The 57,671-nt window shown below is 53.2% G+C and carries 42 protein-coding genes, 1 tRNA gene, 4 pseudogenes and 1 riboswitch (1 of these 48 running past the window's edge); of the genes and pseudogenes, 19 read left to right on the top strand and 28 right to left on the bottom strand.

Annotated elements, in window-relative coordinates; translation table 11 throughout:
* The 3 genes in view from JK199_RS00235 to JK199_RS00225 are tightly spaced (at most 15 nt apart) and all read right to left on the bottom strand, a layout consistent with a single transcriptional unit that may run on beyond the window.
* On the bottom strand, positions 1 to 324 hold the 5' end (the start) of the coding sequence (locus tag JK199_RS00235) for an efflux RND transporter periplasmic adaptor subunit (RefSeq protein ID WP_025825322.1). It extends 639 nt beyond the left edge of the window; 324 of the gene's 963 nt are visible here — the first part of the coding sequence; it begins with the start codon at positions 322 to 324; its stop codon lies beyond the left edge, outside the window.
* A gap of 15 nt (positions 325 to 339) precedes the next feature.
* Positions 340 to 540, bottom strand: a complete 201-nt coding sequence (locus tag JK199_RS00230; protein ID WP_077931344.1) for a DUF1656 domain-containing protein — start codon at positions 538 to 540, stop codon at positions 340 to 342.
* A gap of 2 nt (positions 541 to 542) precedes the next feature.
* Positions 543 to 2,627, bottom strand: a complete 2,085-nt coding sequence (locus JK199_RS00225) for an FUSC family protein (protein WP_212372909.1) — start codon at positions 2,625 to 2,627, stop codon at positions 543 to 545.
* 278 nt (positions 2,628 to 2,905) lie between these two features.
* Between JK199_RS00225 and JK199_RS00220 the strand changes: the two genes are divergently transcribed.
* Both JK199_RS00220 and JK199_RS00215 read left to right on the top strand, forming a co-directional pair.
* Positions 2,906 to 4,051, top strand: a complete 1,146-nt coding sequence (locus JK199_RS00220; RefSeq protein WP_212372907.1) for a metallophosphoesterase family protein — start codon at positions 2,906 to 2,908, stop codon at positions 4,049 to 4,051.
* Complete coding sequence (locus tag JK199_RS00215) at positions 4,048 to 6,762, top strand: AAA family ATPase (protein WP_212372905.1); 2,715 nt, start codon at positions 4,048 to 4,050, stop codon at positions 6,760 to 6,762. The genes JK199_RS00220 and JK199_RS00215 overlap by 4 nt, the downstream gene beginning before the upstream one ends.
* Here JK199_RS00215 and JK199_RS00210 read toward each other — a convergent pair.
* The gene (locus JK199_RS00210) at positions 6,746 to 8,206 is read right to left on the bottom strand and encodes a carbohydrate porin (protein WP_212360831.1); all 1,461 of its coding nucleotides are present in this window, start codon (positions 8,204 to 8,206) and stop codon (positions 6,746 to 6,748) included. The two genes, JK199_RS00215 and JK199_RS00210, sit on opposite strands and share 17 nt — an antisense overlap.
* A gap of 192 nt (positions 8,207 to 8,398) precedes the next feature.
* On the opposite strand from JK199_RS00210, the gene moaB reads away from it, so the two are divergent.
* The 3 genes from moaB to JK199_RS00195 all read left to right on the top strand — a co-directional run bounded on the left by moaB (position 8,399) and on the right by JK199_RS00195 (position 10,260).
* Positions 8,399 to 8,953 carry a molybdenum cofactor biosynthesis protein B gene (gene moaB / locus JK199_RS00205; protein ID WP_025825325.1) on the top strand — a complete coding sequence of 185 codons (555 nt, stop codon included), beginning with the start codon at positions 8,399 to 8,401 and terminating at the stop codon, positions 8,951 to 8,953.
* Entirely contained in the window at positions 8,946 to 9,524 is a 579-nt protein-coding gene (locus JK199_RS00200; RefSeq protein ID WP_212372903.1) for a DJ-1/PfpI family protein, read from the top strand. Before moaB ends, JK199_RS00200 begins: the two co-directional genes overlap by 8 nt.
* A gap of 64 nt (positions 9,525 to 9,588) precedes the next feature.
* The gene (locus tag JK199_RS00195; RefSeq protein ID WP_025825329.1) at positions 9,589 to 10,260 is read left to right on the top strand and encodes a POTRA domain-containing protein; all 672 of its coding nucleotides are present in this window, start codon (positions 9,589 to 9,591) and stop codon (positions 10,258 to 10,260) included.
* Positions 10,261 to 10,372: 112 nt separating this feature from the next.
* On the opposite strand, the gene folE is transcribed toward JK199_RS00195, so the two are convergent.
* From folE to JK199_RS00160, 7 genes are all read right to left on the bottom strand, one after another.
* Complete coding sequence (gene folE, locus JK199_RS00190) at positions 10,373 to 10,981, bottom strand: GTP cyclohydrolase I FolE (protein WP_025825331.1); 609 nt, start codon at positions 10,979 to 10,981, stop codon at positions 10,373 to 10,375.
* Positions 10,982 to 11,032: 51 nt separating this feature from the next.
* A complete protein-coding gene (apaG, locus tag JK199_RS00185; protein WP_212372901.1) occupies positions 11,033 to 11,506 on the bottom strand; it encodes a Co2+/Mg2+ efflux protein ApaG in 474 nt (157 codons plus the stop codon).
* Positions 11,507 to 11,700: 194 nt separating this feature from the next.
* Complete coding sequence (gene metZ, locus JK199_RS00180; protein WP_212372899.1) at positions 11,701 to 12,909, bottom strand: O-succinylhomoserine sulfhydrylase; 1,209 nt, start codon at positions 12,907 to 12,909, stop codon at positions 11,701 to 11,703.
* 64 nt (positions 12,910 to 12,973) lie between these two features.
* Positions 12,974 to 13,053: riboswitch (SAM riboswitch) on the bottom strand.
* A 108-nt stretch (positions 13,054 to 13,161) separates the two neighbouring features.
* On the bottom strand, positions 13,162 to 14,151 hold the full coding sequence (gene mutT / locus JK199_RS15920; RefSeq protein ID WP_212372897.1) for an 8-oxo-dGTP diphosphatase MutT: 990 nt from the start codon (positions 14,149 to 14,151) through the stop codon (positions 13,162 to 13,164).
* On the bottom strand, positions 14,144 to 15,253 hold the full coding sequence (locus tag JK199_RS00170; RefSeq protein WP_212372896.1) for an aromatic ring-hydroxylating oxygenase subunit alpha: 1,110 nt from the start codon (positions 15,251 to 15,253) through the stop codon (positions 14,144 to 14,146). The genes mutT and JK199_RS00170 overlap by 8 nt, the downstream gene beginning before the upstream one ends.
* A gap of 154 nt (positions 15,254 to 15,407) precedes the next feature.
* On the bottom strand, positions 15,408 to 15,902 hold the full coding sequence (locus JK199_RS00165) for a DUF2721 domain-containing protein (RefSeq protein WP_212372894.1): 495 nt from the start codon (positions 15,900 to 15,902) through the stop codon (positions 15,408 to 15,410).
* A gap of 48 nt (positions 15,903 to 15,950) precedes the next feature.
* Positions 15,951 to 16,823, bottom strand: a complete 873-nt coding sequence (locus tag JK199_RS00160; RefSeq protein WP_212372892.1) for an ATP-binding protein — start codon at positions 16,821 to 16,823, stop codon at positions 15,951 to 15,953.
* Between the two features lie 165 nt (positions 16,824 to 16,988).
* Here JK199_RS00160 and yajC point away from each other — a divergent pair, with 165 nt between their 5' ends.
* Positions 16,989 to 17,354, top strand: a complete 366-nt coding sequence (yajC, locus tag JK199_RS00155; protein ID WP_179194576.1) for a preprotein translocase subunit YajC — start codon at positions 16,989 to 16,991, stop codon at positions 17,352 to 17,354.
* Between the two features lie 85 nt (positions 17,355 to 17,439).
* Here the strand turns inward: yajC and JK199_RS00150 are convergent, their stop codons facing one another.
* Together JK199_RS00150 and JK199_RS00145 are read right to left on the bottom strand one after the other, a co-directional pair.
* Positions 17,440 to 17,889, bottom strand: a complete 450-nt coding sequence (locus tag JK199_RS00150; RefSeq protein ID WP_025825343.1) for a hypothetical protein — start codon at positions 17,887 to 17,889, stop codon at positions 17,440 to 17,442.
* Between the two features lie 216 nt (positions 17,890 to 18,105).
* Positions 18,106 to 20,367, bottom strand: coding sequence for a primosomal protein N' (locus tag JK199_RS00145; RefSeq protein ID WP_212372891.1), 2,262 nt, complete (start codon positions 20,365 to 20,367; stop codon positions 18,106 to 18,108).
* Between the two features lie 122 nt (positions 20,368 to 20,489).
* On the opposite strand from JK199_RS00145, the gene JK199_RS00140 reads away from it, so the two are divergent.
* Genes JK199_RS00140 through JK199_RS00130 form a run of 3 tightly spaced genes read left to right on the top strand, consistent with a single transcriptional unit; the run spans position 20,490 to position 23,378 of the window.
* Positions 20,490 to 21,470 carry a tyrosine recombinase XerC gene (locus JK199_RS00140; RefSeq protein WP_212372890.1) on the top strand — a complete coding sequence of 327 codons (981 nt, stop codon included), beginning with the start codon at positions 20,490 to 20,492 and terminating at the stop codon, positions 21,468 to 21,470.
* The gene (pip, locus tag JK199_RS00135) at positions 21,470 to 22,432 is read left to right on the top strand and encodes a prolyl aminopeptidase (RefSeq protein WP_212372888.1); all 963 of its coding nucleotides are present in this window, start codon (positions 21,470 to 21,472) and stop codon (positions 22,430 to 22,432) included. The genes JK199_RS00140 and pip overlap by 1 nt, the downstream gene beginning before the upstream one ends.
* 4 nt (positions 22,433 to 22,436) lie before the next feature.
* A complete protein-coding gene (locus JK199_RS00130; RefSeq protein ID WP_212372886.1) occupies positions 22,437 to 23,378 on the top strand; it encodes a retroviral-like aspartic protease family protein in 942 nt (313 codons plus the stop codon).
* A 106-nt stretch (positions 23,379 to 23,484) separates the two neighbouring features.
* Here JK199_RS00130 and JK199_RS00125 read toward each other — a convergent pair whose 3' ends face one another.
* Together JK199_RS00125 and JK199_RS00120 are read right to left on the bottom strand one after the other, a co-directional pair.
* Positions 23,485 to 23,994, bottom strand: coding sequence for a hypothetical protein (locus JK199_RS00125; RefSeq protein ID WP_244984782.1), 510 nt, complete (start codon positions 23,992 to 23,994; stop codon positions 23,485 to 23,487).
* A 217-nt stretch (positions 23,995 to 24,211) separates the two neighbouring features.
* Entirely contained in the window at positions 24,212 to 25,528 is a 1,317-nt protein-coding gene (locus JK199_RS00120) for an ammonium transporter (RefSeq protein WP_342356274.1), read from the bottom strand.
* 1,272 nt (positions 25,529 to 26,800) lie between these two features.
* Here JK199_RS00120 and JK199_RS00115 point away from each other — a divergent pair.
* The 4 genes and pseudogenes from JK199_RS00115 (at position 26,801) to JK199_RS00100 (ending at position 31,312) form a co-directional block, all read left to right on the top strand.
* Positions 26,801 to 27,526, top strand: a pseudogene (locus JK199_RS00115) (IS5 family transposase).
* A gap of 74 nt (positions 27,527 to 27,600) precedes the next feature.
* A pseudogene (locus tag JK199_RS00110) lies at positions 27,601 to 28,555 on the top strand (IS481 family transposase).
* A 260-nt stretch (positions 28,556 to 28,815) separates the two neighbouring features.
* Complete coding sequence (locus JK199_RS00105; protein ID WP_212372880.1) at positions 28,816 to 30,141, top strand: hypothetical protein; 1,326 nt, start codon at positions 28,816 to 28,818, stop codon at positions 30,139 to 30,141.
* A 121-nt stretch (positions 30,142 to 30,262) separates the two neighbouring features.
* Positions 30,263 to 31,312 (top strand): annotated as a pseudogene (locus tag JK199_RS00100) (IS5 family transposase).
* Positions 31,313 to 31,961: 649 nt separating this feature from the next.
* Here the strand turns inward: JK199_RS00100 and JK199_RS00095 are convergent.
* The 4 genes from JK199_RS00095 to JK199_RS00080 all read right to left on the bottom strand — a co-directional run bounded on the left by JK199_RS00095 (position 31,962) and on the right by JK199_RS00080 (position 37,779).
* Positions 31,962 to 32,948, bottom strand: coding sequence for a DUF6492 family protein (locus JK199_RS00095; RefSeq protein ID WP_212372878.1), 987 nt, complete (start codon positions 32,946 to 32,948; stop codon positions 31,962 to 31,964).
* Between the two features lie 62 nt (positions 32,949 to 33,010).
* Positions 33,011 to 34,678, bottom strand: coding sequence for an SGNH/GDSL hydrolase family protein (locus tag JK199_RS00090; RefSeq protein ID WP_244984781.1), 1,668 nt, complete (start codon positions 34,676 to 34,678; stop codon positions 33,011 to 33,013).
* Between the two features lie 31 nt (positions 34,679 to 34,709).
* On the bottom strand, positions 34,710 to 36,815 hold the full coding sequence (locus tag JK199_RS00085; RefSeq protein ID WP_212372876.1) for a hypothetical protein: 2,106 nt from the start codon (positions 36,813 to 36,815) through the stop codon (positions 34,710 to 34,712).
* Between the two features lie 625 nt (positions 36,816 to 37,440).
* A complete protein-coding gene (locus tag JK199_RS00080) occupies positions 37,441 to 37,779 on the bottom strand; it encodes a P-II family nitrogen regulator (RefSeq protein ID WP_212372874.1) in 339 nt (112 codons plus the stop codon).
* 223 nt (positions 37,780 to 38,002) lie between these two features.
* Here JK199_RS00080 and JK199_RS00075 point away from each other — a divergent pair, with 223 nt between their 5' ends.
* The gene (locus JK199_RS00075) at positions 38,003 to 39,256 is read left to right on the top strand and encodes a UbiH/UbiF/VisC/COQ6 family ubiquinone biosynthesis hydroxylase (RefSeq protein WP_212372864.1); all 1,254 of its coding nucleotides are present in this window, start codon (positions 38,003 to 38,005) and stop codon (positions 39,254 to 39,256) included.
* 139 nt (positions 39,257 to 39,395) lie between these two features.
* Complete coding sequence (gene cysE, locus JK199_RS00070; RefSeq protein ID WP_370684609.1) at positions 39,396 to 40,157, top strand: serine O-acetyltransferase; 762 nt, start codon at positions 39,396 to 39,398, stop codon at positions 40,155 to 40,157.
* Between the two features lie 42 nt (positions 40,158 to 40,199).
* Here cysE and JK199_RS00065 read toward each other — a convergent pair whose 3' ends face one another.
* The 4 genes from JK199_RS00065 to JK199_RS00050 all read right to left on the bottom strand — a co-directional run bounded on the left by JK199_RS00065 (position 40,200) and on the right by JK199_RS00050 (position 46,915).
* Positions 40,200 to 42,434 carry an HAD-IIIC family phosphatase gene (locus tag JK199_RS00065; protein WP_212372860.1) on the bottom strand — a complete coding sequence of 745 codons (2,235 nt, stop codon included), beginning with the start codon at positions 42,432 to 42,434 and terminating at the stop codon, positions 40,200 to 40,202.
* A gap of 54 nt (positions 42,435 to 42,488) precedes the next feature.
* Positions 42,489 to 44,615 carry an HAD-IIIC family phosphatase gene (locus JK199_RS00060; protein WP_244984780.1) on the bottom strand — a complete coding sequence of 709 codons (2,127 nt, stop codon included), beginning with the start codon at positions 44,613 to 44,615 and terminating at the stop codon, positions 42,489 to 42,491.
* 305 nt (positions 44,616 to 44,920) lie between these two features.
* On the bottom strand, positions 44,921 to 46,561 hold the full coding sequence (groL, locus tag JK199_RS00055) for a chaperonin GroEL (RefSeq protein WP_025828599.1): 1,641 nt from the start codon (positions 46,559 to 46,561) through the stop codon (positions 44,921 to 44,923).
* Positions 46,562 to 46,621: 60 nt separating this feature from the next.
* Complete coding sequence (locus JK199_RS00050; protein WP_025828601.1) at positions 46,622 to 46,915, bottom strand: co-chaperone GroES; 294 nt, start codon at positions 46,913 to 46,915, stop codon at positions 46,622 to 46,624.
* A 209-nt stretch (positions 46,916 to 47,124) separates the two neighbouring features.
* On the opposite strand from JK199_RS00050, the gene JK199_RS00045 reads away from it, so the two are divergent.
* Positions 47,125 to 47,802, top strand: a complete 678-nt coding sequence (locus JK199_RS00045) for a dienelactone hydrolase family protein (RefSeq protein WP_212372858.1) — start codon at positions 47,125 to 47,127, stop codon at positions 47,800 to 47,802.
* 118 nt (positions 47,803 to 47,920) lie between these two features.
* The gene (locus tag JK199_RS00040) at positions 47,921 to 48,124 is read left to right on the top strand and encodes a cold-shock protein (RefSeq protein WP_043550519.1); all 204 of its coding nucleotides are present in this window, start codon (positions 47,921 to 47,923) and stop codon (positions 48,122 to 48,124) included.
* 98 nt (positions 48,125 to 48,222) lie between these two features.
* Here JK199_RS00040 and JK199_RS00035 read toward each other — a convergent pair whose 3' ends face one another.
* The 3 genes from JK199_RS00035 to efp all read right to left on the bottom strand — a co-directional run bounded on the left by JK199_RS00035 (position 48,223) and on the right by efp (position 52,709).
* Positions 48,223 to 51,177, bottom strand: coding sequence for an ATP-dependent DNA helicase (locus JK199_RS00035; protein WP_212372856.1), 2,955 nt, complete (start codon positions 51,175 to 51,177; stop codon positions 48,223 to 48,225).
* 95 nt (positions 51,178 to 51,272) lie between these two features.
* Complete coding sequence (locus JK199_RS00030) at positions 51,273 to 52,103, bottom strand: inositol monophosphatase family protein (RefSeq protein WP_212356461.1); 831 nt, start codon at positions 52,101 to 52,103, stop codon at positions 51,273 to 51,275.
* A gap of 39 nt (positions 52,104 to 52,142) precedes the next feature.
* Positions 52,143 to 52,709 carry an elongation factor P gene (gene efp / locus JK199_RS00025; RefSeq protein ID WP_025828607.1) on the bottom strand — a complete coding sequence of 189 codons (567 nt, stop codon included), beginning with the start codon at positions 52,707 to 52,709 and terminating at the stop codon, positions 52,143 to 52,145.
* 155 nt (positions 52,710 to 52,864) lie between these two features.
* Between efp and JK199_RS00020 the strand changes: the two genes are divergently transcribed.
* Positions 52,865 to 52,954, top strand: a tRNA-Ser gene (locus JK199_RS00020).
* A gap of 53 nt (positions 52,955 to 53,007) precedes the next feature.
* On the opposite strand, the gene JK199_RS00015 is transcribed toward JK199_RS00020, so the two are convergent.
* Positions 53,008 to 53,919, bottom strand: a complete 912-nt coding sequence (locus JK199_RS00015) for a hypothetical protein (protein ID WP_212356463.1) — start codon at positions 53,917 to 53,919, stop codon at positions 53,008 to 53,010.
* 329 nt (positions 53,920 to 54,248) lie between these two features.
* On the opposite strand from JK199_RS00015, the gene JK199_RS00010 reads away from it, so the two are divergent.
* Positions 54,249 to 56,009, top strand: a complete 1,761-nt coding sequence (locus JK199_RS00010) for a Hint domain-containing protein (protein WP_212372854.1) — start codon at positions 54,249 to 54,251, stop codon at positions 56,007 to 56,009.
* A gap of 82 nt (positions 56,010 to 56,091) precedes the next feature.
* Here JK199_RS00010 and JK199_RS00005 read toward each other — a convergent pair.
* Positions 56,092 to 57,206 (bottom strand): annotated as a pseudogene (locus JK199_RS00005) (IS3 family transposase).
* Positions 57,207 to 57,671 lie beyond the last annotated feature (465 nt).

Genomic DNA, 57,671 nt, shown 5'->3' with positions numbered 1-57,671 from the left:
TTCCTGCGTGTCTTTCAAAATCATGTCGGCCTGCCGCTCGTTCACGCGGGCGGTGGCGGACGCAACGGCGACTTTGAAGTCGAACGGGTCAATTTCGTAAAGAATATCCCCGGCATGGACAAACTGGTTGTCCCGGACGCGCACGGCAATAATCTGGCCGGACACACGCGGGGCAATATCGGCCACCTGCACACGCACCTGCCCGTTCCGGGTCCAGGGGGCTGCGGTATAGTAATCCCAGAGAATCAGGCCAACGATACCGGCAATGGCGAGAATTGTCCCCGTCGTGACAAATTGCAGGGCGCGGCGGGCGCGTTCAAACACGGTCAGACAATCCTTTTATAAGAGAAGGGTATAAAGGCCGATCAGGCAGACAAACAGCCCGAATTCAGCCAGAGGCAGGTTCCAGATCACCCGGCGGGCGCCGACTTTTGCCAGAATGGGGTTCAGCACCAGCAGGGTGACAATCGCCAGCCCGGCATGGACCAGAAAAGACGAGACCAGAAGGCCATCAATATCCAGAACAGCGCGCAGTTCCATGCTCAGAACGCCTTCCATTGCTGGTCGGGCACAGGAAGAATGTCATAAAGCTGGAGGGCCGAGCGGTTATGTTCCAGCAGTCGGATCGCGCCGACCATGCCGGAGACTGCGGCCAGTGCCGTTGCCATTTCCCCATGGGGGAGGGTGATGGCGTGGTCCAGCAGGACCCGTGCCTGCTTGCGCATACGATACAGGGCGGAATTGATATTATAGATCACCGTGGAGCGGAACGCGGCCTCGGCATCCGCACGGATGGCGGGAATGGTGGCGGCGCGTTGCAGATGGCGGCGGGCGCGGGCCAGTTCCACATTCAGTTCATCCAGACTGGAAAGCCGGTTAAAGACGCGGACCTTGGATTTTGTGTCCGGCAGATAGCTGTTCCAGTCCAGAATTTTGCACAGCCGGTCATAATGGCGGCTGATCAGCGCGGAGCCCGCCTGCTCGCCGTGGCCTTCAAGCTGGAGCCGCAGATCATGCCCGATGGTAATGGCCACGCGAAAGCGCCGCCGGTTGGCGGAGGGCGGCAGCAGCAGCACCAGCGAGATGAAAATGACGATTGCGGCGAACAGATACAGCACGTTTCGGTCAATAAAGGCCGAGGGCTCATAATTCTGCTCGTTCGCAACCCCCAGAATGACGAAGAAGAACACCCCGGCGTTAAAGCCGATCGTCGCTGTTTTCGGATTCATCAGCAGCAGGCATCCGCCAAAAATGACCGGGATAATAGCGAGCGCCAGAAATGGCATATCCGCACCATGCGGCAGAATACGGAAATTCAGGACCGCCGCGACAAGAATGGCCAGCGGTGTGCCGATCAGCGCCCCCATGCCAAAGCCGCGCGCATTATAGGTCGAGGCGGCCAGCGTCAGGATCACCGCGACCTGCGAGAGGGCGGTGTAAGTCGAGGGAATGTCCGAGATAATGCACAGGCCCGCGGCTACCGAGAAGCCGGTGAGGGTCCGCAGCCCGGCTAGAAGGGCGGCAATCACATCCTGATGTTGTTCGATTTTTAGCTCCGGAGCCTGCGTGCGGGCGCGTTTACCGTTTTCAAAGGCATCAATCCCGTCGGCGGCCCAGCGGGCATCGGAGAGGAGCGCCATAGAGCGTTCAATCAGCCAGGCCTCGTCCAGTGTGGGGCCTCGGTCAAGCTCCTCGGCATGTGCTTCCCGTGCCAGATCCTCCAGATCCCACACTGCCTGACGGGGGGAAACAACCGGCGTGCCATCCCCAAACGCGCTCCGGATATGATTCAGCACCGGCCCGGAAATTTCGCCTGTGCGTAACACCGTCGCAATCGCGCGGCTGCAACTGAGCATTTCCAGCAGCGCCACCATGGCGGAGCGGGCGCCTGCCAGACGCACATGGGCATCGGGCAGTTCGGTTTTTGCAAAAGAGACCTGAGAGGTCAGGGCGATAATCTCCCCCGCAAGGCCCGCGCAGGCCATATCGTCGGGAATCCCGTGCCCCGCTATGGCGTCCCGGCTGATATGTTTGACCATCTTGGCCACGCGATGCAGGTTGGTCGCGAGCTTTTCCCACGCAGTTGGGGAGCCGAAAATGTCATTGATTGCTGCTGTGGCCGCAATCCCGACCACAATGGCCGAGACGCGGTTCACCGTGACATCAAAAATAGCACCCGGATTATCAATGCAGCTAATGCCCACAATGGCTACGGTATAGCCGGAGAGCATGGCAGCGTAAGCGCGGAAGTCTTTTTCCAGCGTGCCAACAATGGTGCAGAGGGTCAGCCATAGCCCCACGCCCCCAAGAAAAACCGCGCGGTCCTGATTGAAGCAGGCCGTGAGGAAAAGGGCGACAAACGCCCCGACCATTGTGCCCATCAGGCGATAAACGGCTTTGGAGAGGACCTGCCCGCGCAGGGGCTGGGCCAGAATCATCACCGTAACGGCGGCGGAACCGGGAGAGGAGAGCTGCAGCCAGAACGCGGTGCTCAGGGCCAGCACGGCGGAAAGCCATGTCCGCAGGCAGAACAGAAACCAGCCGGGTGGAAAAATGGTGGCAGGGAGCGCGGGACGAAGACCCTTCCAGAAGCTGATAGGCGAGGCGGCCGGGGTGTTAAGACTCATCCTTTCCGTCGTCCTTGCCGCTCAAGAGGTCTGTCCAGATCGTGCAGAGGACGGCACACACTGTACCGACTCCTGAAATCGAGACGTCTATTAAAATAAAATATAATTCAATGTGTGGAATTTTATACGCTGAGCCGGGTTGCAGAAAATGCGTGGAACCCTCTGGCCGCCCGAAAAAAGCATGGCGGCTGGCCATTCTCCGCGGCAGGGCAAGGGTATGATACCCCGGCCGGATGTGCTGAATTAAGGCAGGTTCTCCCAGCACTGTGACCGGCTTAATGAAATTTATTCACACTTCAGACTGGCAGATTGGCCGCGTAGTCCGCTTTGCCGATGATGATACGCTTGGCGCATTACAGGCGGAACGGCTGGAAGTGATCCGGCGGCTTGGCCATCTGGCCCGGCAGGAAGGGGTGACCCACGTGCTGGTGGCGGGGGATGTGTATGAGCATGAAACCCCGGCAGAACGGACGCTGCATCAACCCATTGAGCGGATGCGGGAGTTTCCGGATCTCCAGTGGCATCTGATCCCCGGTAATCATGATGCGGATCAGCCTGAAGGGGTCTGGGCGCGTCTGCTCCGGAGCGGTCTGCCCGCGAATGTGCAGATACACAGGGAGCCGGGTCCGGTTCTGATTGATCCGGTACAGAATGGCTGGCTGCTGCCTGCCGTGCTGAAGCGCCGCCATGTGCTGACGGACCTGACGGCCTATATGGATGAGGCCGAAACCCCGCCGGATGCCCTGCGCATTGGTCTGGCCCACGGCTCGGTTGTCGGGTTTGGGGGAGAGAGTGAGGCGGAGCATAACCCCGTGGCGCTGGACCGCGCCCGGCGGGCCGGACTGGCCTATCTGGCACTTGGTGACTGGCATGGGTTTTGCCAGATTGATGCCCGGACGGTCTATTCCGGCACGCCGGAGACAGACCGGTTTACAACCGGTGGCGGGGGCGGCGGTGAGGCTGTGGTCGTCACGCTGCGCGGGGCGCGGGCCGAGCCGGAAATCACCCGCCACAGAACCGGGCGCTATCTTTGGAAAAAGCTGGAGGATGTGGTGCTGACATCCAGGCAGGATGTTCTGGCGCTGGAAGCACGCATCCGTGGCATTGCCCCGGATAATCCGGGCGCGGTGCTGGTCTGGGCAGCCGTGTCCGGCCTGCTCCCGGTGGAGGATATGGCGCTGTATGAAAGCACAATTCTTAAACGCCTGAGCGGGGCCATGGCCTGTCTGCGCCTGACGGGCGCGCCGCATCTCTCTGCCGGGACAGAAGATCTTGATCGCTTTGGGGCTGGTGGGGCCGTGCGTGCGGCAGCGGAGCAGTTGCTGGCCCGGTCAGAGGCCGGGGGTGCTGAGGGGCAGCTTGCGGCGGATGCCCTGCAACGGCTGTTTCTGTTCTGGCAGGATGTGGGAGCACAGGCAGGATGATCCTGACGGACGTACAGATTGAAGGATTCCGCCGCTTTGCCTCTCCGGTGCGTCTGGACGGGCTGGGGCCGGGGCTGAATGTGCTGGCAGCCCCCAATGAGGCCGGGAAATCCACCCTTCTGACCGCTCTGAAAGCGGTGTTGATGGTGCGGTCCAGTTCCAAAGCAAAGCCCGTGAAGGACTTGCAGCCTTATGGCGGTGGCGCGCCGCATGTCGCCCTGTCCTTCACATGGAAGGGTATGGAATGCCATCTGGAAAAGCAGTTTCTTTCCAAGGCGTTTACCCGGCTTATTTTAGGGCCGGAGCGGTTTGAGGGGGATCAGGCGGAAGAGGCTCTGCGCGCCCTGCTGGGGCTGGAAGAAGCCAGTAAGGGAGAAGCCACTGGCCTGTGGAGCGCCTTGCTGGTGGGGCAGGGCGAAAGCTTTGTGCAGCCGGACCTGAACCAGACCGGGCAGGACAGCCTGCGCGGGTGTCTGGAGCAGGGGGTAGAGCAGGTGACGGGCGGTGCCGCGGCCAGTGCCGTGCTCAACCGGGTGCGGGAGCGGCTTTATCTGCTTCAGACGGCCAAAAATGCGCAGCCAACCGGCAAATATAAACACGCACTTGAGCAGGAAGCGCAGGCACAGGCCTTGCTGCGGGAACTGGAAAACCGACGGGTCGCGCTGGAGGAGGATCTGGTCGCGCTTGATCAGGCGCGACGGGCCTTGCGGGAGCAGGAGGACCCGGACCGGAAAGCGCAGGATGAAGCCGAGCTTCTGGCGTTGCGCCAGCAGCGGGATGCGCTGCGGATTGCGGACGCGGAAGAACAGGCCGCCAGAGCCGCCCTTGCGACAGCCACCCAGACCCTGAACAGCATCCGGGATGAGCAGGAGCGACGGCGGGAGCGGCAGGCGGCACACCGCAGGCTGGAGCGTGAGTCGGCGGAAATGCAGCATGACCTGCAAGCCCTGACCCAGCGGACCGCGCAGGCCCGGCAGCGTTATGAGGCAAGCCGGACCCGACGGGAGCAGGCTGAGCAGCAGCAGCAGGCTGCGCGGCAGGCGCTCCTGACTATTTCGCGCCGTGCGGCGGTCTTGCAGCAGCAGGGAGCGCTGGAGCGGGAGAAGCAGATCCTTGCGCGCGCGGAGGCCGCCTGCACCCATCTGGAGCAAGCCCGCGCCGCGCTGGCAGCCCTGCGGGTTGATGAGGCTGTTATCCGCCGGGTGCGGAAAGCCGTGCGGGAGATGGACGCCGCACAGGCGGCGCTGAACGCCCGCGCCACCCGTCTGACTGTTACTTTGCTCCCCGAGGCGTCAGGTCGTGTTTTGCTGGATGGCGCGGCCTGCCCGCAGGGTGACATGGTTCTGACGCAGGCGGCTGAACTCCGGATTGAAGGAATCGGTCAGGTCCGTATTACACCTGCGGTTAAGGATCAGGAGGAGGCGCAGGCCACAGCGGATGCAGCGCGCCACCAGCTTCAGTCTGTCATGCAGGCAGCCGGGTGTCAGACGGTGGAAGAGGCGGAACGGCTGTTTGAAGAGCGACGGCAGGCCGAAACACGGGTGGCGGAAGCCCGCGCGGCTTTTGTGGCGTCTCTGCCTGCCGCGCGGGACGACCGGGATACTGCTTTGTTTGAAGCACTTGCTGCCATGCGGCAGGATATGCGGGATCGTATGGCCTCATTGGCGCGTGAACTTGAGGCCTGTACGCCGGATGGTGGGCGACCGGAACAGGCTGACCAGACCGACGCAGCCTTGCAGCAGATGCAGACAACAGCCCGGCAGGAGGAAGACAGTGCTGCCCGCGCCGCGGATGAGGCCCGGCAGGCCGAGCGTGCGGAGCATGTGAGCCTGAGTGCGGCACAGGGGCTTCAGGATAAAGCCGAGGCGGCTTTGCGGCAGAAGCAGGCTGAGCGTGAGCAGATCGGGCGGGAGCTTGCTGTCCGGGCCGCGCAGGAAAGTGACGACGCTCTGGCAGAACGGGCTGCCGGGGCCGTGCAGACTCAGGCGCAGGCGGAAGCGCATAGTCAGAGGCTGCGGGCGGGACGGGAGGCGGAACAGCCGCTTTCCGTAGTGGAGGCCCGGATTGCCCGGCGGGAACAGGCTCTGGACAATGGCCGCGCGTCTGTTGTGCGTCTGCGTGAGGAGATCCGGGAGCGTGAAACCCGCGTGCGTGTGGCCGAAGGAGACGGGCTGGATGAAAAAATTGCCGAGGCAGGACGCGCCGCCGCCCGCCTCCGGCTGGAGTGTGAGGGCTATGAGCGGGAGCGTGCGGCACTGGCCCTGCTGGACCAGACGCTGAGTGATGCGGAAAAAACGCAGACGGAGCGCTACCTCGCCCCGCTGGTACGCACCATGCAGCCCGCATTTTCAGCCGTGTTCCCCGGAGCCTCTCTGGAGATGGATACGGGGTTTGCGCTGTCCGGGCTGACACGCCGGACGGCGGAAGAATTTGGCCGGTTGTCAGACGGGACGCGTGAGCAGATTGCGGTGCTGGTGCGTCTGGGCTTTGCGGAACTGCTCCATGCCCGCCAGTCTCCGGCCATTCTGGTGCTGGATGATGCGCTGAGTTTTTCAGATTCGCAGCGTCTTGAGAGCATGTTTGATGTGCTGGCCGATGCCGCCACCCGGTTCCAGATTCTGGTGTTGACCTGCCACGCGGAGGCCTTTGCCAGACTGGGCGGCAGGGCGCTTGCCCTGCGGCCCATCCCGCAGATTACAGAACGACGTTAAACTGAAGCGCCATAACGGCGGCGTCATGGAACGTCGTCGTCGCACCCGGCCGGTTGATGTACTGGAAGTCCGGCTGGAGCGTCAGGCCGTTGGCGATGTGGGCGTTATAGAAAAATTCGTAAATGTTTTCATGGGACTGAACACCCCACACCTGCCCCCACTGGTTGGTCTGAAAATCCTGCCCGGCAATAATCGAGGCTTCCTGTTGCAGCGCCACGGTGCGGCTCATTTTCAGCCACTGATACATCATGCCGATACTGTCATTCGGGCGGCCCCATGGCTTGCCGGTTTCCAGCAGCCCACCCCACAGATGGTGGGACATCGCGGTGGTTTTGCCGTCCGTCCACATATAGCCACCCATGGCGATCAGCCCGTTGGTCGGTCCATCGCCATTACGCACCAGCATCTGGTCTGCCTGAAGCCATGCGCTGGCCCGGCCTGCGTGGTAGCGGGCTGGCTGGCCTGTCTGCACCCAGGAGTTGCCGTTAATGTCCTCATACAGATCTTTGTATTTGGAGTTATCGTAGCTGTATCCAGCCTTGTAATGCCCCACCAGATGGTTGCGGCCAAAGGAGGGCATCCAGCCGATTTCCACAGGCGTTGAGAACTTGCCCAGACCATCCTGCGCCCAGGCCCAGCCGGAAATCCCGCCGTTGAAGGCATGTGGGGAAACCGCAAACAGGCCAGCCATAATATAGGTGTCACTGGTCGGCATGACACGGGCCACGGCGCCAAGGTTGCCAGAGGGCCAGTCGCGGTTGCCTTCCGTATACTTGTTGGGGGCCGGGTTCCCGCAGACCGCCACGTTCATATACATACAGAACAGCGGAGAGGCGGCGAAGAAGCTGCCCACCGGAATCCACCCTGCGCTGATGTCCAGATGGTTGTTCAGGAACGATTTTTCGCCATACAGATAGACAAGATGCGCCACCACGTTGCCTCGGGCACCGTAAATCTGCTGCACGCCGCCAATGGAATCCCCGATAAACCGGGTGCTCAGATTCTGCCCGTGCCCGTTTACCACCATCATGTGGGACCAGAAGCCCTTGAGCAGATTGAGGTCCGTCAGCTTGCCCCAGTCCACATCCAGTTCCACACCAACCTGACCGGCATTGGTCACACCCTGACGCATGCCGCCACGGAAGTTCCCGGCCAGTTCTTCATGCACGTCGGCCAGAATATGGATGCCGTGGTCCAGCAGCCAGGGCTGCGCGCCCCACCAGTCACCAAAAAAATGGTTTTTCCCGTAGGGCGCTGAAAACAGCGGACCGGGGTCTTCCACCGGATTAGCCTCATTATTGGCTTCCAGACTGGGCCACAGGCCAGCAGCACTGTTCCCGCCTGTCAGCAACTGGGCTGAGGCCTTGGAGGAGAAAGCCGGGGTGAGGCAGCAGGCGAAGGAGAGGGCGCAGAAAAAAGAGAAGCCGGAGGAGAATCTTGTCATGTTTCTTTTTATTTTTGTTACGGAGGCGTTGGGGAGGAGGGCATAGTGTTTCAAAGCGGCATCATAATGTCTAAACTTTTTTTCACCCTTAAACAGTCTTTCGCATGTCTGGTGGCATTTTAACGACACCCGGCAGCAGAACGTTCCCTGCGATGCGTTGACGCCTGCCGGATCAGGTGATGAATTCGGCCTATGACAAAAATAGACACAACTCGCCCCTTCCTGCCGGTGCGTATTGCGGTGATGACCGTATCGGACACCCGCACCCTTGAAACCGATACATCCGGGCAGGCGCTGGTCTCCCGCCTTGAGCAGGCGGGCCATGTGCTGGCAGACCGCACGATTGTGCGCGATGATGTCGGGCAGATAACAGAACAGCTCACACGCTGGATCAAAGACCCTCTGGTTGATGTGGTCATCACGAATGGGGGCACCGGGGTGACCGGGCGTGATGTAACGCCGGAAGCCTTTGACCGTGTGCTTGAAAAGCGCATCGAAGGCTTTGGCGAACTCTTCAGAATGTTGTCCTACCGCAAGATCGGCACATCCACCATTCAGTCCCGCGCAATCGCAGGCGTTGCGGACGGAACATATCTGTTTGCGCTCCCCGGTTCAACCGGCGCTGTCAAAGACGGCTGGGATGATATTCTGGTGTTTCAGCTCGACAGCCGCCATCGCCCCTGTAACTTTGTGGAACTCATGCCCCGGCTGCGTGAAGGTTTGAAAGAGGATCATGCTCATGACTGAAGATGTCAGACTGCTGATGCTGGCAGGCGATTATGTGGAAGATTACGAGATCATGGTGCCGTATCAGGCGCTGCTGATGGTAGGCTACAAGGTGGATGTGGTCAGCCCCGGCAAGAAGGCCGGGGACAAGATTCTTACGGCCATCCATGATTTTGAAGGCGCGCAGACCTACAGCGAAAAGCCGGGCCACGCCTTTGAGCTGAACGCGACGTTCGAGGAGATTGATACGGACGATTATATCGGTCTGATCATCCCCGGTGGCCGCGCGCCGGAGCATCTGCGCATGCATCCGCGCGTGATTGAAATTGTCAAAGCCTTTGCGGACCGGCCTCTGGCCGCTATCTGCCACGGCGCGCAACTGCTGGCTGCGGCGGATGTTATCAGGGGGCGTAAAGTCTCGGCGTACCCGGCCTGCCGCCCGGAAGTGGAACTGGCTGGCGCAACCTATGCCGATATTGCGGTGACGGACGCCGTAACGGACGGAGAGCTGGTGACGGCCCCCGCATGGCCCGCGCATCCGGCCTGGCTGGCGCAGTTTCTCAGCGTGCTGGGTACCACTGTGACAATATAGTGCATTGGCAGGCGCCTCCTGTTGTGCATCATATGGAACAGTGTTCAACAGGATGGAGCCTCTTATGAGACGTCTTACTGCCCATTTTATTCCTGCGGCTCTTAGTCTGGCCTGCGCCATGCCGCCAGCCGCAGCATGGGCACAGCAGGCAACATCCTTGCCGCCCAATGACGCACCAAGCCCCGCGGCACCCGGCGTGCATCCGGATGTCAGGCTTCCGGCCCCGGCTACACCGGTCAGGGTTGAGGAGATCAAGGTGTCCGGCAACAAGCTGGTCAGCACACCTGCCATTATGGCTGTGGTGCCGTTCCATGTCGGAAGTATGGTAACGCAGGCGCAGATCACGCAAGGCTTGCAGGATATTATGAAGCTGTATCAGCAGCAGAATATCGGCGGAAAATTCCATCAGAACCTCAGGCTGGACGGCAAACGCGTTCAGGTTGAGTGGGCGATTGAAGAAACCGGAGGCCCGGCGCATCTGAACAAGCCGCTCGTGCTGGAAAGCCTTGGGTTTGATGGCAATCTGCACATTGCCACCTCAGCCCTGAAAGAGGCCGTGCATCGTCAGCCGGGCGATCAGGTCACCCCAGCAACCGTGCTGGAAGATGAAAAAGCCATTCAGGCTTTGTATGTGAAGAAAAATATCGGTGTTACCATCGTGCCCGAAAGCCGTGCGCCGCATAAAGATGAGCGCGTTACGCTGGTCTATCACCTGACAGAAAAAGCAACGGACTGACGCTTTTCTGTTATCCCGGCGCAGGCGGCTTGAAGCAGATCTTCAGGGCCGTCTGCGCCGGAAACGCTTTAATCAAAAATCAAAGTAACCGCGCTTTTCCGCGCTGGCCGTCTCAGTATTCGCTGGCAGCCGGGCGGTTCAGCATTGCCATCAGTTCGCGCCGTGTGTCGGAACTGGTGCGGAACACACCGAGCATCTGGCTTGTCACCATGGAGACACCGGGGCGATGCACGCCGCGGGTCGTCATACATTCATGGCTGGATTCAATAATAACAGCCGTGCCGTGGGGTTGCAGAACATCATTGATGGTGTTGGCAATCTGCGCCGTCAGCCGTTCCTGAATCTGCATCCGGCGGGCATAGGCATCCACCACACGCGCCAGCTTGGAAATACCGACCACGCGCTGGCGCGGCAGGTAGGCCACATGCGCCCGGCCAATAATGGGGGCGAGGTGATGCTCGCAGTGGCTTTCAAAGCGGATATCGCGCAGCAGCACGATTTCATCATACCCTTCCACTTCAGAAAACGTGCGTTCCAGAAGGGTTTTAGGGTCGATTTCATACCCCTGAAAAAACTCTTCATACGCACGGGCCACGCGGGCAGGCGTATCATGCAGGCCTTCGCGTTCCGGATCTTCCCCGGCCCAGCGCAGCATGGTGCGGATGGCGTCTTCCGCCTCTTCACGGGTGGGGCGGTTGGTTTTGGGCAGAGGGTCGCTCATGCCATTCTCCTGCGGTCTGCGTGGTGATGAAGCAGTTCTGACTGCTTCACGTTAATGGATCTGGCGGAACTGGAACGGGCTATCAAGGCTGAAGGGCGGAATGGTGATGTCAAACCGTTTGCCGGAATTGACATTCCACATCTGGTAAGACCCCCGCATGAAGCCCCCCGCCGTGGTGAGGGAAACACCGGAAGTGTAGTCAAACCCGTTCTGCGGGCGGATAACGGGCTGTTCACCCACCACGCCTTCTCCATGCACATATTCCGTCCGGCCTGCGCCGTCCGTAATCTGCCAGGTCCGTTCCTTGAGCTGGATGGGGGCCGTGCCGCCATTTTCAATGCGGATGCGGTAAACCCAGCAATACATGTCCTCATCAGGTTCAGACTGTTCCGGGAGCCAGAACACCTGTACGCAGACGCGCATATCTCCCGTCACGGCTTCATACATCGGCGCTGAGGCGAACAGGTCGCTCATGGCGTCATCATGATCGGGGGACATGGGCGGTGAGTCCGGCCAGTCAGGCATGGGGTGTTCTGCTCCTGCGCAAAAAATAAAAAAGGCCTGCTTCACGCCAGCGGGTTTTATCCCGCAGCGCAGAAACCACGGCAACAATCCGCTGGCAGTATCACGAAGCGATCAGAAAAGGGAAGCCGCCCGTCTGCTGTGTGCTGAAACAGCCACAGCAGACCGGCGGCAGGCAGGTATAAGTCAGGGCCTGATCAGGCTTTGGCGAGAGCCGCCACGCCACGGGCAAGATCATCAATCAGATCGGCACTGTCTTCCAGCCCGACGGAGAAGCGGATCGCGCCTTCAGAAATCCCGAGCTTGGCCCGTTCTTCCTCACCGATCTTCATATGGGTGGTGGTGGCCGGGTGCGTCACGAGGGAGCGCGCATCGCCCAGATTGTTGGAAATGGCGATAAGGTTCAGGGCGTTCATGAAGGCAAAGGCCCCTTCCTGCCCGCCAGCAACTTCAAACGCGACCATGGTGCCGCCACCCGTCATCTGCCGCTGGGCAAGCGCGTATTGCGGATGATCCTTGCGGCCCGGATAACGCACGCTGACAATCCCGGGCGCGGAGGCGAGGTAGTCTGCCACCGCAGCCGCATTGCGCGTCATGGCTTCCACGCGCAGGGCAAGTGTTTCCAGCCCCTTGAGCATTACCCACGCATTGAAGGGCGAGAGAGCATTGCCAGTATTACGGACGAACGGCTGGAGCGTTTCCTTAATCCAGTCTTCCCTGCCCAGTACGGCCCCGCCCAGCACGCGGCCCTGTCCGTCAATATGTTTGGTACAGGAATACACGACCACATCCGCGCCCAGTTCCAGCGGCTTCTGGTAGAGCGGGGAGGCAAATACGTTATCGACAATGACCAGTGCCCCGGCCTTGTGCGCACGCTCTGAGATGGCGGCGAGGTCCAGCACATCCAGCATGGGGTTGGAGGGGCTTTCCAGCAGCACAGCGGCGGTTGGCTTGCTGAAGGCGTCATCCCACGCGGCGAGGTCCCCGCCATCGACGAACACGGTTTCCACGCCATATTGCGGCAGCAGGTTGGCTACAATCCAGTGGCAGGAGCCGAACAGTGCGCGGGAGGCCACAACGCGGTCCCCGGCTTTAACGTGGGAGAGCAGGGCGGAAGAGACCGCGCCCATCCCCGTTGAGGTCGCGACACAGGCTTCAGCCCCTTCCAGATCGGCCAGACGCTTTTCCAGTGCAACCACTGTGGGGTTGGCAAAGCGGCTGTACTGATAGTGTGAGACTTCACCCGTAAAGGTTTTAGCGGCCTGTTCGGCGTTTTCGTAAACAAAGCCGGATGTCAGGAAAAGCGCCTCGCTGGTTTCACCATATTCGGTGCGTTCCAGTCCTGCATGCAAAAGGCGGGTGGCGGGACGCCAGGCTTTGGAAGAAGAGGTCTTGCTGTCACTCATCACGAGGTATCCGGTTCTTTTGCTGCTGTGCAGCGCAGTGTGACCGTGGAAACCGTGGCGTCGGCAGTGCGTCGCCATGGCCTCTTTAGCGCGTTTATTTTACCTCGCCGCAAGCCGGCCGTACAAATCACGAGGTTTTATCGTGCTTTAACGCACGGTAAGGGTTTTGTTATGCGGAGGCAGGTTCTGTTCGTCAAGCCTCTATCCATAGTCCCGACGGAGGGCTCAGCCATGCAGCGGGTCGGGCGTAGTTTAGAGCAATTCCTGCAAGAGCGGCACAAAAGGAATATCCGCGTCCGGCATAGGGTAATCATGCAGTTTTTCCGGCGCCACCCATGCCAGTGTCTGCCCTTCCTTCGCCGTCGGGGAGCCGCTCCAGCGGCGGCACAGATAGAGCGGCATCAGCAGGTCAAACGCCTTGTAGGCGTGGGATGCAAAGGTAAACGGCGCAAGGCAGGCGCGGGAGACATCCAGCCCAAGCTCTTCTTCCAGTTCCCGCACCAGCGCGGCTTCCGGCGTTTCTCCGGGTTCAACCTTCCCGCCAGGGAATTCCCAGAGTCCGGCCAGACTTTTGCCTTCCGGGCGTCTGGCCAGCAGAATACGCCCCTGTGCGTCAATCAGCGCGGCGGCGGAAACCAGCACGAGTTTGCGGGGGGCTGCCCCCTCGCTCTGTGGCGTGCCGGAAGGGGTATCCAGATCATCCCGCGTGGCTTCAAAAACACGGACCGGGTGCTCGCGGCCACGGGCCACAAACATCTGCTTGTCCGCGCCAATCGCCCGGAACCCGATCTGTTCCAGAACACGGGCAGAGGCTGCGTTATCCTCCGCTACCGTGGCGCGCAGGCAGGTAATATCCAGATTAGCCAGCGCCCAGCGGGCCAGCCGCCCGGCCGCCCGGGTCGCAATGCCCCGGCCCCAGTATGTGCGGCCAACCCAGTAGCCCAGCATCCCAACGCGCCCCACCTGCGGCACGGTCTGCACACGCAGGCCCACGCAGCCAAGGAGGGTATTATTTTCATCCAGAATAGCGAAATGGCAGCCTTCTCTGGCCCGATGCATGGAGAGCGTGGAGGCAATCCAGTCATCCGCCAGTGCCCGCGGGTAGGGGAAGGGCAGGCGGCTGAGCATGCGCACCACTTCCCAGTCATTGACCAGATTGTGCAGCGCAGGCGCATCATCAGGCAGAAGGGGGCGCAGCCGGTAGGGCGGCGTCTCCAGAACCAGAGACGTGATGTCAGGCATTCACAGCCGGTGCGGGTACACCGCATTCCGCCAGCAGGCCACGCAGGGCGTTGATGACGGGGAAGACCTCCACATTGTGGTCCCCACCCAGTTCACGCCATGCCTGCTGTTCAAGCTCCACAATTTCACGGTCTTCCGCAAAAATCCGTTCGGTAAACGCGACAAGGAACGGCCATGCCAGTTCCAGCACCCCCGGCACCTTGGGGCGTTTGACAGACAGGAGGCCGAACGTCCGGTTTGTCAGTTCTTCCGCATCCTGCGGGACATAGACAATCCACAGATCCATCACCGGGTCTTCATCCCCTGTCTGGATACGGAGTGTCTGATAGGGATATTCCGTGCGGATGGTCATGACGTCACGATGCTGGAATTTTTCCGAGGAATCGCGGCGTTCACCAAAAATCAGGGCTTCACCCAGAGGTTGCTTGCCACTGGTGCGGGCAAAGGAATACTGGGCTTCCACCAGACCGGGCTCGCGTTTCTGGCCCAGAAAGCGCGGGCGCATCTGGCCCATCTGCTTCATGTGCATGAACTGATGGTTCATATCCATCAGGTTCTCATGCATGAAGCTGTAGTGGCATTTGACTTCCTGCCCGAAGAAGCGGGTCTTGTATGCCGGGTCTCCCACACGGGCCAGACGCGGCGGCAGCGGCACGGAATCCGCTTTATCCGGGTCTCCGGGGAAAACAAAAATCAGGCCATCCTGTTCACGGCAGGGAAAGGTGCGTACTCCGTTGGGCAGCTTGCCCTTGCCCAGATACGGCACATCAATGCAGCGGCCTGAACGGCTATAGGCCCATCCATGATAGCAGCACTGGACGGACTGACCACAGACCTTGCCTTTGCTGAGCGGCACCTGCCGGTGTGCGCAGCGGTCTTCCAGTGCAAAAATCGCGCCTTCCGTCGGGCGCACCAGTGCGATGGGGGTGCCGGCATACCGCGTGCCGATGGTCTTGCCCGGCTTGAGTTCCTTTGACCATGCCACCGGATACCAGAAGTCCGGATTGGAGCGGACGCGCCGCAGGTCCGTGCCGGTCGTGTTATGCCCCGCGCCAAAAGAGGGTGTATCGTCTGGTGTGTCACTCTGAACGGTCTGGTTCATCTTGCCTCATGTCATGACGTTCGGGGCTGCGTCACCCTGACACGGCCTAATAGCGGATGTATGCAACCGTATATCACACAAAGAGGCAAGACGCAGAAAGGGCGGAGAGCCGGGTTCGTCCGTTTTTATTTGCAAATTATTCGCAAACTGAAAATCAGGCTGCCCTGGGTGCCGGTCTGGGCATAGGTCCCTCCCGCTTCAGCCCGTGCCAGGCAATCAGACTGTCGCCCAGAAACAGAGCGAGTGCACCTACCGTGCAGGCAAGCGCCAGCCCGAACATGACCACCAGCCATGTGGCGACGGAGGAATCCCGCACGCTGCCCAGAAATAGCACAAAGGCAGCCCCGCAGGAAGCCGCGCCCCCAAGGCCCCCCGCCAGAATGGCGGTGTCCAGCATCAGAGTGCGGCGGTGCAGACGCACCAGATGCTTCTCCAGTGTCAGATTGCGGTCCGGGTCGTCATTTTCATCCGTCAGCAGGGCGTTGGCCTGCTCAATATGGTCAGAGACACGGGCCAGACGGGTATTGAACAGGTTCAGCAGGGTGCCGATGCCCGAGAGCATGAAAACCGGAGTGAGTGCGACCTGAATAATATGCGCAACACTATCCACCGGCTCGGCGGCGAGACCTGCAAAAACGGGAAGAGCCATAAAGCGGGATGTCCTTAGCTGGCTGTACGTCGGGAGCGAGCGGAGGGTCTAGCGGCTGGAGGCCAGTTCTGCCGTAAGGTCTTCAATGAACTGGAACGCCACCCGGCCCGAACGGCCACCGCGGGTGATGGCCCACTGGCTGGCGCGGGCCGTCAGATCCTCATCGCTGATGGGAAGGGCGCGTTCTCCCGCATAGGTCCGCACCATGTCAAGAAACACATCCTGCGGGCAGGCATGGAACCCCAGCCACAGGCCAAACCGGTCAGACAGGGACACTTTTTCTTCCGTGGCTTCAGACGGATTGATGGCCGTGGCGCGTTCGTTCTCAATCATCTCGCGCGGCATCAGGTGCCGGCGGTTTGACGTGGCATAGAACAGAACATTCTCAGGCCGCCCGGCAATGCCGCCATCCAGCACGGATTTCAGGGCTTTGTAATCCCGGTCTTCTTTTTCAAAAGACAGATCATCACAGAAGAGAATAAAGCGGCGCGGGCTTTGCCGCAGCATGGCCAGAAGCTCGGGCAGGGTTGCCAGATCTTCGCGCTGGATCTCCACCAGCGCCACCCGGCCCTGACCGGGCGCGCAGGGCTTGCCTTCTACCTGATTAACCAGTGCATGCGCCCCTTTGACCAGTGACGACTTGCCCATCCCGCGGGAGCCCCAGAGCATGGCATTATTGGCAGGCAGCCCACGGGCAAAATGCTCGGTATTGTCCATCAGCGTCTGGCGCTGCGAGTCCACGCCCTGCAACAGGGTGGCCGGAACATGCGCCACATGCGGGACGGCCAGCAGCTGCCCGCGCTCGGGCAGCCAGACAAAGGCATCCGCCTGATCCACCCCGTCCAGACTTGGCGGTGGAGGGGAGAGGCGCTCCAGCGCTGACGCAATACGTTCAAGGACGGAGAGAGGGGCTGAATCCATCAGGGCAGGGTCCATGGTTGGGGTGGAAGGTCAGTTTGCCGGAACGGGCGGGCAGAAAAAGAAGCAGGGCTACGGTTTATCAGGCACGGGATGCTTGACGTGTGAGCCGTGAAAATTATGGTCACGCATCTTCATTGCGCAACCAGCCTTTCCGGAAAGTCTGCCATCATGTCCAATTTTCTTATTCCCGCAGCCTATGCCCAGTCCGCCGGTGGCGGTGGGGCTGGTTCGAGTCTGATGTCGTTCCTGCCGTTTATCGGCGTGTTCGTCATTATGTATTTCCTGATGATTCGCCCGCAGCAGCAGAAGCAGAAGCAGCTTCAGAATGAGCTGAAGGCTCTGCGTCGCGGGGACCGGATTGTGACCGCAGGCGGCATTATCGGGATTGTGCAGAAATCCCGTGATGACAGTCAGGAAATTGAGGTGGAAATTGCCCCGAATGTCCGCGTCATGATCCTGCGCAGCACGGTGAGCACGGTTCTGACCAGCACGGCCAAGCCTGCGAATGATAGTGCGGACGTCAAAAAATAAGAGGCTCTCCCGTCAAGCGGTATGCTGAGAGAGCATCATGGAAAGCGGGCTTCTGGCCCGCTTTTTTTATGGGCAGGCGGTCTTGTCAGGATGGCTCAGTTGTTTCCGCCAGATGAGGGTCTGCGGCGCGGCCTTCCACAACTTCTTCCGTCACATCCAGCGCCAGAACTTCCCCCGCCATAATAATACTGAGCAAAGCGAGAATTTTCAGTCCCAGCATATCGTTGTTTTGCGGGTGCCCATGCAGAATGTGCAGCACAAGAGGCGTGAGGGCCGGAAAGGGGAGGAGCCAGAACACGGCCCGCCACACCGGTTGCTGGATGCGGGAGCGGTAGAAACTGGCCAGTCTCCGCTCTTTTTTGAGCACAAATTTCAGGAACAGAACGATCGCGGTCCCAACGGCCAGCGATATGAGCGGCATCAGCACAACGGTGTAGGCCACCTCATGCCAGTCACAATAGGCCAGTCCAAGCAGCGCGACGCCGACCCATGATGAAAAATAGATGCCGATACCAATCAGGGAATAATGCTTCACAAGAGAGTCCTCGCAGGCCGTTTCCGTGCGTTTACGCCGGGATTCCCGTCGCCCTGATTGCAGATTAGCAGGAACGGAAAAGCCCTAAGTCACGCTTTTACGACAAAATGATGCGGCATCGTTATAAATAAAATATGACACTCATTCCGATGCTCCGATGCTCCGATGCGCAGCAGGTGCGCAGACGGAAAGCGACCGCAGTTCGGCAGACCGGACTTACAAAAAGGAAACCGGGTCGATATCCACATCCACGCGCACATGTCGTTCCAGTTTTATCAACCCCAGCCAGCGGCGCAGAATAGGCTGCACGGCAATGGTTTTCCGGGTGCGGAGCAGCAGACGCCGCCTGTGCCGCCCGCGCAGAATGGCCATGGGGGCCGGAGCGGGGCCAAGCACCTGAATTCCGTCCCCATAAGGGGCTACGCGGCCAAGCGCCGCAGCGGCATCATCTGCGGCGGCGGCCGTATCCGCGCTGACAATCAGGGCCGCCAGACGCCCGTAAGGCGGCCAGAAACCGGGGCGCCTCTGCTCGGCTTCCTGCGTCATGAAGGCGTCAAAATCCCCGGAGAGCAGGGCCTGCATCACCGGGTGTTCCGGCGTGTAGCTTTGCAGCAGCACGCGCCCCGGTGTGCTGGCGCGTCCGGCACGGCCTGCAACCTGATGCAGAAGCTGGATCGTCCGTTCCCCCGCCCGCAAATCACCCCCGCCAAGGCCCAGATCGGCGTCCACAATCCCAACCAGCGTCAGGTGCGGGAAATGCCAGCCTTTGGCGACAATCTGTGTGCCGATCACCAGATCGACCTCCCGGCGGGAAATCTTGCCGACCGCTTCCGCTGTCGCGGCGGGGCCGCCCAGCGTGTCACTGGCCATAACCAGAATCCGCGCATCGGGGAACAGGTGGCGGGCTTCTTCCGTAATCCGCTCAATGCCGGGGCCAATGGGTGTCAGGCTTTGCTCTGCGCCGCAGGAGGGGCAGGTTTCGGGCATCGGTTCGGTATGGTCGCAAAAATGGCAGGAGAGTATTTTGCGATTCCGGTGCTCGACCAGCCATGCCGTGCAGTGCGGACATTCCATCCGGTGCCCGCAACTGCGACAGAGGGTCAGCGGCGCATAGCCGCGCCGGTTGAGGAACAGCATGGCCTGTTCCTTCCGCTCAAACGTCGCGGTCAGTTCTTCCGTCAGAGCAGGGGAGAGAAACAGGCCCCGGGGTGGCGGGTGGTCCCGCATGTCCAGAATCCGGGTTTCCGGTAGGGCTGCTCCGCCGTGGCGGGAGGGTAGAATCAGATGCCGGTACCGCCCTGCCTCCACATTGGCCAGAGATTCCAGACTGGGCGTGGCAGAAACCAGCACAATCGGGAAGCCCGCCAGTCGGGCCCGTACCACCGCCATATCCCGCGCACTGTAGATCACGCCTTCTTCCTGTTTGAAGAGGGCCTCGTGTTCTTCATCCACAATAATCAGGCCGAGGTCCTTAAAAGGCAGGAACAGGGCAGAGCGTGCGCCCACCACCACCGTGGCGCTGCCGTCCGCCGTCCCGTGCCATGTCAGACGGCGGGCGCGCTGGCCGACTTCGGAATGCCAGATGGCGGGCTGCGTGCCAAAGCGGCGCGTAAAGCGTTCCATCCACTGGGCTGAAAGCGCAATTTCCGGCAGCAGAACCAGTGCCTGCCTGCCTTGCTCCAGACAGGCGGCAATGGCTTCCAGATAAATCTCGGTCTTGCCGGAGCCTGTTACCCCTTCCAGCAGCGTGACGGAAAACCCGCCTTCATTCACGGTCTGGCGGAGGGCGTCTGTGGCTTCAGCCTGCGCGCCTTCCAGCACCGGCAGGTTATGGTGTGGGTCAGGGGCAGCAAAGGCCCGTTCCGGCCCGAGCGCCACAGAGGTCAGCGCGCCAGCATCCGCGAGACCTTTCACAACCCCGGGGCCAACGCCTGCGGCTGTGGCAAGGTCTGTGGTGGTGCGGGCCGTGCCGTCCGCCAGCAAAGTCAGCACTTTCTGGCGGGCGGGGGTGAGGCGCAGGCCATCCGGAGTGGGAGACGCTGCCAGCCAGCCTGTGGTGGGCGTGGGCACGCCACGCATATGCAGCCGCAGCGTCATGGCCAGAACCATACCGGGGGCGGAGAGAGTGTATGCCGCCACCCAGTCTACAAAGCGCCGCAACTCTGCTGTCAGTGGTGGCAGATCCAGCCGTTCCGCGACAGGGCGGAGCTTGGCGGCGTCCACTGTGCGGGAAGGCGGGGGTGCAAATTCTGGCGGTAGGGAAGAGGCTGCGTCCCATACCACGCCGGTCTGCCTGCGGTGTCCGAGTGGCACCGTGACAATATCGCCCGGCTGGAGGGGCATGTCCGCCGGAGCCGCATAATCAAACGGGCCGGGGAAGGGCATGGGCAGCAGCACGGACACTCTCTGGCGTGCACTCCCCGCGGCGGAAGCCGGACTCTGCGCAGACTGAAAAAGAGTGGGAGGTGTGGACGCCATGAGGTCCTATGTAAGCGGAGGCCCGGTTAAAGAACAGTGCTTGCGAAACCCGAAAAAGTCTGAACAAGTCGGCTCAGCCATCAGAGCATCCTGACGGGTGCGGATCTGTGTGAGGGGATGCCATGACAGCGGAAGAAGCCGTCCAGAAGTTTCTGGAATGGATGGCGACGGAAAAGCGGGCCTCCCCCCTGACGATTGACGCCTACCGCGCCGATCTGGCCCGGTTTCTGGGCTTCATGTCTGAGCATCTGGATGGCCTGCCGGATATGGCGGGGCTGGCACAGATCAGCCTGAGGGATTTTCGCGCCTGGCTGGCGCAGGAGCAGGCGCGGTCTGCGGCCTCCCGCACGCGGCAGAGCACGCCGGACCGCGCTGCCCGGACACGCGCGCGGCGGGTGTCCGCAGTAAGGTCCTTTTTCCGGTATCTTGCCCGCAGGCAGGGGGTAGAAAACCCGGCGGTTGCTCTGCTGGCTACACCCCGCAGCAAGAAACCTCTACCACGCCCCCTGAGCGTGACAGACGCCAAAGCTGTGCCGGAAGATATTGCTGAACTGGCTCATACCCCAATGGCGAGGCAGCGTGACGGCGCGTTGTTCCTGTTGCTGTACGGCTGCGGGCTGCGTATTTCAGAGGCTCTGAATCTGAATATTGCCGACCTTGGGACGCTGGCCAGCAGCGGCGTGCTGCGTATCCGCGGAAAAGGGAACAAGGAACGTCTGGTGCCGGTGCTGCCCGCTGTGCAGCAGGCGCTTGAAGTGTGGCGCAGGCAGCATCCTTCTCCCGCGCCAGAGTCGCCTTTGTTTCCGGGGGTGCGGGGCGGCCGGTTGCAGGCCGGAGTTGCCCAGAAGGCCATGCGGGAATGGCGTGCGCTGGCCGGACTGCCGGACCATGTCACGCCCCATGCGCTGCGCCACTCTTTTGCGACACATCTGATGGAAGGTGGCGCGGACTTGCGCGCCATTCAGGAACTGCTGGGGCATGCCAGCCTGTCCACCACACAACGATACACTCTTGCGGATGAAGCCCGCCTGCTTGATGTGTGGAGCCGTGCGCATCCGCGTGCGCAAAAAACTGCTCAGCCGAGAGAAGGAACACGAGACTAATGACCGATGCCCTGCGCGCTCCCTGGCCCGCTATAGACCCTTACGCCCACGGCTATCTGGATACCGGGGAAGGGCACGAGATTTACTGGGAGGAATGTGGCAATCCGCACGGTATTCCGGTGGTGTTTCTGCACGGGGGGCCCGGTGGCGGATGCTCTCCCGCGCAGCGCCGTCTGTTTGACCCCTCCCGTTATCGCATCGTGCTGTTTGACCAGCGTGGCTGTGGCCGGTCCAGACCACATGCCTCGCTGGAGAATAACACCACATGGCATCTGGTTGCTGATATTGAGCGCCTGCGGGTGTTTTTCGGGATTGATAAATGGGCGGTTTTCGGCGGGTCATGGGGGTCTACGCTGGCGCTGGCCTATGCCCAGACTCACCCGACGCGCGTAACAGCCCTGATGCTGCGCGGCATCTTCACGCTGCGGAAGGCCGAACTGCTCTGGTATTATCAGGAGGGTGCCTCCTGGCTGTTCCCGGATAAATGGGAAGATTTTCAGGCTCCTATCCCGCAGGCAGAGCGCGGGGATATGATGGCGGCGTATCGTAAGCGTCTGGTCTCGGAGGATGTTACGGTACGGCAGGAAGCCGCTCTGGCATGGAGCCTGTGGGAAGGGCGCACGCTCACCCTGCTGCCAGCACCGGACATTGAAAACCAGCATGAAGAGGCCGATTACGCGCTGGCGTTCTCACGCATTGAAAACCACTATTTCGTGCATGGTGGCTGGCTGGAAGAGGGGCAGTTGATCCGTGATGTGGACCGTATCCGGCATATCCCGACAGTTATTGTGCAGGGGCGTTATGATATGGCCACACCTGTGCGCACAGCATGGGACCTGCACAGGGCATGGCCGGAAGCAGAGTTCAGACTGATTAACGCCGCAGGCCATGCGCTGTTTGAACCCGGCATCCTCAGCGCCCTGCTGGAGGCCACAGACCGCTTTGCGCGGGAATTAGGCTGACACCATGCGGACACGGGCACTCCGTATAGCGCTTCTGGCCACGTTGTGGTCAGCCGCATCTCCCTTGCTTCTGGCTCCTGTGGCGCTGGCTGCCGAGGGGGTATGCCACCGTGAGCGGATTGCCCGTGTGCCTTTGCATGATGACCAGGGGTTTCTGAACATCCCCGTTGAAATCAACAAACACGCTGCGAGCATGATTGTTGATACCGGATCGGAGGGGAGTCTGCTTTCCCCGGATGCCGCCGAGCGGTTTCAGGTCTTGCTTGACCCGTCTGTTCACACCGTCATGCAGGGCACCGGCGGGGTTGGGCGTATGGTGCCGAATGTCGTCGTGCGGTCTCTCATGCTGGGGGGGCTTGAGGTCGGACCTGTCTCCATGCCGGTTGGGGATCTGCCGGGTAAACCGGCAACACAGCCACCGGTTGAAGGTCTGGTCGGTGGTGATCTGCTCTCGCACTATGATGTGGAATTCAATGTTGCGGAGGGCTGGCTGACGTTCTGGTCTGTCAAAAGCGGTTCAACCGCCTGTGCCGGACCAGCTGACTGGCATGTTATTTACCGCGCTGTGCCGCTTCAGTCCGCCGGGCGTCGGGTGATTGTTCAGGTGATGCTGGATGGCAGGCCTTTGCGGGCCTTGGTAGATAGCGGGGCGCGGTCCCGTATCCTGTCAGATAAAGCCGCGGAGAAACTGGGCGTTACGGCCCGCATGCTAGCGGCTGATCCGGGTGGCCTGACGAGCGGTGTCGATGGTCATCAGCAAGTTTATCACTGGCATCGTTTTCACACTTTCCAGATCGGGCAGGAGCAGGAAAAAGAGCCTGTTCTGACGGTCGCACCCATTCATGATTCGGTGGATATGCTGCTGGGGTCAGACTGGTTTGCGGCGCATCGTGTCTGGATTTCGTATCAGACGGGCACACTCTACGTTATGCCTGCGCTCCGGTAGCGCAACTAACGCTGAAAAGCTTAGAGAGCGGTAAAGCGATTTATAACCGTTACAAAATATTCTGAAAAAAGAAGGAGCGCCAGAGAAGGCGCTCCAGACAAGGATATTAGCCTGCTTTCAGACGGGTGTTGCACTGGCTGTAATAGCCGCCACCTTTCTGAATCCACTTCAGGTTGCCATTTCCTGTGCCCGTTTTGTTGGTGTTGTACTGGTCAAGGCAGGTTTTCATGCGGGCTTTACCAGCGCTGAGCTTGGCATACTGCGGTGAGACAGCACTCGGGAAGACAACACCTGCCGTTGTGGCCGCGGCAGCTGCCGGAGCCGTCGCGCTAGCTGCGGCCGGGGCTGTTGCAGGAGCTGCGGGAGCAGCGTCTTTCGCGGTTGCAGCCGGGGCGGCCGCTGCCGGAGTTGCTGAGGCGGTAGGTGCTGCTGCGGCATCACATTTAGCAGCTTTGAACTGCTTGTAGCTCTGGCCATCCAGCGTCCCGGCGGTGCGGGCGGCAGCAAAGCTGGCGTGACATTCCTTGGCGCTCAGAGCATGAGCAGCCGGGGCGGAAAGGGCGGTGGCACAGCTCAGGGCCAGTGCTGCAAGCGCAAAGCGAGCGGAAGATGTCATAAGGAAAAACCTCATCCAAATGCAGGGCAGGAAGATGCAGCACCATGCCACAGCACCCTGACTGTCTCAGTATCTTATGATGAATAAATGTGTTTGGAAAAGGGTTATCCAAAGGCCGCCTTCATGCCTGAAAAGAGGAAGGCGTAAAAAAGCCCCCTCCAGCCGCACGGGGCAGGAGGGGGCCAGAAAAGACGGCAGAACAGAGAGAAGGAGCGCGTTAGTTAATCCGCTCTCCGTGCAGGGACATATCCAGCCCTTCAAGTTCTTCATCTGGTGTGACGCGCAGACCGATCACCAGATCAATGGCCTTCAGCAGAACAAAAGAGATCGCACCACACCACAGAATGGTGACAAGAACGGCTTCCCCCTGAACCATAAACTGATGCAGAGAGCCTGTAATTCCGGAAGGATTGGCATCCGTGGCGGATAGTGGCCCATAAGCAAACAGCCCGGTCAGCAGAGCGCCGACAATGCCCCCCACGCCATGCACGCCAAAAGCATCCAGACTGTCATCATAGCCCATAAGATGCTTCAGGGACGTCGCGCTCCAGTAGCAGATAACGCCCGTAATCAGCCCGATAATCAGCGCGCTCCCCGGTAGCACAAACCCAGCGGCGGGGGTAATGGCAACCAGTCCCCCTACAGCGCCGGAAATAACGCCCAGAACGGTTGGCTTGCCGCTGCGCAGCCATTCAACAAGCATCCATGCGACACCTGCGCCTGCGGCTGCAATCTGAGTGGTTGCCATAGCCATGGCTGCACGCCCATTGGCGCCGACAGCCGACCCGGCGTTAAAGCCAAACCAGCCAACCCACAGGAGAGATGCCCCGATGATTGCGTAAGTCAGATTGAAGGGGGAGAGATCATCCTGCCCAAAGCCTTTGCGTTTCCCGAGAACCAGTGCGCAGACAAGGCCAGCAATACCTGCATTGATGTGGACAACGGTGCCGCCAGCAAAATCCGCAGTTCCAAGCCCTGCCAGCCAGCCTACCGGACTCCAGACCCAATGCGCGATGGGCGCATAGACCAGCAGAGACCAGAGAATGGAGAAGACGCACATGGCACTAAACTTCATGCGCTCTGCATAGGCCCCGGAAATGAGGGCTGGCGTGATGATGGCGAACGTCATCTGGAACATCATGAAGAGGCTCTCAGGAATCGTCATCGTGGTGGCGTTAGGGGAATCCGCGCCAAGCGTGAAGGCAATATCGGCACCATTATGAATATGCGCGCCGATCCCACTCAGAAATGTGCGTGAGAGACCACCAATCCACGGGGTACCCGTAGTAAAGGCCAGAGAGTACCCGGCAACCATCCAGACAATGGACATAATGCAGCACAAGGCAAAAGACTGCATCAGTGTCGCCAGCACGTTCTTTTTCCGCACCATCCCCGCATAAAACAGCGCCAGCCCAGGAATGGTCATCATCAGCACAAGAGCCACGCTTACCAGCATCCAAGCTGTGTCGCCTGTATCAATGAGCGTAGCGGTGTTGGCCGCTTGAACAGTTTGAGGTGCTAGGGAAAAGAGAATAACACCGCTTAAAATCAAAAAGACTGATCGCTTGCCAAAATTTCTAAAGAATGGCGATGCAATAAAAAATTGCGAAATCATGGGTTTGGATGTCTCCGTTCTTGTGTCGTTTAAAATGCAAGATGGTATACAGAAGATAGCAATCTTAGTTCTACTGTAGCTTAATCGTAACGAAGATCTCAAGAACGATAAAGCTGTATGATGAGTAAAATCCAACGTGGACAGTTTGAAAGACCTTCTGGTTTTGAAGCGTTTTCTATAATTCTATTCTTTGTATCTAGACTGGGTGGAGGGTAGCAAAATAAATCTGGTTTCTTTGAATAAGCGCTTGGTATGTATAAGCGAGTGGGACGATCAAATCGAAGTATTTTTCGGGACTGTGAATTTTAAAATATTTCCATCTGATCTAGGTTGTGTGGACGTATTTGACGAGTATAATTCTATAGATGAAAGCGACGATTGAGACTTACGGTTTCAGCGGTTTTTTCACATCGCAACGCGACGCGCTCGAATTTTCCCGTGGTCTTTTCGATCCGGGCTCGCCTTTTATAGAGAACCTTGTAGAAGAAAGTGGACTTTCCCCGAGCGTTGCGTCGATAGGGAATGATGGGACAGATACCTCGTGCGCGGGCCGCTTTGCGGTTGGCGGTCGCGTCATAACCCTTGTAGGTCATGGCAGCATGTGGAGTGATGTCGGGTCCGAGGTTGAGCAGGAGCGGGAATTACGGGCTGTTACTCGCTTCCCCTCGGCGTGAGATGAAAGACGAGCGGCTGGCCGTCGAAGTCGCTTTTGAGATGGATTTTCGTCGAGAAACCACCGCGTGAACGGCCAAGAGCCTGATTTTCCTGCTCCCTTTTCCCCGACCGCCGAGACATGGGCTCGAACGACCGTGCTGTCGAATATCTGCTCGAGCTGCCCGGTTGGGCTCTGTTCCGCCAACGTCTGGAGAAAGGCCTCGAAACCACCGCTTCGGCTGAGGCGCGAGAACCTTTTCCACATGCTGTTCGATTCCCGTATTCCGGCGGCAGGACGTGCCCGGTGATGTTGTGAAGGGAAAAATAGTGCATCGCTTCCAGAAAAAGCCGGTCATCGCGGCTCTTATCACGCTGGCGTGAAAGCCAGCCGCATCAATCCGTCCACACGACCTAGAATTTTGAACATCAATATCGGATCAAACGGCGGACGGTCATTTTTGCTCTAGAGCCTGTCTGCATTTATGGGTTCCACTTAGATTGAAGTTCTGATTCAAGGCTGTCCATGGACGGTGAGCCTTGAGCAGACGGACACTTACAAACGAGCAATGGAACTGGATTAAAAACCATCTTCCCGGCCGGGTCGGACTGCCTGGGCGGAGTGGGGTCGATAATCGGCGGTTCGTAGATGTAATCTTGTGGATGGCTGGCAATGCGGCCCACCGGCGCGATCTAACGGAGGTTTTTGGCAAATAGGCCAATCCACTCTTGTTTTCGGCGCTGGTCGCATGCGGGCGTCTGGGAGAGGCTGTTTCATACCTTGGCCGATATGCCCGATTTTGAAAGTCCACGCTGATGCGATGGGCGTAAAAGGGGGGCTGAAACTGCGGCCATCGATCGTTCGCGTAGCGGATTGACGACCAAACTCCACGCGGCCGTCGATGCGATCGGCTGCCGCTACGCATTCGTCCGGCGCCGAGACAATATGGCGATCGACCGCAGGCAGAGACGCTCCTGTACGGTTTGCAGGGTGTCGGCCACGTCATTGCCGACGCCGCATATGATGCGGATTCTCTGCGCGCCTTCATCGCTGATGAACTCGGTGCAATCGCTCAGATCAAGACCAATCCCAATCGCGCTATCGTTCCGCCAATAGAGTGGCGACTCTACAAGGAACGCCATCAGATCGAGTGCTTCTTCAATAAACTCAAACGCTTCCGAAGAGTCGCCCTGCGATGCGAAAAGACATTCACGATTTTCGAGGGCTTCGTCTACCTCGCATGCGCTATGATTTGGCTACGTTGAATGCAGACAGTCCCTAGGTGTTTAGTCTCAGGATTTGATGGTGTGATATTTCCATGTGAGTGGAAGGAAGCCTTATGGGGCAAATACGTCATGGCAGCGCCACGACTACGCACGCCGTGCGAGCAACGCTACAGCGATCGCAGGCTTCCCTCTCGGCGCTGAGCAAGGAGTTCGGGATCAACCCGAAAACAGTGGCGAAGTGGCGGAAACGTCAGACGGTTGATGATCAGAAAACTGGTCCTAAAGAGCCTCGTTCAATGAGCTTGACAGAAACCGAAGAAGCAATGGCAACCGCATTTCTCCGGCATCCTTTACTGCTGCTGGATGACTGCCTTTATGCCCTGCAGGCCACATTCCCCATCTGACACGCTCGGCCCTGCATCGCTGCTTTCAACGTCACGAGATATCCTGATTGCCGGACATGGAGGGAGACAAGCCCAAACGACAGCGTTTTAAACGCTATCCCATCGGCTTTTTTTACATCGATATTGCCGAGGCCCAGGCTGCAGAAGGCAAGCTGTATCTCTTTGTTACCATTGACCGGATAGCAAATTCGTTGTCACACAGCAGGTCGGGAAAGCCGACAGGAAGACGGCCTAGAATTCCTCGAACATCTCCAGATTGTCGTTCCTTACCGGGTGCATACCATTCTGATCAATAATGGGCTCCAGTTTGCTGACCAGTCTCGCAATTGCAATACGGCTTAGTCGCGTCTCATGCGCTTCGACATGATCTGTGAAGCGCATGAGATCAGACATCGCCTGACAAAACCCTCATCCGTGGACGAACTACCAAGTTGAGCGGATGAACCGGATGATCAAGGAAGCAACCGTCAAACGCTTCCATTACGACAGCCATGAGCAGCTAAGGACACATCTCAACGACTTCATGGCAGCCTATAATTTCGGGCCAAGACTCAAGACGCTAAGTGGCCTCAGACCTTACGAATACGTCTGCAAAATATGGACTTCAGAGCCAGAACGATACATCATCAATCCAATCCATCAAAGCCCGGGGCTAAAGACCTAGACCGAACACACGCCCGATGTGGGGAAGCATATTGTGCCGACGCCATCGGAGCAGTCAGAATGGCGCCATAATGACAATGGCGTTATAGCTTATCAGGCCCACACAATTGTTTGAGCGAAAGAAGCAACTCCATAAATCACATTAGGCCGAATTTCCAAACAGTCTCTTAGGTGAACTCTTAATTTTCATTGTGCAAATTTCTATGATACAGATAGATAGGTTATTCTTATTAATAAAAGAAGATTTTGGAGTGTATTAAAATGGAATTGGGCTATCTTTTAAGTGATCACGGGATGGTTCTTTCATACGAAGAAGGAAAAATAACTCAAAGACCATTGAATAAAATAACGGATTTTGAAAATTTATTAATAATAAAAGATATAGGATTTAAGAATTATTCTATAAAAATAAATTCTAATGATATATTTTCATTTAATTCATCACTTACATGCGATAATAAGGCCGTTGATGATATTTTCATTGAATTAAAATATGTTGATCAAAATATCTTTTTCTTAAATATAAATGATGAATATTTATCGATATTCCCAGATAATTCAGTGCATACTGTAAAGCAACCTATTACGTGGGAAAAATTCAGAGTTTTATCCGAAATAGAGTTAAAAAAAATCATTTATCTATCTCAAAATTCTCTCCTTATCAATGGAGATTTATACGATTTCACTTCTTCCTCGACAGATTATATGCGTTTTGGTAAATTATGTATTCCTTTTGATGATATATTTAGTGGAATAAACGAAAAAATTACTGAGTTTACATTTTTTGTAGAAGATTTTCCTTTTTTTGCTAGAGTAATTAATCCTTTATTTGTGTATGTTGTATTTGGAAAAGGAGACATTATATCTCAATTTGAAATTTCCATAAAAAGCCTAATTCGTTTTGGTAATTATGAAGGTGATATACTTATTGCAACAGACAACAAAAAAGAAATTAATGATATATGTGAGCATTATGGCTTTAGAAATATTATTTTTCTAGAATCAACCGCTGTGGATAGATTAGATTTTGTTGGTATACGTTTGCGAATACTATCCTCAGATGCAGTAAAGTTGCATTCGCCAATATTTTATTTAGATGCGGATGTTATGATTGTTAATGATGTTAATCGAATAATTAAGAAAACTTCAGAATTTGATAAAATTAGCGCGCAATTGGAAAATTATCCGTTTTTTAATAATAAACTTAAACATAATATTTCCGTTGGAAGTACTCTGTATAATGAAAGTCCATTTGAAATAGATGACGTTAATGGATTTAATGGAGGAGTTTTATTTGTGCCTTCAGGAGAAAAATTTCAAAATGTTTTTGAAATAGCTTATATTATGCTGGTAAAATATACCCAAAAAAATGGACGGGAAAGTATTCCATTCTATGAACAAAGTGTCCTTAATTATGTTCTTTACAAATCAAATAAATTCTCAGCACAACCCATATCAAATATTACAGAATTATCTTGTGAGGACCTTAAGGAAGATGTAATTTTCGTTCATTATTTTCCAGCCGGAGGAGAACGTACTATCCATATGAAGAACGATTTTGAAAAATTTGAACATAACTTAATGTAAATATTGTTGAGTAAATTTGTATTTTATGCTGAGCTGAAAAACTCGGAGGGTTGGACAAACCCTTGGTTCTGGCCCTCCGTGTGTGATTCCATCTCTTCTGTGATGATTGAAGGAATGGCTCATGAAACGGCCGGGCTTCTTTGATGTGGACGAGCGACTAGTCCGTTTGAGTGGCCTTGGCGATCAGTCGAAGCGTTTCTCGGACTGTGGGTTTTGAGGCGTTCCGTCCTGATCTGTACAGGGCTCTGGCCTATGCGGACGGGAGCAAAGGTGGCCGTTCTCCGTTTGATCCGGCACTGATGTTCAAGATCCTGGTGATCCAGACGCTGAACAATCTCTCCGACGAGCGAACGGAGTATCTGATCAACGACCTGCTGTCCTTCATGCGCTTCCTCGGCCTGGCGTTATCGGACCGGGTGCCCGATGCGAAAACGGTCTGGCTGTGTCAAAAGCGTCTGACCCAGGCTGGCGTCATCCTGCGAAACGCCGGGTATCTGCCGATGTCAGGCCAGATCCTGGATGCCACGCTGGTGGCGGCGCCAAAGCAGCGCAATACCAACGGGGAGAAAGCCGATCTTCGGGAAGGCTGGTTCCCCGAAGGCTGGGAAGACAAGTCGGCAAAGCTGTCCCACAAGGACAGGCATGCTCGCTGGACACTGAAGTTCACGAAGGCAAAGCGGCAGGAAAACGGGACGCTCCCGTCCACGGACCTTGCCATCCCGTTCTTTGGCTACAAATCGCCTGTTTCCATCGATCGAAAGTTCGACTGATTCGGAAATGGAAAGCGACGGATGCCGCTGCCAGTGATGGTGCCTGGCTGTGCGAGGGCTTGCTCGATAAAACAAATACGGCCTTATCAAGCGTCTGGGCCGACACCGCCTACCACTCGCAAGTCAATGAGGACTTCATGGACAAAGAGGGTTTCGTCTCGAAGATTCACAGGAAAAAGCCGCATCTCAAGCCCATGCCCCGCCATATCCAGCGCTCAAACGCAGGGAAGTCCGTCACCCGATCCCGCGTCGAGCATGTCTTTGCCGATCAGAAATTGCAGACGGGACTGTTCGTCCGGACCGTGGGCATTACCCGGGCCATCATGAGGATTGGCTTGGCCAATATCGTCTACAACATGCGCCGCTTCCTCTTCCTCGAGAGGTTGAACGCGGCCGCGTAGCTATCTCATTGGCGACAGCGTCCGATCTGCTCAAGACGCAGATCAAAAGTCACCCCAGGAACCGTCAATCAGAACGACAAAAGCCTGAAATCAAAAACCATGCGCGCCAATCAACGGTTCTTCGATCCCTCCAAGCAGCATAATCAAGGTGGCCCAGAACGGCCGGTTACGAAAAAACCTTAAGCTGGTTACCAAGATCACTCATGCGAGCAAGTTGCTCTTCATAATCAAAGAAACACGGTTGCTTAATTATTCATCCACTCAATCGGCAAAGAAGGCATCGAATTATATATAGGCACACAATACTATAGAGTTTTTAGATCTTTCCAATTGATGGGAGGACACCGAATCAGGGCGCCAGACAAGGGTCTCGGGGGAGCATGCCGCCGAGACCCTTGTCATCCCTTCAACTTCAAGCCATAAAAACCGAGAACTCTACTTTTGACTGAATACAAAAAAAGGGGAGGGGAGGCTTCAGTTCCTTCAATTTACAATTGCCACGCACGCCTGTTACAGATCATCACTTTAGTTATAATTCGCATCATTAATAACGCGCAGAAATGTCCACAAGTGACTTTCCAAGAATGCTCTAATCCTGCTCGTGGAACTGAAAACATCATAAAATCTAACTTTACGTAGTTGTAATTTATTAGTCTGGTAAATAATAATCTTTGACAAAACCTTTTTTCAGAAATATCACTCCATTTTCAACAGAAGAAAATAAAGAACAAGAAACCCATTCTATTGCCAAGCTAATGTTTTCATCCATATTCAAACGTGCACTTCTATGAATTCCAAAAAACTTAATATGCTCATCTTTCATTTTTCCAATAAAACTCATAATATGTTTATGATCGCTCGGATATCCCGCAAATAATGTTACATAATTTCTTAAGGTTCTAATTGAGCTTACATGAAAATGCTCAAGCATAGCTCCGTAAAGAGAGAATTCAGTAATAGAATCGTCCTGATCTCCCATTAGACTAACAAAATAGTACCAAGGTTTTGATGAGTTGATCAACTCACTATTCATACATTCTCTGACTATTTTTGTTTCCATCACATAAGGCGTTGTTGACTGATATTTTTGATACAATTGCCGTTCTTGAGGTAGTCCGACTAATTGAAAAGCTTTAGAAAACCATTGGCAAAAAGGATTCCAAGCTTCATATTCTTCTCTGTGTACAACGGCTTTGTCATCACGAACAAAAAACTCTTTTTTCAATGGTCTAATAGCGTGATTTTTTGCGTCTAAAAGAACATAAAATTTATCTTCTATATAATTTGCAATGACAATTTTTAATATTTGCTGAGATCTACTTCCATGCATTTCAGGCAATCCAATGTTTATTATATCTTTTCGTTCCATCCAAAATGTGTTAAAATTAGAACTATTAAGTTCTTTTTGTAAAGACAAGAAGACTTTCTCTCTTTCTACAACGTCTATTTCACTATTAATAACAATCGTCCAATCTTTAATCAGGTCATTAGCATATTTAGCCAAAGAGCGTGCCTGTAATAAGAGATTTGGGAACTCCCCAGAAAAACAAATGGTAACAAAATCAAGACGGTCATTATCACCCCCAAAAGAAGGGTTTATATGAACCTGTCGTTTCACAAGATTTCTTTCTTCCATTTTTACCTTATCCTCAAACATTTTCAAAAGAAGTATATTTTTTATAGAAAATCATCATCATATCATACAAATTCATTGGGTTTCATATCCCATTCCTGCGCTCGGATTACTGGAGTGAGAATATCACGAACTCCATAAGCATTCATATGATAATGGTTTGAGCCCCCAGCATTGTCTGTGTTGATGAATAACTCACTGTTCGTGCAATCCGGCATATTACGCCTGCTACCCCCATTAATTCTTACAGCGCTACCAATACACAAGTTATGTATAATAATATCTCCAGGTCCTGCCCAACTAATCTGTGGACAAAATTCTCCACCAAACCGAACCAGTGTCTGGCAGCAGATATATTGATATCCGGTGCCGAGTCCGATGAGATCATTACCAGGCTGCCAGTTAGAGTTCTGGAAAGGAATCCATAAAGAAATAATTGTTAAATTTCCTTTTACCATAATATTAAATTTAGCTGGGAAAGTCGGAACACGGATAGTGGTTTTCATTCTGGATGATTTGTCATTGTCGACGCCATCACTCCAAGACCATGATATTGTATCATCTTCATTATCAAAATATATATATATGCTATTGTTATAATGTATTTTATCACCGTCTACAGGAACGCCACTTAGTGTTATAGAAAGGAACAAGGGGCGTTCTAAAATTTCGAAAGAGACTGCAAAATCTGTAATTGAATTGGCTAACAAACCATTTTCATTCTGAGATATAGGAAATTTCCACCTTCCCAAATCAGAGCAGCCTTGAGCTCTATTAAAACCAGAAAATCCTGGCGATGGATCTGCGTTAATTCGAGATAAGGCTAATTCACAAGGATCAAAACCATCTCTTCGTATAGTGTTCCACCTATAGAAATCTAAATAGCCTAAATTATTAGAAATGGCATAAGTACGTAGCCACTTAGCAAGCATATCAAACCCTTGAATAAAATTCTCAGTCCCATATCCATGAATGTCTGAAGAAAGAGAAGGAAGGTGAGATATTCCAATCACTATAGATGGCTGCTTTTCTAATGATAAAAAGAAATTTATTAAATTTTTTACGGCTGATGGTTTGAATTTTCCTACATCGTTACCTCCGCTATTTAGCAATAGAAGATCTGGTTTTAAGTCGGCAACAGCTTCCTTCCAATTCAAACCAGTTCGTGCGTCAATCCATTCTGGCGGTTGATGAGAATCAGAATTCATATCGTCCCAATTCCGTCCACCTAAAGCGGCATTAATAAATCTAAATCTTACATTGGGATTGCATTCTTGTAATGTTTCTAGCCACGCATAGCATGCATTTTCTGTATGAGAGACCATATCGCTAGCTGTCGCAAAAATACTATCCCCCATGACAACTACCGTTGCTTCTCCTTTACGGCATGCTGTATGGAACTGATGTAAATGTAATGTTCTAACAGTAGGAGGAAACATAATGCTTCCCCCTAAATATTCTGGGTGCACAGCCTTACGCATAGACCCCACGATTTTCCCTTCACCCAACAAAATAATATTATCTGCGTTTTCAAAAGAAAAGCTGTTTGCCGCATTTAGGGTAATATCTTCTGGTAAGCGCAGTATTTTTTGACCGGCAATCCGTGATAAACGAGCTGCCTCGTCAAGAAAGTTTTGATCCATTTCAGGGGAAGATACATTTTGCCTTAGATTTTTTTGAGAAATTAATTCATTTAAAGATATTTCTGTTTCAGTATATTTTTTTTCATTCATTTTTATTCTCCAAAATTAAGAAGTTTTTTTGTTAGTTTTTCATTTCGTTGCGTATGAAACGTAATAAATTGTCATCCTCCAAACAAAAACTATCCTTAAGTAAGGCCTCGCTTAAGTCCTCCCATGATATATCAATAGTCATATCACTAAGCTTTATTTCTGATGAGTAGGCTATATCGCAGTCATTTTCGTATAGAACTGTTTCAAATATCTTATGATTACAAATCTGATCGCTATATAGATAACTAAAAACATAGCTATTTATAATACTCATAACGAATTTGTAAGAGTATAATAACTTTGATATGGAGTTTTTACTCCCAGCAAAATATGAATTATTTCCTTCTGGTGATATATTATTTGTATTTATTTCAGATGAAAAAATTTTGTTTTCGATTTTTTGGGCTTCATTACATAAGTTAATTAAAGATCCGTTAGTGATTTCGGTATTAATGTTTACCAAAACTATTCTATCAATATTCACATTAGAAGAAATTTCTGCTTCAGATAGTAATTTATAGAAATTATCGAGGCAATAACATAAATTTATAATATTTGATATTTTTTCCTTGTGGTCGTTGAATAATTGTAAAAATACTTCATTGTATTCGTCTAAATAAAAATCTTTTGAAATTACATTCAAATAAAATCCATCAAAGAACTCATATTTTTGATAAATATTTTCTATATAATCTTCTTGTGATTTATTTTGCGTTTGAATGTCTTTTTTTATCACTTCTACAGTGTGTGGTAAAAATGTTTGTAATTCGTCTAAATTAGAGTAATCGAATTTCCTTAAGATTCTTTTTAATTTTTCTGGAATAAAATTATCTAATTTGTCAATTTTGTTTTCTGCCCGTTTATTTAAAAAATTTTCTTCTTTAAGAACGGAAATGCCAATAGATAATAAATTCCCGTTGCTTTTCCAATCATGAGCGTCTTTTTTAAAATAATCAGAAAATTTTTCTAGAGATAGTTCTAGATTTATAGGCGTCCCGTAAAATCCAACAAATAAATGCTTTATAGAATTATGTTTTTCTTCAGTCAAAACTTGAGGATTTTTTTCTATAAAAGGAATATATTTCATAGAAAGATTTTTTTGTTTACTACTATATCTACTAAGTATTTCAAATGCGACACTCCTGGTATTAGGAAAAGAGCTGCCTTCAAAAGCCATCCAGTCGCCTTCAACGAAACGTCTTACTTGACTTGATTGTAAAAACGCGTCGAGTATTTCAAAAAAAGTATTTGCGAACTGCGGACATTTCTGCTTGCATATGTCGAATGAGAATATAAAATTCGGCTCAATAGCCAAAACCTCATACACAAAAGACTTATTTTTTAGCAGCCTCTCAATTAAATGAAATTTATTTTCAGAAACTAGTAACTGGAAAACTACAGATGCACGATCTGTATCCAAATCAGTAATATGCGATGCTAAAAATTCCAAAATTTGATGTTTTGTATCTATTTTTGGAATCTGACAGTTTTCGAGAAGATTTAAGATGTCTTTTTTAAACGTGATTGGATCATGTCTCCAAGGATTCAACATTCCTGAGATTAAATCCGAAATTGCAGATTGTTTTGATGCGGAGGAATTAAATGACCATTTATATGGTTTTTGATGTTCAAAAAATAAAAAGTTCGTCTTTAATAAATAAAAACTTAAATTATAAGATAGGAGTTGCCAAATATCATCATACGGCCACCATCCTTCATTATTAGGAAGGGACAAATATATAGATAGTGACTTATCAATACTTCCAGATCGCCTGTAGCTTTCTGCTCCAAGCATCTGTATGTCAGAAAATTCCTTGATGCGTTGAGGAAGATTTTCATAAAAATTCACTTGGAAGGTAAGGTCTATATTTCTTCGTAAATTAAATGATAATATTTCTAAGGATAGAGAAACATTTAATCCAAAAACACTCCCAATCTTATTCAAGAAATAAAATACTTCTCGAAAATTTTCATCGTTACAAATTTTAATAGTGTCATGAATTAAAATATTCATGGAACTGTTGGAATTTTCTTGCGTAAAATCAAGATGCTCTACTTCATAGTTATTTATTACATCCAGAGCTGCTACAATGCCATCACTTCGTAAAATTTCGTTTAATTCAGCTAGTTGTTGCATTTTCTTCATCCGTTATCATAATCATTAGGCATCATAAAATAGCATGATTTTCTTTTTTTCTCTACTCTTAGTAGCGGTAAAATCTGGAATCACAGCACATAGCAAGGGTAATTCTAATGAACATTATTATACAGTGTAAAAAATTAAGCTTCTGCGATTTCATATTTGCTCGGGATGAATCGATTGATCCCGCAAGAGTTTCTTGTAGTTCGCATGCCAAACAAAGGATTAAAAAATATCGATTAAATGGATTTTGTCTAATAATGTATAGTGTAGTTTTAAATTTTTCAAAAAGGCGATTAAAACTGTAGGGCTCCGCCTTTGCTCCCACCATATAGCCTGAGCCATAACTAAATTTGGGCAAAGGACTTCAAGATTCATAAGTCTGGAAAAATCACTTCGAATTGCTTAGAAAGCCTCTCAATTGGATCGGTCTTTCTTCAGGATCAAACAATACTGGTTTGTTAGCCTCTTTTATCTCATAGACCATCCGACAATCTCCTGCTGCTAAAGCCATTTTTCTTACTCAACTGTTCGCCAGATTCCCTATATTTTATCTGTAAAATTTTTTCTTCTTTGTGTTATTAGATTGTCGCAAAAATGTTTTTAAATATAAAATATTTTCTTATAAAGCATCATTATTGACTTCACGTGTTCTGATACGAATAACTCTTTCTAATTCGCTGATAAAAATTTTACCATCACCAATTTTTCCAGTATAAGCAGAGTTAAGTATGGCCTCAACTACCTGATTAACCTGAGAGGAAGAAACAGCAATCTCTATTTTGATCTTCGGTAGAAAACTAATCCGGTACTCTGCTCCACGATAAATTTCTGTCTGCCCTTTTTGACGGCCAAAACCTTTTACTTCGGAGACTGTAAGTCCTTGAATACCAAGTGGGGCGAGGGCTTCTCGGACGTCATCAAGCTTGAAGGGCTTTATAATCGCGGTCACCAGCTTCATGAGATCCCAATCCTTGTCTTTTTTGCTGAATGAAGGGCATGAAGGATAGCCAGCATTCAGTCTCCGTATATTCTATCTATCTCCAAACATGCCAGATTATTGGCTGATTGACGAGCCTTCCTCTCTAGTCTTTCTGCTGGGCTGGGATAAAAGAAGGAAGGTTGTTGCTCGTGGCCAGTTCCCTGGCGTTTATCTGCGGGCCCTGTTTGTAAGGACTAACGTCATGACTGCCTCATCTGCGTCTGTTGTTCATACTGCGTTCACATCTTCGCATCCTTCCCTCCCGAATGTTGATGTGTGCATTATTGGAGCCGGACCTGTAGGGGGATCTCTGGCGTGTCGCCTGGCAGTTGCAGGCATCCGCGTCGCGATTGTTGATCGCGCTGATCTTCCGCCAATGGAGCATCCTGATTTTGATGGTCGTGCTTACGCAATTGCAGCGGGACCCAAAAAACTGCTGGAAGACGCTGGTATCTGGGATGCCTTGCCCCTTCCTGCCGGCCCGATTGAAGATATTCTTGTAACAGATGGTCGTCCGGGTGAGCCTGCCTCGTCTTTGTTTCTCGAGTTCACGCGGGAAGATGCACATCAACCTTTCGGCTGGATGGTTGAAGCGCGAGCTTTGCGTGTGGCTTTGAACGCGCAGCTTCATACGACGCCCAATATTACGGTACTGGCTCCAGCAGAAGCTAAAGTCGTTAGGAAGTCAGAAGGGGCTGATATTCACCTGAAGGATGGACGCTCATTTAAAGCGTCTTTGGTCGTAGCTGCAGATGGCCGTAAAAGCCGTTTGCGTTCTGAAGCTGGTATTCCTTTGACGAAACTATCTTATGGTCAAACAGCTATTGTATGCGCAATTGCTCATGAATTTCCCCATGATAACGGTGCCTTGGAGCATTTTCTCCCAGCGGGACCATTTGCGCAATTGCCAATGGCCGGCACTGACGAACATCCTTACCTGTCGGCAATTGTCTGGAGTGACAAAGATGCTTTGGCTCAGCGTTTTGCAGACTTGCCAGATGATCTGTTTGCGCGGGAAGTCGAACGCCGTATGGGGAGTAATCGGCTTGGTAAAGTGACTCCTGTCGGCCGTCGTTGGGTTTATCCGCTCTCTGCTCAATACGCTCAGCGTTATACAGATACGCGATTGCTCCTCGTTGGGGATGCCGCCCATGGCATTCACCCGATTGCGGGGCAGGGTCTTAATCTAGGCTTTAGAGATATTATTGCCCTTAGCGATATTTTGCTGGCGGCCCATGCCAACGGGGAAGATCTTGGGGCACCAGCTTTGCTGGCACGATATCAGGCGCGGTGTCGTCCTGCGAATATGCTGATGCTCGCAGCGACGGATGCTCTGGATAGGTTGTTTAGCAACGATAACCCGGTAATTCGCTTGGCTCGTGACATGGGAATTGCAGGTGTGCATCGTCTTCCCCGGTTAAGAAAGGCGTTTGTGAAGCATGCCATGGGTCTGTAACTCGGACCAGGAATGACAGAAGTCTGTTGCTGTAGAAAAGGACCGGCGTATGAACAGGCCGCATGGATCGTCTATTCTTTCAAGCCACTTTGACGAATTTAGTCAGTGTTCGTCAAAGTTGGCTATTCTGTGGCAGGAGATGGTGGAGCAGGCATGTGTATGCCATGACCCGCTGGTAAGAGGTCTGCTCGCAACTGGAATACGAAGCCATACAGATTTTGCTTCCGCTCTGGCGGCTTTACTGGGACGAAAGCTGGGTGATCGGTCCGTTGCTGCGGACGCTCTCTCTGAACTGGTTAAAGAAAGTTTTGACGCGCAGCCAGAGATCGTTTGTGCAGCGGCAGCTGACATGGTGGCCATTCGTGAGCGAGACCCGGCCTGTCCGGATTATGTGACGCCGTTTTTGTTCTTCAAAGGTTTCCATGCTGTCCAGAGCTATCGGGTTGCGCATTGGCTCTGGCGTGCCGGGCGACGGCATTTGGCTCTACATTTGCAAAGTCGGGGGTCTGAGCTTTTCGGGGTGGATATTCACCCTGCGGCTCGGCTCGGGCGTCGTATTCTTTTCGACCATGGTACCGGAATTGTAGTCGGGGAAACATCCATTATTGAGGATGACGTTTCCATCCTGCAGGAAGTGACTCTGGGCGGGACGGGCAAGCATTCGGGAGATCGGCACCCAAAAGTGCGAAGAGGGGTTTTGATTGGAGCCGGTGCAAAGGTTTTGGGAAATATTGAAGTTGGGGAAGGGGCCAAAATTGGAGCCGGCTCGATTGTTTTAGAAGCGGTGCCTCCCTTCACAACCGTGGTCGGCAATCCTGCCCGCAAGGTTGGAACACGTCATTCTGGCATGCCAGCTTTAAGTATGGACCAGATGCTTCCGCCGATTGACTACATTATCTAAGTAAAAATCCCCCGCATTGTGAATAATGCGGGGGATTTTGTTTTAAGCCTTTTTGATATGAAGTGGCAGCATTGGCACTTCATCGCCATCCAGAATGAATTGTCTGATACCCTCCTGTTTCGCAGTTTCCCGGAAACCGGCGCGCAGATACACCTCGCGACAAGGGGTATTATCCGGTGTTTCCTTAATCGTCGCTGTGATATCGGTTTCGCCTGAGCGAGCAGAGCGCAGAAGTTTGACAGCTTCTGCAACAACAAATTCTTCTACTTCCATCCCCAGAACGCGGCAGCTCATGACATACTGCGTAATTTCCGTGCCCTTTAAGTAAAGAACACCTACAAGACCATATTCCGTGAATTTGTCCTTGACCTTAAACGCAAGAATTTTACCGCCAGCTTTAAGGAAATCAGCAATGTTTTCAAATGACCAGCGTTGGCCATTTGTATTGAACTGATTGGTTTTGTTCGTCAGTTCCAATGTGCGACCAAATTCTGGCTGATCTGTACTGGTAATATTTATAAATGAGACTTCGCAGTTGAGAGAGGCAAGGAACTCGGACCTGTCCATGGTAGAGCGGGTTTCTTCACGCTCAATTTGTCCACGTATCATTTCCTCACGCTTGCCTGACTCTTCTGTCATCCGTGCAATCTGAGTCTCAGCGGACCAGAGAAGAATACGGCGCGTCAGATAAGGATTGCCGCCGATAACTCTGACATCTGGCAGAGCAGACGCAACAGCAGCTCGCTCTACAGGGTTATCATCAACAAAAACCACACTTTTGGGCTTGATGTTAAACTCTTTGCAGATTTCAGAAATATTCTGAGCTTTAGGCGTCCAGTTGATTTTTACAGATGAGAAATCATCCAGAGAAATCAGTTTGGGCTCAATGACGTCGTCCCATCTGGTTTTGACGTAATCATAATCATTTTTGGAGCAGATTGCGACAAGGATGCCGCGCGCCCGAAGATAATGAATGGCTTCCCAAAGTCCGAGAGGCCAGCCATCAGTCCGCGGCCAGGGCTGGGCTTCCGGGCGATAATGTTCGGCAATCTGACCCCGCCATAGTGTGTTATCAAGGTCAAATACAACAGCTTTGACCTGGTCTACCTGTTTTGTGGTGCGATATGCGGTGACCATCTGACGAAAAATGGCGTCAAGAAAAGCATCTTTTTTGACGGGATATACTGTTTCCAGAGGAGGGATCGGTTCATTCCTTGCGATGGAACCAAAGTCATCCCAGTCTTGATAAGTGACAGCACCGTGAGAATAGAAATAAACGAGGTCATCAAGAATATAACGCTTACCAATTGTCGATGCGACAGCATCAATATTCAATAGGTAGGCATTTTTATAGCTTGCGACTTTTTCGTTGAGGTAGTCATTTAGTCTTTGAACAATGGTCGTCAGATCGTTGTTGCTGCCGCGTTCGTACATGCTGGACGCGGTGCTCATTTGCGGCACAATAAAATTGGAGACGAAAGTGAGCAGGCCATGCCGTTCATTATAAATCATGGCAGAAGACAGCATGGCATCAATGACGCTATAGGCGTCCTGAAGGATAGTCTTGGTAAAACCTTCTTCGTTAAAGCGAAAACCCCAGATGACGCGATCACTCAACACGGAGCGTAATGGGATTTGCAGGTACTGAAAATCATAATCTGATGTCGGAGATGGAGGCGCATCAGGAAGAACGCTGACGAAGTTATAGGGAATGTAGTCAAATTTTGTTTCAGGATGACGCGCCTGAAGCTGCTCATGGTAAAGAGCCGTGAGGCAGGAGCCAACCAACAATACTTTTTCGATTTTTACAGGTGTTACTTCAAGATCAGGTGGGAACAGGAAGTCTGCATCGGACAGACCTTGAGGTGTTATTAAAGAATTAGGCGTAGGATGAATATCAACGGGCTGCTCGGCCTGCTTTATAGTGGGAGAAACGGGAACCTCAGAGGCGAGGCTGGACCGTTGTTTGAGAATGAAGCGTGTGTCTGGGTTGGCAGGATGTTCTAAAATGATGGTTAGAAGCCCATCTGGATCTTTAAAGGCTTCTATTGAACGCCACATGATATCGCCGGCTTCATTCAAAAGCAAAAGACGGTAATTTTCTATCCGCCAGGACCGCTCGTTAGGATGGGAATATCCTTTGATCTCTCCTGAAGGACTGAGGACCAATTGATCAGATATTGGAGAGCCGTTGGTCGGTCCAAAAAACCAGCAAAAATCAGTAACTGGAGGGGAGACAACAGCGGGTTTCCCCTGAAAGTGTTTTGTTGCGATCATTGTTCAACCTACGACGTGAAGACTTGTGCGATGCTTCGCGGATAGAAAAGTGGGTTAATGAGTTTGTTGAAGCAGTTTAAGAATTTTATCTGAAAGAGCTTTGTAAACAGGCCGATCGAAGTGTGCTCCTCCAAACATTCCATCTTTTGCTAAGTCGCCTTCTGTTTTCAGGACATCATTAATATCAATATAATCGAAACCATATTTGTTTGCGAGGGGACGTACCAGAGCGTTTACTTCACCAAAGAATTCCAGAAGCATATGATCACGCCCCACTGATTGGTTAAGACCGATGATAATGACGCGTTTCTGCGCGTTCAGGAGGCGGTTAAACATATATCGCAGATCACGCAGGAAGAGATCTTTCTGAAAGCCGCCTAAGAAAGAGAATTCGTCTCTAAAGAAATCCCACTGCTCTTCTGAAACGCCTTCCACACCGAACTTGAGCAGTTCATCATAAGTTACGGCGGTGTAATCGAACTTGTCTTTTGGCCCTCCTGGAAGATGGTAGGGAAGACCAAAGTGGCCCATAGGAATGATCATGCCCGTCGTTTTGGATTGATAAAGCCCGTGGAAAGATTCCTGTGAGAATGAGAAGACATAAACATCAGAGGTTTCAGCAAGAACATCCGTTTCAAAACGATTGGGTGGAATGCCAGGAAGGCGGGAAACAATTTCGCGGTTTCGTTCGTCCTTCATGTCTTTGCAAAGGGAAACAAAACGGGGTGAAGCAATAATTTCCCACCCTTCGTAAGCATAATTCAGTTCTTCCAAGGTATTGACCTTGGTGCGGAGGAAATTGGACGTCATCATCATATCGCAGGCACCGCGAATACAAACCTGCAGGCGCTTGCTGCTTGAATGGTCGTCAGACGAGCTTTTGTCGACATCATCAACAACCTGGATCCAGTCTACCACTGGTGTCTCCAAGTTTGAGCCCACTTTGCCCTGGATTGGAACATGACGTTCTCCCAGTTTCCTCCATACAAATTGCTCAACGCCCATATTCATGGTTCGGCATGAAAAAAGGAAATGGAGAAACTCATTTTTTCTGGAAAGGTAAAAGCCGCAGATACCGTAATTTCCGTAAGCATCAGCGACTTTTACATAGCCTACATCTGTGTCGAAATCTGCTTCAACTTCTTCCAGAAAACGAAGGCGTGCTTCCTCGATATCTTCCGGCCAGCGATTTTTTGTAAAATTTAGCTGATTGGTTCGGTTAACCAGGTCATGAATGCGTGGAAATTCAGCATCCACGTCAGCATGGAAGCTCACACGAATATCACTTTTCCGCAGGAAGGCTTCGTTATCACCGCCACTTGCAGACATATCATTCTGTTTTGTTTCAAGCACTTGGTAGCGTTTGAGGCGGCTTAGATCTGGGTCAGGTTTGCCGATCAGTCTGGGATCATCAAGCAGAGCGTCAATAATATCGGGCTCCGCAACATTGAGCTTAGGAACAAAGTGCTTGGCCTCATTAAGATTTGTAACATTATCATCAATAAAAAGGACTGTTTCAGGACGCAGTTGAATTTTTTCGATAATATCCTGAATGAGCGGTCCTTTTGGAGCCCAGGCAATCCGGGGGAACACGAAATCATCCCAAATTCCAAGTTGCTCAAGGCGTTCTTTTGTATCTTCAAATGTATTGCGTGAACAAATGGCGTTCACAATACCTCTGCTATTAAGGGTCTTAACAATATCAATAGTCTTCTGGACTGGTGTAATTTCACCTTCTGACAAAGTACCTTTCCAGAATGTATCGTCAAGATCCCAGATAACAAGGCGAATACCTTCAGGTTTTTCGGCTTTTTTTTCAGTGGGCTGAGGAGCAGATGATGGCTCTTTTGCCTCAATAACGGTATTAATATCTGCTTTTGAAGCGCTAAGACCGAAGAAAACATTCCAGAGAGGATCTTGTTGAGGATAGCTGATGAAAGTCAGGGTATCCCCTGAGTCAATGGCCTGCTCAAACCGCCACATGCAATGACCGTCTGTCGCGTGAATTTCAAGAATGTCGTCCTTCAGCGTCCAGGAATATTCATTCGGGTGCTCATATCCCTTAATCAGGCCATTAGTGCCAAATCGTAAAGATGTCGTAATAGGAGGAAGGTTAAGGGGACCCCATGTCCATTCCACGTCTTCTAAAAATGTTTTGGGAGAAGCAAGTGAATCTGACATCTTATTCCTCTGAGGCAATTGACCGAGCTTAAAAAACAAATCAGAGCATATTCTAAATTATAAGCTCAGGTCTATCCAGCATTAAAGATTCAGAACAAGTGATGTTAATTAAATCCATACGCATGCTAAGGCGTGGACTAATCATACATAAAATAGAGGCTGGAATATTATTTTATAATGAAATTTTGGTTCGTGCATGAGCCAATTCATTAGGTTCAAAATAAAAAAGGTGGATGTGCTATCAAAGCACATCCACCTTTTGTTGTCTGGTGTTTAGAACTCTAAAAAATAACTAGATGTTATTCTTAGAAATCCATACCACCCATGCCGCCCATATCAGGGCCGCCAGCCGGAGCGGCTTTCTTTTCAGGGCGTTCTGCAACCATGGCTTCCGTCGTGATCAGCAGGCCAGCAACAGAAGCTGCGTCCTGCAGAGCCGTACGGACAACCTTGGTCGGGTCGATAATACCGGCGTCAACCAGGTTCTTGTATTCGCCAGCCTGTGCATCGAAGCCGAAAGCGTAGTCTTCGGATTCCAGCACTTTGTTGGCGATAACCGCACCATCTTCACCAGCATTGTGAGCGATCTGGCGCAGGGGAGCCTGCAGAGCCTTGCGGATGATGTCGCCACCAACGCGCTGATCGTCGTTATGGTAGTGCAGGTGAGCCAGCTTTGCAGACGCGCGGGCCAGAGCCGTGCCACCACCCGGAACAATGCCTTCTTCAACGGCAGCGCGGGTTGCGTGCAGAGCGTCGTCAACGCGGTCCTTGCGTTCCTTCACTTCGATTTCCGTGGAGCCGCCAACGCGGATCACGGCAACGCCGCCAGCCAGTTTGGCCAGACGTTCCTGCAGCTTTTCACGGTCGTAGTCAGAGGTGGTTTCCTCGATCTGCGCACGGATCTGCTTGCAACGGCCTTTGATTTCATCGGTCTTGCCGGCGCCATCAACGATCGTCGTGTTTTCTTTGTCGATACGGACTTTTTTGGCCGTGCCGAGCATGGGCAGCGTGACGGTTTCCAGCTTGATGCCGAGGTCTTCGCTAATGACCTGACCACCGGTCAGGATTGCGATATCTTCCAGCATGGCTTTACGACGGTCACCAAAGCCCGGAGCTTTAACAGCAGCAATTTTCAGGCCACCGCGCAGCTTGTTGACAACCAGCGTTGCCAGAGCTTCACCGTCCACGTCTTCTGCAATGATCAGCAGCGGACGGCCGGACTGCACAACGGCTTCAAGCAGCGGCAGAATCGGCTGAAGAGAAGACAGCTTCTTTTCATGAATCAGGATGTAGGGGTTTTCCAGATCGGCCGTCATCTTCTCCGTGTTGGTCACGAAGTAGGGGGAGATGTAGCCACGGTCGAACTGCATGCCTTCAACCACGTCCAGTTCCGTCTGGAAGTGCTTGGCTTCTTCAACCGTGATAACGCCTTCGGAGCCAACTTTCTGCATGGCTTCGGAGATCATCTCACCGATTTCGGCTTCACCGTTTGCGGAGATCGTGCCGACCTGAGCGGTTTCCGCCGGGGTGGTGATCTTCTTGGTGTTCTTCTTCAGTTCCTCAACAACGGCATGAACGGCCTTGTCGATCCCACGCTTGAGGTCCATCGGGTTCATGCCAGCGGCAACAGCCTTATGGCCTTCACGCACGATGGCCTGAGCCAGAACGGTTGCTGTGGTCGTGCCGTCACCAGCGATATCGTTGGTTTTGGAGGCCACTTCGCGCAGCATCTGTGCGCCCATGTTTTCGAACTTGTCAGCCAGTTCGATTTCTTTGGCAACAGACACACCGTCTTTGGTGATGCGCGGTGCGCCGAAGCTCTTGTCGAGGACAACGTTGCGGCCTTTGGGGCCGAGCGTGACTTTTACGGCATCAGCGAGGATGTCAACGCCGCGCAGCATACGCTGGCGAGCGTCACCACCAAACTTTACGTCTTTGGCAGCCATATCAAATTCTCCTGTGAGAGATCAGTTTATAAGGTCGAAAAGCGGATCAGCGCGGTCCACTCAGGCGGAAATCACGCCCAGAATGTCGCTTTCTTTCATGATCAGCAGCTCTTCGCCGTCGATCTTCACTTCCGTACCGGACCATTTGCCGAACAGGACGCGGTCACCAGCCTTGACATCAAGCGCTACAACCTGACCCTGCTCATTGCGAGCGCCGGGACCAGCAGAAACCACTTCACCTTCCATGGGCTTTTCTTTAGCCGTATCCGGAATGATGATGCCGCCGACGGTCTTTTCTTCGCCAGCAAGGCGACGAACGACTACCCGGTCGTGTAAAGGACGAAACTTCGTCATTATGGATCGCTCCACATTCTGTTTGCTGCGGTGGCGCCCTTGTCAGGAAGCAACACCACCGGCATCTGCCGCGCGTAATAAACGCCGCGTTGCGTTAGCACTCCCACCCCGGGAGTGCCAGAACAGGAGATAGGTTTGTCCTCCCCCTGAGTCAAGAAATGTGGAAAACTTTCTTTGTGATGTCATTTTTCTTCAGGGGAGAGATCAGGATGGGACAGATTATCACGTTGAAAGCGGCCGATGGACATGAGTTTTCGGCTTACGAAGCCGGGCATGCGGAGATGCCGTATGCGCTGGTTGTGGTGCAGGAAATTTTTGGTGTGAACGGGCATATCCGGCATGTGTGCGACATATTTGCCGAGCACGGTTTCCACGTGATTGCCCCGGCCGTGTTCGACCGCGCCGAGCGCGGTGTGGAACTGGGTTATGAAAAAGCGGATATCCAGACCGGCCTTGCTTTGCGCAGCCAGATTCCACTGGCGGAAACGCTGCTGGATCTTGAAGCCTCTGCCGCAGCGCTGGGGAAGGCGGATGTTGGTATTATCGGGTATTGCTGGGGCGGCCTGCTGGCATGGGAAGCCTCTTGCCGGACGGATCGTTTTGCCGCTGCCGTAAGCTGGTATGGGGGCGGGATTGCATCGCGGGTTGATGAGACTCCGCGTTGCCCGGTTCAGCTCCATTTTGGGGAAGCCGATACCAGTATTCCGCACACAGATGTGAGCACCATTCGTGTAGCGCATCCTGAAATTGAAATTTACGTGTACGATGGTGCCGGGCATGGGTTCGGCTGTTCACAACGGGCGTCGTTTGACCCGGAAGCCTACAAGCTGGCGCAGAAGCGCAGCCTTGCATTCCTTGAAGAACATCTGGGCGCACACGCCCGGTAAGGACCGCAGAAGATGGGTATTTTGATTGACAAGACCGCATCTTCGTGACCCGATGAGTACATCCTGTAACCGGTCATATGGTTGTCCGGTAGGAGATATCTGGGAAAGTTACCCGCCTATGCCGACCGGTACAGTTAAATGGTTTAATGCCACTAAAGGCTTTGGTTTCATCGCACCTGACGATGGGGGCAAGGATGTGTTTGTTCATATCACCGCTGTGCAGGCTGCTGGTCTGCGTGGGCTGAATGAGAACGAAAAGGTCTCCTACGAACTCGTGACCGAGCGTGGTAAAGTTGCCGCGACTGAACTTAAGCCGATCTAACTCGGCTTAAGACGAAGGGCCCTAAAGCCCGGACGTGCGTTTTGGTCTGCCTGTTTGGTCCGCGTATCACGCTCCATCTGGCAGCCGGACTGCGCGGTTTATAAAAACGTTCTGATTTCCCGCGCTGCGTCTGCCAGCCCTAGACGCCGGACCTCTGCTCCGGGTGGGAATGCCGAAAGCAGCCGTGAGGGTGTGCGGCGGTCCAGCAGCACAAAAACGCCTTTGTCAGACTGACTTCTGATCAGTCGCCCAAAAGCCTGACGTAACCGCAGGCGCGCAATCCTGTCGTCATATCCGGTGGTATCACCGCCTGAGAGGTGAATACGGCGTTCTCTGTGCAGAATGTCGGGACGCGGCCAGGGGACCCGTTCAAACACAACCAGACGCAGGGCATTCCCCGGAACGTCCACGCCGTCACGCATGGCGTCCGTCCCCAGAAGGCAGGCATGTTCTTCCGTGCGAAAAATATCCACCAGGGTTGTGTTGTCCATTGCGTCCACATGCTGGGCGTAAAGCGGCAGACCCTGATCTTCCAGTGCCGGGGCAATACGGCTGTGCACCCCCCGCAGGCGGGAAATGGCGGTAAACAGACCTAGTCCGCCGCCGCCTGAGGCTTCAAACAGTGTGCGGTATGCGGCGGCCAGATCGGCAATACTGGCGTGGTCCACGTCCGTAATAATAAAGGTACGGGTCTGCCGGGCGTAATCAAACGGGCTGGTCAGGCTGGCGCGAATGGCAGGAGAGGGGAAGTGGTTGGCTCCGGTGCGGGCTTCCGCAGCTTCCCAAGCACGCTCGGTTTCTTCTGTTTCCGGTTCATCCTGCCTGTGCTGAGTGTCTGACTGATCGCGCAGGGTGGCCGATGTGATCAGCATACCTTGCGCGGGCATGGCCATGACGGCGGCAAAAGGAATGGTCGGGTCCAGCCAGTGGCGATGCAGCCCAACATCATGTTCGCCGGGCCGCTGCTGTTGCCGCCGATCCAGACGGATGAAGTGAATATGCGTGGGTGTTGTATCGGCCAGAGGCGGCTGATCCAGCGCATCCAGCATAGACGTCCACGCATCCAGCCGGGTGATGGCACGGCGGCGTAGCCCCCGGACCATGGCTTCAATGCGGCCACGGGTCACGCTGTCCAGAGAGTCTGCATCATCCTGCAGGCGGGCCTGAAGCCGTTCAGCAAGGGTACGCAGGGGTTCTGCAATCCGGCTGAGCGCACGGGCCAGCGTTTGCCCCGCTTCTGTCAGATCGGGGATAAGCGGATGCAGGTCACATTCCAGCGCACCATACTGGTGCGTTTGTCGACGGTCTTCACTCCGTGCCAGCACCTGCTGGCGCAGGAGGCGCAGAAAGCTTTCGGTCGGATTTTCCAGCACGGGCTCTGGTAAAGCGGGAGTTGCAGGCAGAAATCCGTCAGGATCGTCTATCGGAGGAGGTTCGGGCGGCCCGGTCTCTGAAGAATCTGTCTCCGCCAGTCTTGCGGACCAGCCTGGCGCGGGCAGGGCGTGCGCGGCCATAAGTGCGGCATCCAGCGGTGCCTCCAGTCGCGGGAAGCCGACAACCAGATCATCCAGACGACGCTTCAGCCCCCGGGCGCGGGAGCGACGGCCTTCTGCCCCGAGCAACCATCGGCGCAACTCAGCCGCTTCCAGCCCGGATAGTTCGGCGGAAAACGCGCCATCCGCGGCATCTGCCAGATGATGGCCTTCATCAAAAACATAGCGGGACGGGGTTGCGTCTTCTTCAGTGTCTTCGGCGTCGTCGCTCATTGCGGCCTGCGCATACGCTGCCTGCGCCATAACCAGAGCATGATTGGCGATCACCAGATCCGCCTCCCGTGCCCTGCGGATCGTATGCTCCACAAAACACCGCTGATAATGAGGGCAGGCCCCGTGAATACATTCACCCCGACGGTCGGCCACGCCGGAAACGCTTCCCTGACCGTACAGATCACCAAACCAGCCGGGCAGATCCCCCCCCAGCAGATCTCCATCTGCTGTGGCGCGGGTCCAGAGGGCCAGCATAGAGAGCGCGATGGTGACACCCGCCGGACGGGAGGCTGCACTATTGACGGCGTCTTCCATGTTCAGCAGGCAGAGGTAGTTCTCTCGGCCTTTGCGCAGCACGACATGATGGCGGCGTGTCGCGTCGTCTGGAAAAAGCCGATGCGTTTCCTGTTCAATCTGCCGTTGCAGATGGCGCGTATAGGTGCTGATCCACACGCTGCCGCCATTGCGCTGTGCCCAGACGCTTGCAGGCGCAATATAGCCCAGTGTTTTGCCTGTGCCTGTTCCGGCTTCCGCCAGCACAACGGCAGGGTTGCCGCGATGGGTGCGGGGCTCAAACGCTGCGGTGGAAACGCTGGCGAAATCGGCCTGACCAGCCCGGCTTTCTGAACCTTCGCCCAGAAGAGTCCGCAATCGTGTGCGGGCCTCTGCTGGAGTAATGGGATGCGAGGCTGGCGGAGGCCGGGGGGCGACATCTTCCCATTTCGGCAGAACGCGCCAGACCCGGAGCGCGTCCCCCGGTTGCAGGGCGTCTTCTGGCAGATTGCCCTTGCCGTCCAGCTTGTCTGGCAGCCCAAGTGTTTCCGCAACAGTCCCTGCCCATGGCCAGCCTGCCTGCGCCAGCCGGACTGCCAGGGCCGCCAGCATGTCCCCCAAAGGCCCGTTTTTTTGACGAGCCAGTTCCGTCAGCATGATTTCGACCAGCGTGGGGAGCAGATCAGCTTCGGCGCGGCCAATCTGTTCTTCTTCCAGTCCAAGCGCCAGCGCCAGCCCTCGTGGTGTCGGGGCGGCAGTCCGGGCCGGGTAAACAAACGTGAAGAGTTCAAGCAGGTCCAGCCAGGGGGACGGCTGCCCCGGTGGTGGCAGATCCAGTTTGCGCGCAAATGATGGCGCATGGACCACCAGAGGGCAGGCGATGCTGTCCAGCCGGGAGCGGAGTTCTGGTGCGGAGAGTGTAAGATACTCGCCGTCTTCTGTCAGAAGGGAAAAGCCACGATGATGCGCGGTCAGAGCGGGCGCGTCATGCGCAGAAGGGAAGGGTGCCTGCATGGAGGGTCCACCTTACGCGCTCTGCGGTGTGTGACTAGAGGGTATATAAAAAGGCAGTCTGCTCAGGCGGCAGACTGCCTTTCAAGTATAGGAACTTAGGGTGTTTCTTTCAGGCTTTCGGCCACAATATCCAGCAGCTTGCTGTGCATGTTACCATTGCCTGCGACAATCATCACATCGTCGGGCATATCATCAAGATCCAGCCCGGCGGGGTCCGTCACCTGACCGCCTGCTTCACGGACAATCAGAATGCCCGCTGCGCAGTCCCACGGTTTGATGCCGAATTCCCAGTAGCCTTCATACCGGCCCGCCGCGACCCATGCGAGGTCGAGTGCGGCGGCACCAAAACGACGGATACCAGCGACACGCGGCATGAGATTCCCCATGACACGGGCAAAGGGCAGACGCTGGCGGGCAGGCACTTTTGCAAACGGAATACCTGTTGCAAAAACGGATTCCTGCATGTCCCGGCGGGCAGAAACACGGATGCGGCGTTCATTCAGGAACGCGCCTGTGCCTTTTTCCGCCCAGAACATTTCATTGGATGCCGGATTGTACACCAGACCCGCGGCCAGTTCGATCTTGCCGTCCGGCAGTCTGCGCTGGAGGCCAATGGAAATGGCCCAGTGCGGAATGCCGTGCAGGAAGTTTGTGGTGCCGTCCAGCGGGTCCACAATCCAGCGCCATGTCCAGTTATCGCCACCTGATTTGCCGGATTCCTCCATCAGGAAGGCATAGCCGGGGCGAGCCCGTTCCAGCTCTTCACGCAGGGTCTGTTCTGCCCTCAGGTCAGCCTGAGAAACAAAGTCACCCGGCCCCTTGATGCTTACCTGAAGCTGCTCGACTTCATTGAAATCGCGCAGGAGACGCTTTGCCGCCTTCTGGGCAGCGGTTTGCATCACCATCATGACGGGGGAAAGACGCATGGCCACTATGTTTTGTCCTGTCTGGAGTAAGGCGAAAGATCAGTCTTTGGCGCGTTCGACGTAAGAGCCGTCTTCAGTCCGGACAACAATACGTTCACCGGCTTCAATGAAGGGGGGCACCATGGTCTTTGCACCATTGGAGAGTTTTGCAGGCTTGTAGGAGGAACTGGCCGTCTGGCCTTTGACCACCGGGTCTGCCTCAACAACTTCCAGCGTGACCTGCGGCGGCAGATCAATCCCGACCGGGTCGCCTTCCACAAGGTGGACATTGATGGTCATGTTGTCCTGCAGGAACGGTGCCTGATCACCCAGCAGATCGACCGGAATCATGGTCTGTTCGAACGTTTCCGGGTCCATCAGTACGAGGGATTCACCGTCGGTATAGGAATACAGATATTCCCGGTCCTCGGTCATCAGGCGCTCGACACTGTCGGCTGTACGCCAGCGTTCGTTGGTTTTGTTGCCCGTTTTGAGGTCGCGCATTTCCACCTGAATGAAAGCGCCGCCCTTGCCGGGGGTAATGATCTGCTGTTTCAGCACCGTCCAGCGACGGCCATCATGCTCGATGACCTGTCCGGCCCGGATCAGGTTCGCCTGCTGTTTCATAACTCGTCCCTGAATGGATGGATGTAAGGACCGGGCTTTTACAACTCCAGACGGCCAAGAGCAAGCCGAAGGGAGAGAAACAACTCCGACAAAACCCATTTTGACCCGCTGGACAGGCTCTGCGGGCATGGCTATAAGGCTTTCACTCTGATGCAGGAAGGGTGGCCGAGCGGTTGAAGGCTCCAGTCTTGAAAACTGGCGTGCGGGTAACCGTACCGTGGGTTCGAATCCCACCCCTTCCGCCATCAGATTGTAAATTTCCGCTAAACTATAAAAATTTGCGTAGTCGGCTTTAATCTCAAACAGTGTTCACACGGGAAATTTCTCTTGCCTTAAGGGCGTGTGCATAAGCCGCAGAAATATTAGCAAGCTTACCGGCCTGCCAGCGGTAGTATTCCTGCAACAACTGTTTTGAGACCCAGTGCCCTTTATCACTCTGTCCATAATCGCCCGCTGCCCGAACTTTTGCCAGAAGTCGCGCAATGTTGCCTCGGGATGTTCCGTACCGTTGCGCCATGGCATTTGCGCTATCCAGCGAAACTGAGACTTTCTCTTTTTCGTCATAGTATTCACTGTCGGCTTTGCGTGTCATCTCATTCAGGACAGAAATGCCCACTGTTGAATGAACCAGCGGCGCAATAGATGCCGGTGGGTGGTAGTATGCCGCATCCTTCAGCATCAGGCTGGCAAAAACCGGATGCATGTGTGTCAGGATTTTCGGGTCACTCTGCGCCGCATCAGAACGCTTATGCCCGTCCAGAATGTCCAGTCCGTTTAGGTGAACGGTAAGATAGTGGTAGAACATGCGCTCAGAAAAAGCGCTCATGCGATAGGCGCGCAGACGGCGATCCCCACGAGGTTGTGCTTCTATATAGCCAAGGTGCTCAATTTCTTTCAGATAATTTGTCACGGTATTGGGGCTGACGGCGCCGGTATGGACAACTTCTCGGTACAGATTGGAAGCTGTCAGGGCGGGAGACCGCGAATCAAGCTGATGTGCGAAATTTAGTTTTAACGCGCCATGCGTCATAATCCATCGTCGCATGTCGGCAACATAGCGCACCTCGCGTGGGAGTTGCTGATGGATGGAGAGAAGTGTCTCATTACAGAATGTCAGGCAATCCATAAATTTCGGCGATGCAACAAGTGTCTCAACGGTATGAACGGCTGCCACATCAGGAGCGTTCGGCTTAATATCAACCTTATGCATGGCAGCTTTTCATCCATTTCTCAGCACATCGTCGCCTCGCCGCAGGACGACTCTCTCAATCCATAATGGTTCTGTATCATTTTTGGGGACATCGACGGAACCCTCTTGAGGTCAGTCGGAGAGCCTGCAAAAGATAACGCATCAAGTGCAAATCATGAGATTGTAAAAATATATATAAAACAGAAAGTGGAAGTGTTTTTTTTTAAAATAATAAGTTAAAATAAATATAGATATAAATCATAAACGTTCTAATTTTAATATATCTATATAAATACACTAAAACTTCACGAAATAAACTTACTTTATATTCACCTAAAAGGAAGGCGCGCATGAGTGATGTCATCAGTTCAAATGTTGTATTGGGAACAACATCAAGCGGTATTACCGTCGTAAATGGAGGGCGACTAAATATTGTTGCACCAGCGACCGCAATAGACCTCACGGTTACGGATGGGGGCATAGCTTATCTCTGGACAGGAGCTTCTGCGATTGATGCAAAGATTGATAGTGGGAGTTTTCTGGAGGTTTATCATGCCGCAGCGTCCAGCACTGTCATTAACAATGCTGGGCGGGTGTATTTACAAGCTGCAAGTGTTTTATCTGATACAGTTGTAAACGACGGGGGTGAACTTGAAATTGAGGGTGGTGGCATAGCCACAGACTCGGTCGTTTCCTCCGGCGGAAAAATTACGTTGATGTCTGGAGGCTTTCTCTCTGGGACGACGTCCGTCACGAGCGGAGGTGAGATAGATGTATCAATAATTAGCAATCCCAAAGGTCCGGTAGGGGGATCAGGTACTATTATTCTGGATAGTGGGGCTAAAATTGTTGTCCAGGGCCGACTTTATCCAACAAATGTCATCAGTGCGGCAAAAGGCGCTGAAATAGAGTTCCCTTATCTGACAAGTGTCAGCACTGTTACCGCCGCACAAAATCAACTCAGAATAACAGGTCAGAATTCTTATGGTGATAGCATAAGCTATGCCTTGAATATTTCCGATGCGACTCTCAGTAACTTTGTGAGCACCAGTAGCGGAGCATTTATTTATGAAGCCTGCTTTCTGCCGGGCACCATGATCCGGACACCGGAGGGAGAAACGCTTGTCGAAGCCTTGCGGGTGGGAGATCAGATTCTTACGCAAAACAAGCAGTCACGCTCTCATACCCCGAGCACAATCAAATGGACAGGTACGGCGCGGTGCATTGTTCGGCCAGACCTTCCTGATGATGAGGCTGGTTATCCAGTGCGTATCTTAGAAAATGCTATTGCAGAAGGGGTTCCTTCTAAAGACCTTCTGGTGACATCTGAACATTGCCTCTTTTTTAAGGGACATTTTGTCCCTGTCCGTATGTTGGTGAATGGACGTTCCGTTTTTTACGACAAAAATTTTGTTTCTTATGATTATTATCATGTTGAAACGGAGGAACATTCCGTAGTCATTGCTAATGGCGTTCTAACAGAAAGCTATCTTGATACTGGCAACCGTCAGAATTTCCATCAGGGAAGCAATGTCGTCACACTTTATGAAAGCTGTCACCTGACATGGGAAGATGCGGCCGCACCCCTTAATGTGTCCCGTGAGTTTGTTGAGCCACTCTTTCGCGATATTGAAAAGCGTGCCAATCATACTGGAGCTGCGTTACGGTCTCACTCCCACACGCTAACCCGCAATCCTGATTTCCATCTTATCACAGACGATGGGCATACAATTCGGCCACTCAGTAAGCACGAAGACCGTTTTTTGTTCAGTCTTCCGCCGGGGGTGAAAAACATTCATCTGGCTTCCAACGCCAGTCGTCCTTGTGATGTTATTGGCCCGTTTGTTGATGATCGTCGATGGTTCGGCGTGCGCGTTGGCAAAATCCAGCTATTCTCACTTAACAAGGTGCACGATATTACGGACCATCTCACGCATTCAGATTTACCTGGATGGCATGTCGTGGATCATCCTGAGGAACGCTGGACATCGGGGCGCGCCTTGTTATCTGTCGAGCCCTATCATGCTGTACATGTTGCATTTTTATCTATACAAATAGTAAATAATATTTATGCAACAAATAAAATCATAAGTAAAATAGTGAGAAATTGAAGAATCGCTGATTGATACGCCTCTCTCTTGATTCTGGGCTTTTAGTGGACTTGTGACGGTTTTGTGGTGGTCTATGATTTTGTCATGCGGTTTTGGCCTCGAAAGCGAGGGGGCTGATGCCTTGAGATAGGAATGGCGCTGTTGCGGATTATAAAAGCCGTTAATGTATTGGCAGATGGCGACGGTTGCCTGTCGTCGCGTCGGCCAGCTCTGTCGTCAAAGGAATTCGGCCTTCAGGCTTTTGAAGAAGGTCTCGACGGCGGCGTTGTCAGAGCAGTTTCCCTTGCCAGACATGGAGGAGATCATCTTGTTCTCGATCATCTTTTTCTGGAAATCGTGGGAGCAATATTGGCTGCCGCGATCGGAGTGAAAAATGCAACCGGAAGCAGGAGCGCGTAGACGAACCGCCATGTCGAATTCCCGAATAGAGAGATTCTTTTTCATTCGGTTGCTTGCCGCTCAGCCAATACCATGACGGCCAGATAAAGCCATCCTTCAGTGGTCCATATTAGCTTATATCGTCCGCCCATTTCCGATTGGGTGCGTCGGCTACAAAATCCCCGTCCAGAATGTTTGCAGCGAAGTCCAGCGCGTGCCGACTATCGGTCGTGATCTTGTGGCGGCGGGTGCGAACCGGGCGGATGCCATTGATCTTCATCAGTCGCCCGATGCGACGCTCACTCACCGACATGGATATCGGCTTCCTTGAACTCCATGGTCATTCGGGGGCGGCATAGGTGCCGTTGCTTAGGGCATAATGCTCCCGGATATGTGTCAGGACTTTCAGGTCGGTGAGTTGGCGTTGGCAGACATGCCTAGAAACCCACGCCCGATAGCCGCGTGTCGAGACCTGCAAAACCCACACAGCCTCTCGATGTGCCAGCGGTCACGATGTTCCCGAATAAAGGCAAACGTCATGTCTTTTGGTTCGTGAAGAACTGCGTGGTCTTTTTTAAGATTTCCTTCTCATCCCGCAGGGGACGGTTCTCAAGGCGAAGGCACTTGTTCTCCCAGACCAAAACCATTGATGGTTCAGGTGCTGCAGGCCGGTCCGTTGTCCGATACCGCGAAACCCAGTGTCCCAGCGTCGACTTGCTGATCCCCAAATCGGTCGCTACCCGCTCGCGCGACAAACCGCTGTTCAAGGGCAATCCTCACCGCCTCACGGCGAAATTCTTCCGTATGCTTCATAACCACGGTCTCGTGCCTCTCCTGACGCGAGCGTAAAATGCTCAGTCAACCGGCACAAAACCGTTACAGATCCAAAATATACAGTCCGGTAAAATGCTTCAAATGGGTCACCCAGCCCACTCAACCAAGCAAACTACTCTGCAAAATCAAAGAAACCACGTTGAGTCATGAGCCATTCGTCCAGTCATCACACAAGGGAGGGAAGCACCGAGAAAGGTCCAAAGCCAGAGGGTTTTTAGAACTCTCCAGGTGGGGTTCGGCAGAGCGATGTTGTAGTTAGGGAACAGTAGTGATTAATTTTAATTAACAAAAAATGTTTTTCTTGCCTTAACTTTCAATGAGGATTAATTGTTTCCTAGTTATTAACCATTTCCGTAGAGCCCGTTGTTGGGGCTGACGTGCCCCCTTTTTTGTATCCACTTAAAAGGAGAGTTCCCGTTTTTTATGGCTTGGGGTTGATGGAATGACAAG

It is taken from the genome of Acetobacter persici (assembly GCF_018256955.1).
Lineage (GTDB): Bacteria > Pseudomonadota > Alphaproteobacteria > Acetobacterales > Acetobacteraceae > Acetobacter > Acetobacter persici.
Note: the sequence above shows the minus strand (reverse complement) of the source record. Positions and strands in the feature narration are given on the sequence as shown.

Bases quoted from the DNA above. Each gene is read 5' to 3' on its own strand.
- JK199_RS00230 (WP_077931344.1), bottom strand. From the start codon at position 540: ATGGAACTGCGCGCTGTTCTGGATATTGATGGCCTTCTGGTCTCGTCT.
- JK199_RS00225 (WP_212372909.1), bottom strand. From the start codon at position 2,627: ATGAGTCTTAACACCCCGGCCGCCTCGCCTATCAGCTTCTGGAAGGGT.
- JK199_RS00220 (WP_212372907.1), top strand. From the start codon at position 2,906: ATGAAATTTATTCACACTTCAGACTGGCAGATTGGCCGCGTAGTCCGC.
- JK199_RS00215 (WP_212372905.1), top strand. From the start codon at position 4,048: ATGATCCTGACGGACGTACAGATTGAAGGATTCCGCCGCTTTGCCTCT.
- JK199_RS00210 (WP_212360831.1), bottom strand. From the start codon at position 8,206: ATGACAAGATTCTCCTCCGGCTTCTCTTTTTTCTGCGCCCTCTCCTTC.
- moaB (WP_025825325.1), top strand. From the start codon at position 8,399: ATGACAAAAATAGACACAACTCGCCCCTTCCTGCCGGTGCGTATTGCG.
- JK199_RS00200 (WP_212372903.1), top strand. From the start codon at position 8,946: ATGACTGAAGATGTCAGACTGCTGATGCTGGCAGGCGATTATGTGGAA.
- JK199_RS00195 (WP_025825329.1), top strand. From the start codon at position 9,589: ATGAGACGTCTTACTGCCCATTTTATTCCTGCGGCTCTTAGTCTGGCC.
- folE (WP_025825331.1), bottom strand. From the start codon at position 10,981: ATGAGCGACCCTCTGCCCAAAACCAACCGCCCCACCCGTGAAGAGGCG.
- apaG (WP_212372901.1), bottom strand. From the start codon at position 11,506: ATGCCTGACTGGCCGGACTCACCGCCCATGTCCCCCGATCATGATGAC.
- metZ (WP_212372899.1), bottom strand. From the start codon at position 12,909: ATGAGTGACAGCAAGACCTCTTCTTCCAAAGCCTGGCGTCCCGCCACC.
- mutT (WP_212372897.1), bottom strand. From the start codon at position 14,151: ATGCCTGACATCACGTCTCTGGTTCTGGAGACGCCGCCCTACCGGCTG.
- JK199_RS00170 (WP_212372896.1), bottom strand. From the start codon at position 15,253: ATGAACCAGACCGTTCAGAGTGACACACCAGACGATACACCCTCTTTT.
- JK199_RS00165 (WP_212372894.1), bottom strand. From the start codon at position 15,902: ATGGCTCTTCCCGTTTTTGCAGGTCTCGCCGCCGAGCCGGTGGATAGT.
- JK199_RS00160 (WP_212372892.1), bottom strand. From the start codon at position 16,823: ATGGATTCAGCCCCTCTCTCCGTCCTTGAACGTATTGCGTCAGCGCTG.
- JK199_RS00145 (WP_212372891.1), bottom strand. From the start codon at position 20,367: ATGGCGTCCACACCTCCCACTCTTTTTCAGTCTGCGCAGAGTCCGGCT.
- JK199_RS00140 (WP_212372890.1), top strand. From the start codon at position 20,490: ATGACAGCGGAAGAAGCCGTCCAGAAGTTTCTGGAATGGATGGCGACG.
- pip (WP_212372888.1), top strand. From the start codon at position 21,470: ATGACCGATGCCCTGCGCGCTCCCTGGCCCGCTATAGACCCTTACGCC.
- JK199_RS00130 (WP_212372886.1), top strand. From the start codon at position 22,437: ATGCGGACACGGGCACTCCGTATAGCGCTTCTGGCCACGTTGTGGTCA.
- JK199_RS00125 (WP_244984782.1), bottom strand. From the start codon at position 23,994: ATGACATCTTCCGCTCGCTTTGCGCTTGCAGCACTGGCCCTGAGCTGT.
- JK199_RS00105 (WP_212372880.1), top strand. From the start codon at position 28,816: ATGGAATTGGGCTATCTTTTAAGTGATCACGGGATGGTTCTTTCATAC.
- JK199_RS00095 (WP_212372878.1), bottom strand. From the start codon at position 32,948: ATGGAAGAAAGAAATCTTGTGAAACGACAGGTTCATATAAACCCTTCT.
- JK199_RS00090 (WP_244984781.1), bottom strand. From the start codon at position 34,678: ATGAATGAAAAAAAATATACTGAAACAGAAATATCTTTAAATGAATTA.
- JK199_RS00085 (WP_212372876.1), bottom strand. From the start codon at position 36,815: ATGCAACAACTAGCTGAATTAAACGAAATTTTACGAAGTGATGGCATT.
- JK199_RS00080 (WP_212372874.1), bottom strand. From the start codon at position 37,779: ATGAAGCTGGTGACCGCGATTATAAAGCCCTTCAAGCTTGATGACGTC.
- JK199_RS00075 (WP_212372864.1), top strand. From the start codon at position 38,003: ATGACTGCCTCATCTGCGTCTGTTGTTCATACTGCGTTCACATCTTCG.
- cysE (WP_370684609.1), top strand. From the start codon at position 39,396: ATGGTGGAGCAGGCATGTGTATGCCATGACCCGCTGGTAAGAGGTCTG.
- JK199_RS00065 (WP_212372860.1), bottom strand. From the start codon at position 42,434: ATGATCGCAACAAAACACTTTCAGGGGAAACCCGCTGTTGTCTCCCCT.
- JK199_RS00060 (WP_244984780.1), bottom strand. From the start codon at position 44,615: ATGTCAGATTCACTTGCTTCTCCCAAAACATTTTTAGAAGACGTGGAA.
- groL (WP_025828599.1), bottom strand. From the start codon at position 46,561: ATGGCTGCCAAAGACGTAAAGTTTGGTGGTGACGCTCGCCAGCGTATG.
- JK199_RS00050 (WP_025828601.1), bottom strand. From the start codon at position 46,915: ATGACGAAGTTTCGTCCTTTACACGACCGGGTAGTCGTTCGTCGCCTT.
- JK199_RS00045 (WP_212372858.1), top strand. From the start codon at position 47,125: ATGGGACAGATTATCACGTTGAAAGCGGCCGATGGACATGAGTTTTCG.
- JK199_RS00040 (WP_043550519.1), top strand. From the start codon at position 47,921: ATGCCGACCGGTACAGTTAAATGGTTTAATGCCACTAAAGGCTTTGGT.
- JK199_RS00035 (WP_212372856.1), bottom strand. From the start codon at position 51,177: ATGCAGGCACCCTTCCCTTCTGCGCATGACGCGCCCGCTCTGACCGCG.
- JK199_RS00030 (WP_212356461.1), bottom strand. From the start codon at position 52,103: ATGCGTCTTTCCCCCGTCATGATGGTGATGCAAACCGCTGCCCAGAAG.
- efp (WP_025828607.1), bottom strand. From the start codon at position 52,709: ATGAAACAGCAGGCGAACCTGATCCGGGCCGGACAGGTCATCGAGCAT.
- JK199_RS00015 (WP_212356463.1), bottom strand. From the start codon at position 53,919: ATGCATAAGGTTGATATTAAGCCGAACGCTCCTGATGTGGCAGCCGTT.
- JK199_RS00010 (WP_212372854.1), top strand. From the start codon at position 54,249: ATGAGTGATGTCATCAGTTCAAATGTTGTATTGGGAACAACATCAAGC.